Raw genomic sequence first — 56,210 nt, 5'->3', positions numbered from 1 at the left:
ATTCTATAGTAGCCATTTACGTCACCTCTTTTATTTGATACTACCATTATAATCCTATTCTTCTGAAATGTAACCCCTTACATGCTAAAATTTGCGAATATTTACTCTTTTTCTATAAAAAAAGTGTTGTTGTCCTCATGTTAGTTACAAAAACTCTAACAGAATAGTCTAGGGACAAAAAAAGAATCGGTGCTTTGCTGTTTCCAACGCACCGATTCTTTTGGCTTATTTATTTTTTATTTTTGAAGGCGTCCTTAACTTTATCAAAAAAATTGGCGTCATCTTCCACCAGCGTATCGCCGCCTGCTGCTGCGAATGCGCGGATTGCCTCTCTTTGCTTCTCGCTAAGGTTCTTCGGTGTGACGACAGTCACTTTGACGTGCTGATCACCATTTCCGGTTCCACGCAAGCGTGGCGCCCCTTTGCCTTTCAGGCGGAAATTCGTACCCGTTTGTGTCCCAGCAGGAATCTTCAGCTTGACCTTGCCATGCACGGTCGGCACTTCAATCTCATCACCCAAAGCTGCTTGGGCGAAGCTGATCGGAAGCGTGTAATGGATCTCTGTCCCTTCGCGATCGAAAATATCGCTTGGTTCCACTTGGAAAACGACATAAAGATCACCATACGGGCCGCCATTGCTGCCAACTTCGCCTTGTCCGTTCAAGCGCATCTGTTGTCCATCGTCGACGCCAGGGGGGATGGTAACTGCCACAGAGTGATCAGCTTCGACATGCCCGCGTCCGTGGCACGTTGTACATTTATCCGTGATTTCCTTACCCGTTCCGGAACAGACATCACAGACTGCTTGCGTCATCACACGGCCGAAAGGCGTATTTCTTTCGACACCGACCGCTCCTGAACCATGACATTTCGAACATGTTTTCGGCTGCGTGCCCGGTTTTGCGCCTGAACCACTGCAAGTTTTACATTCTTCATCACGTTTGTAACGGATGGTTTCTTTCTTCCCGAAAATCGCTTCTTCAAATGTAAGGTGGATACGGTATTGTAAATCAGACCCTTGACGGGGGGCATTCGGATTTCTGCCGCGCCCGCCGCCGCCTCCGAAAAAGGAATCAAAGATATCTTCAAAACCGCCCGAGAAACCGCCGAAGCCGCCGCCACCATAGCCACCGCCTGCGCCAAAGTTTGGATCGGTGCTGGCATGGCCGTATTGGTCATAGGCTGCGCGTTTATTGCCGTCGCTCAAGACTTCATAAGCTTCAGCAAGCTCCTTGAATTTGTCTTCTGCGCCCGCTTCTTTGTTGACATCCGGGTGGAACTTCTTGGAAAGTTTCCGGTAAGCTTTTTTTATCTCATCGTCTGTGGCATCCTTCGACACACCCAAGACATCGTAATAATCTCTCTTCGCCATTGTTTCGCCTCCATTGATTGGCTTCATCTGAACATTTTATCTCTATACAGTGAGAGAAGCCAATGCAGTTAAGCGTTGGCTTCCTCTCGTTAGAGTTGACTATTTGTCGTCTACTTCTTCAAAATCGGCATCAACGACACCGTCGTCAGTTGCTTTGTCATGCGCGCCTTCTTGTTGTTGCGCTTGAGCAGCTTGCTCATAAAGTTTGACAGTCAAGTTTTGGACAAGCTCATTCAAAGCATCACGCTTCGTTTTCATTTGTTCCAAATCATTTGCTTCGACTGCTGCTTTCAGTTCGTCTCTAGCTTCTTCCGCTTTCTTCACTTCATCAGCGTCGACTTTACCGTCAAGCTCTTTCAATGTTTTGTCGGTTTGGAAGATCAATTGATCCACTTCGTTGCGCAATTCAACTTCTTCTTTGCGCAGTTTGTCTGCTTCAGCGTTCGCTTCTGCATCTTTCACCATTTTTTCGATCTCTTCGTCGGTCAAACCGGAAGAAGATTTAATGGTGATAGTTTGTTCCTTTTGCGTACCCAAGTCTTTGGCGCGTACATTAACGATACCGTTTTTGTCGATATCGAATGATACTTCGATCTGAGGCACACCACGAGGAGCTGATGGAATATCCGTCAATTGGAAACGACCCAACGTTTTGTTGTCGTTCGCCATCGGACGCTCACCTTGCAGGACATGCACATCAACAGCTGGCTGGTTGTCGGCTGCAGTCGAGAAGACTTGTGACTTGCTTGTAGGGATTGTTGTATTGCGGTCAATCAATTTAGTGAACACGCCACCCATTGTTTCGATACCCAATGATAAAGGTGTTACGTCCAATAATACGATGTCTTTTACGTCACCGGAGATGACTCCGCCTTGGATGGCAGCGCCCATTGCGACAACTTCATCCGGGTTAACGGATTTGTTTGGCTCTTTGCCTGCTTCTTTGCGGACTGCTTCGATGACTGCAGGGATACGTGTTGAACCGCCGACAAGGATGATTTCATCGATTTCGGAAGTTGATAGACCTGCATCCTTCAATGCTTGGCGTACAGGACCTTTTGTACGTTCAACCAAGTCATAAGTGATTTCATCGAATTTAGCGCGGGTAAGCGTCAATTCCATGTGCAACGGACCTGCATCGCCGGCAGTGATGAACGGCAAGCTGATTTGCGTTGAAGTTACGCCAGAAAGATCTTTTTTGGCTTTTTCAGCAGCGTCTTTCAGACGTTGTTTCGCCATTTTATCGTTTGAAAGGTCGATTCCGTTTTCTTTCTTGAATTCCGCAACCAAGTAATCGATGATTTTGTTGTCGAAGTCATCTCCGCCTAATTTGTTGTCGCCGGCTGTACTCAATACGTCGAATACGCCATCGCCCAATTCAAGGATGGAAACGTCGAATGTACCGCCGCCCAAGTCGAATACAAGGATTTTTTCTTCTTTGTCCGTTTTGTCCAAACCATATGCCAATGCTGCAGCAGTCGGCTCATTGACGATACGCTCAACTTCCAGTCCGGCAATTTTACCAGCATCTTTAGTCGCTTGACGCTGTGCGTCGTTGAAGTAAGCTGGAACTGTGATAACGGCTTTATCGACTTTTTCGCCTAAGTAGTCTTCTGCGTAGCCTTTCAGGTATTGAAGGATCATCGCTGAAACTTCTTGTGGTGTGTAGCTCTTGCCTTCCACTTCCACTTTGTAGCCCGCAACGCCCATGTGACGTTTGATTGAACTGATTGTGTTAGGGTTTGTAACTGCTTGGCGTTTTGCAACTTCGCCCACTTGGATTTCGCCGTTCTTGAAGGAAACGACAGATGGTGTCGTACGATTTCCCTCTGGATTTGGGATGATTTTAGCTTCTCCGCCTTCTAATACAGCGACAGCTGAGTTTGTTGTACCTAAGTCAATACCGATAATTTTGCTCATGATGTTATTCCCCTCTATGTGAAATTTTTTGTGTTTATCAATAAAATTATTCTGCCACAATAACCATTGCGGGTCTCAAAACGCGTTCTTTCAAGGTGTAGCCTTTTTGGACTACCGCGACGACTGTATCAGGCGCTTGACCTTCAGCAGCCGGCTGCATTTGGATCGATTGGTGGAAATTCGGATCGAATGGCTGATCGATTGGATCGATTGAAGTAATCCCTTCCTTGGCGAAAGCCTCCGTGAACAGATTCATGACCATTTCCAACCCTTTTTTCAGGTTCAAAGATTTTTCATCTTCCACTTCAATCGCTAATGCACGCTCCAAACTGTCCATCACCGGCAGCAATTCCTGTGCCAAAGACTGGGAACGGAATTTCGCCGCATCCTGTCTTTCTTTCGCGTTGCGCTTCTGGATATTGGCAAGTTCAGCCTGCAGGCGCAACAAGCGGTCTTCCGTTTCGGACAAGGTTGCTTTCAAGGTTTCAACCTCATTTGCTTCCGTAACCGTCTCTTGACCTTCAACAACCGTTGTATCAACGGTCGCTTGTTCCTGTTCCACTAATTCTTCGTTATTGTCCACTTCAAAATCTCCTTTGTCGTGCTTATTTGTTCAGATCATTCAAGCTATCAGAAAGTTCATAACGCATAAATTTCATGATACTGATCATTTTTTGATAAGGCATATTGGTCGGCCCCAGTAATGCGATCAGGCCCTTACCGTTGCCGGCTGTGTCATAAGTAGCCGTGATCAGGCTAAAATTATGCAGCAGCTCATTGTCCAATTCCGTTCCGATTTTGACGCCGACGCCATCGTTGGGGTTTGAAAAAAGCGCATGGATGTCCGGAGACCCGTTCAGCATGCTTAAAATGGCTTTGACTTTATTCTTGTCCATCGTCGCATCCAAATGGTTCAGAAGGTTCATGCTGCCGCCTACATGGAAGCGGTCATGCTCCAACTTCGCCACGATGTCATTGAAGATCGCTGTGAAATCGATTTTTGCATCGACGTACTTCCGGATAATCACCGGAATGTCCGTTTGCAGTTTGATGAATACTTCCTGCAGCGTGCGTCCCACCAGTTCCTGATTGAAGATGTTGACGATTTTTTCTATCTCGGAGGCTGAGAAGCCCGGCGAAACAGAAAAAATCTGATTTTCCACATGTCCTTTATCAGTCACCAAGATGGCCATCACATGGCCTTCATTGAGTGCGACCAATCGGAAGCCGGTCAATCGGCTGTCCTTTGTTTCGGGGCCGATCGCCAAAGCGGTATAATTCGTCAAAAAAGAAAGCATTTCAGCTGATTTTTCGACGACCTGCTGCACTTCCCGGTAAGGATTCTGAAAACCATGCTTGATTGTCTGTTTGACGTCGTCAGCGACTTCTTCGCTTTCTTTGCCCAAAAGTTGATCGACATAGTAACGGTAGCCTTGGATGGAAGGTATCCTGCCGGATGAAGAATGCATTTTTTCAAGGAAGCCCAGTTCTTCGATCCGCATCATTTCGTTGCGGATTGTGGCGGAACTCAAGGACAAAGCTGATTCCTTAAGAAGCGTCTTCGAACCGATCGGCTCCTCGAACTCGATGTAATGCCTGACAATTAAATCCAAAATTAGCAACTGTCTTTCTGTTAACAAGATTTTCACCTCACTTTAGCACTTGACCATAATGAGTGCTAACCATAAATAAATTTATCACGGGTTACAGGCTTTGTCAACGGAATACAATCATTTTTCATAACATTATGGGCACCCCAATGGCATCGAACGCATTCACATCAAGAAAGAACGGAATACTTCGTTGCCGAGGAAGACACCCCTTTGGGTCAAACGGATCCTGTCGCCATCGACCAGAAGCAGGCCGTCCGCAACCAAATCAGAAACGACTGCCGCATACTGGTCCAACAGTGGGGTCTGGAATTTCTCGGCAAAATGTTTTTGGCTGACGCCCACCATCGTGCGCAGACCCAGAATCATTTCTTCTTCCATCTGTTCATTTTTTGATAACTGCTGCTGCCGGATGATCGGCAGACTGTTTTCGCGCAATGGCGCCAGATACTGCTGGATCGGTCCATGATTGTGGTAGCGGATCCCATCGATATAGCCGTGCGCACCTGCCCCGAAACCGAAATAGGCCTCATTTTTCCAATAGGTGAGATTGTGCTGGGATTCATAGCCCGGCAACGCAAAGTTGGAGATTTCGTATTGATTCCTGCCGTTTTTTGACATCGTCTCGATGGCCAGTGCGTACATATCGGCTTCCGTGTCCTCTGAAGGCAACGGCAATTTCCCCTGACGCATCAAGTTATAAAACACCGTCTTGTTCTCAAGGATCAAGGCATAGATCGAGTAATGCGGCAGATCCAATTCCAAGGCTTTTTTCAGACTGTCTTCAAAATCGGCCATCGTTTGGTTCGGCAGGCGGAAGATCAGATCGATGGTCATGTTTTCGAATCCGGCTCTGCGGGCATCGGCCACGGAAGTGTATACCTGCTCGGCTGTGTGGATGCGGCCGATTTTTTTCAGGATGTCGTTATTGAACGATTGGACCCCCATGCTCAAACGGTTGACCCCATAATCACGCATGATCTTCAGCTTCTCGAAAGAAATACTTTCCGGATTGGCTTCCATCGTGAACTCGGCGCCCTTCGGCAAGGAGTAGGTGCTGCGGATTCCGTTCAACAGCTTCTCCAGCTGGCGCTCATTCAATGTTGTCGGTGTGCCGCCGCCGATATAGAAAGTGCTGATTTCTTCTTCAGGGTGCTGCTGCTTCGATAACTGCATTTCCTTTATCAAAGCATCAACGTATTCATCGACCGGCTGGCCTTCCAAGAACACTTTATTGAAGTCGCAATAGAAACAGATGTGTTCGCAGAAAGGGATGTGCAAATAAGCCGCTGCCATTTAGAGGATCACCTCATCCAAGGGGTTATCCTTAAAATAGGCGATCGTATCGGCTTCATCACTTTTAAGCTGCGCGATCAGTTGCTCGACGCCCGAAAATTTGATTTCGCTGCGGATAAAATGGTGCCATCTGACGGTTACATCCTCGCCGTAGATCATTTTATCGAAGTCCAATATGTACACTTCCACGGTTTTGTCGCGACCAGCTTCAAAAGTGATGTTGTACCCGATTGAAGCCGTGCCGCGGTACCAGGTTCCGTTCACTCGGATGCTCACGATATAAACGCCGTTCCTTGGCAAGCGTGTGTGCTTTTCGGTCTGGATATTGGCAGTCGGGAAACCCAGCAGCCTGCCGCGCGCATCGCCATGGATGACCGTGCCGTCGATCTGATAGACATAGCCTAAATACGCATTTGCTTTCTCCATATCCCCTTCGGATAACGCCTCCCGGATATGGGTGGAACTGATTTTTTCGGCTTCGTTCTTCAATTCGGCAACTTCGATGACTTCGAAGCGGCCTTTTGCATAATTCACCAATTGCTTCATATCTGCGATTTCTCTGGGCCCATAGGTGTAATCGAAACCAGCAACGACTGCGGCAGCATGCAGGCCGCTGATGTATTGGTCGACAAATTCCTGCGGTCTCAAAGAGGCAAAGGCAGATGTGAATGAGATGACGAAGAAATAATCGACGCCCAAGCTTTCGAATATTTCGGCTTTGCGGTTGACGGTCGACAAATACTGCATCGTTTCCGGGTTCATCTTCTGGAAAACGATGCTCGGATGATGATTGAAGCTCATGACGGCAAGTTTGAGGTTCTTCTTTTCGGCAACTTCCTTTGCCCTTTTGATCACTTCTTGATGTCCTCGATGGACGCCGTCAAAGTATCCCAACGCCAACACGACTTGCTCGTCTGGTATCAGTTTTTGGTCATAGGGATGATGTATATGCATTATTTCCATTGCTAAGGCAACTCCTTGCTGATTATGATAGGAACATTTTTCTGGGTTTGATGAGACCAGATTTGGTCGGATGCGGTTCGTACATCGCCACGATTTTGCCCTGATAGGTGAATAAAACAGGTGCGTCCATTGTTGCGAAAGGTCCCTCTTTCGGCAGAACAGCGCCATTTTTCACCTTATCCCACAGTTCATCGTCAAGCGCAATCTGATGATACGTTTCGAATACCGAGTCGATCGGCTTCAGATGAGCGTCGATCTCGTCATTCGCCATTGCTTCAGCCACTTGCTGCAAGGTCAGGCAATCATCCTTCGTGAAGGATCCGCTCATCGTGCGCGTCAGGCTGGACATGTACGCCGGATAACCCAAGGATGCGCCCAAATCGACGGCCAAGGTCCGCACATAGGTCCCTTTTCCGCAAGTGACCCGGAAGCTCCAGGACATCGTTTGCTCTTCCGCATGATAGACGGGTTCTGAAATCCGCTCGAAACTCATGACGTGGATGCTTCTTTGCGGTCTTTCGACGGCCAAACCTTTGCGGGCGTATTCGTACAGCCTTTTTCCGTTCACCTTGACCGCGGAATACATCGGCGGAACTTGGATGCTTTCGCCAACCATGGCTTCCATCGCAGCATCGATCTCGGCCAAAGACAGGTCTTGCGCAACCGGCGTCTTCGCGATCGTTTCGCCTTGGCTGTCCTCAGTCGTTGTGGCGACTCCGATAGTGATTTCCCCTTCGTAAGCTTTGTCCGTGTCCGTCAAAAATTCGACGACTTTGGTGGCTTTTCCGATGCAGATCGGCAAAACGCCATCAACTTCCGGATCCAGTGTACCGGTATGCCCCACTTTTTTAGTTTTCAGTATTTTTCTAAGTTTGAATACGCAGTCGTGACTTGTCATGCCGCGTTCTTTCCATAAAGGTAATATTCCGTCCATATGTCTGTAACCTACTTTCTTCTACAACTAACCTATTATAGCATAATCTATTCTACACGAAAAAACATCAACAATAGAAGAATATGCTTACAATCATAGTGATAACTGCGTTACTTTTCCCGGAAAATCTGCTATGCTTAAGGAAATAAGACTGCAATGAAGGAGAATCATCATGCCAAACTTCAAAATTGTGACCGATTCCACAACGGAATTGTCCGCAGAAGAAATTGACAGATATGGAATCACCGTAATCCCGCTTTCATCCATGATCGATAACGTGCTGTATTACGACGGCGTCACCATAACCAAACCCGAGTTTCTTGAAAAAATGATGAACAGCAAGGAATTGCCAAAATCATCCCAACCAGCCATGGGCACATTTTTGGATAAATACAACGAATTGACAGCTGATGGCAGCGAAGTTTTGTCCATCCATGTAACCGAAACTCTGAGCGGAACCGTGAATTCTGCTCACCAGGCGGCTAAACTAGCCCATGGCAAAGTCACCGTCATCGATTCGAAATTTTGCGCAAGAGCTACCGCCTTCCAAGTGTTGGAAGCAGCCAAATGTGCCGCTGAAGGATTGACAGTGGCGGAAGCATTGCCTCGGGTCACCGCAGTTAAAGACCGCACCCTGCTTTACATCTCCATCGTCAACCTGGAAAACATGGTCAAGGGCGGACGCATTGGAAAAACGATGGGCCGCATCACAACGCTGCTGAACATCAAAGCGAACCTGAAAATGATCGACGGCGCATTGACTACCGATATCAAAGGCCGCGGCACGAAAGCGATCGTCAAGCGCTACGAAGAGATCATCGAAGAGCTGAAGCAGAAATACCTGGATGTTGAAGCGATAGGCATCACGCATGACGGTTTGTCGGAGTATTCGAACCAAATCATCGGCATGCTGAAGGCTGCCTTCCCCAACGCCCGGATGCACACATCCTACGCCAGCGCCAGCGTCATGACCCACGCCGGCCCCGAAGCCGTATCCTTCCAATTCCTAATGAAAAGTAATTAAAAGCGGAACGGGTTCGTTCAGCCCTGATTAAGGAAACACTGTGACCTAATCGGTCAAGTACTCTGATGTCACAGCGCGACATCAGAGGGCCTCACTGCGAGACCAGTTGGATGGTCTGATGACAGGATTAAGCGATTGAAATCGCAAGAGTCATGACAATTTAGGAAATCGTGTCAACTGAGCATCGTAGAGCGCAATAGGTGCGATTTATCTAATTTCCGAAGGGCTAAACCGTGAAGCTAGCCAACTATTTTGATCGCATGAACCATTTTGCAAACCTGTAATACACCAAAGGTGATGCACTCTTTAATTTACATTGTCATATACGCAAAAAATGCCGCTATCTCCTGAATGGGAAATAGCGGCATTTTTTGTTTTCATAGGTATAAGAAGTAGGATGTTATTCCTGTTAAAACAGTTCCCAAAGTGAAGACTACCTTGAAACTCAGGTGTTTCGTTTTATGGCGGAAGTGATGCATCCCAAGCAGTCCACCTAGGCCGCCACCGAAAAAGCCAAGCAGGAGCAGATTGCGTTCCGGTATGCGCCAAGCTTTTTGCCGCGCTTTCTTTTTATCGATGCCCATCAAGATGAAAAGCACGAGGTTCGCCAGGATGAAATATACGAGCACTGGATTTCTCATTGCTTTCCGTATCCTTGGCTTTGTCTGATGATTTCCACGATGACTGCAACGGCCTTTTCCATTGATTGGACGGACACAAATTCATAGCGCCCGTGGAAATTTTCTCCACCGGCAAAGATATTCGGAGTGGGCAGACCCATGAAGGACAACTTGGAACCGTCCGTCCCGCCGCGGATCGGTTCGATGATCGGGGTGATCCCCAAAGACTTCATCGCTGCTTCAGCCAGATCGACTGGACGCATATCCTCCTTCAGCACTTCCCCCATGTTGTAGTATTGATCGTGCATTTCGATAGCGATGCGTTCTTCAGACAAGTCCTTGTTCATGCGCTCCGCCAGCGAAAGCATGGTCATTTTCCTGTTCTCAAAAAGCTCCTTGTCATGGTCCCTGATGATGTAGGTCATCTTGCTTTCTTCTACATTTCCTTCAATGCCCAACAGATGATAAAAGCCTTCGCGTTTTTCGGTTTGTTCAGGGACTTCATTTTGCGGCAAAGCGCTGTCGTAAGCGATGGCCAATTTGATTGCATTCACCATCGTGTCTTTGGCAGTGCCTGGATGCACATTTTTGCCGTGGATCGTTACGATAGCTTGCGCGGCATTGAAGCTTTCAAATTCAAGTTCTCCCAAGGGGCCGCCATCCATCGTATAGGCAAAGTCGCAGCCGAAACCGGCCACATCAAAAAGATCCGCACCACGTCCGATTTCTTCATCCGGTCCGAAAGCGACTTTGATGTCCCCGTGTTCGATGTCATCAGCTGCTTTTATCGTTTCCAATGCTGTGATGATTTCGGCGATGCCGGCTTTGTCGTCCGCACCCAACAACGTTTTTCCGTCGGTAGTGATCAACGTCTGACCGATGTAGTTCTTCAGAGAAGGGAAATCCTTCGGTGATAGGATCAGCTGTGCTTCCGCATCCAAAATCAGATCGTTGCCCGCATAGTCGTCCCAAATAAGCGGATTGACATGTGCCGCTTCAAAATCTGCTGTATCCATGTGGGCGATGAACCCGATTGCAGGGAACTCCTTTTGGGAGTTGCGCGGCAAAAGTGCCGTCACGAAGCCATTAGCTGCATTGTATTGGATATCCGAAAGTCCGATGGCTTCCAGTTCCGGCATCAAAACAGTTTTGGCGAAATCCACCTGATTTTGGGTAGAAGGCACAGTCAGACTTTTTTCATCCGATCTTGTCTCGAATTTAATATATTTCAAAAAACGGTCCACTAATTTATCTTGCATGCATTGACATCCTCTCACAATTGACTGTCGAAAATGAAGGGGTCCGTGTTGATTTCGGAAGCGATGACTTCCAGATCCCAAGTATTTTCTTTTTTCCATTCATTGAATAATTCCAACAATTTCGGTTTGCAGATCTGTTCGATGTGATGGCCAGGATCGATGACGGTCAGTCCATCAGCCTGCATATCGTGTGCTGTGTGATAGTAAACATCGCCAGTGATGTAGACATCTGCACCTTTTTTGATTGCTTTCCGATAATACTTGCCGGCATCTCCGCCGCAGATGGCAACGCGAGTGATCGTCTGATCCAAATCGGCCGCGATAAAGCGCATGCCTTCGATCTGGAAAACATCCTTCACGTACTGGATAAAGGAACGCAACGACATCGGCAACGCTAAATTGCCGACCCTTCCCAGACCATATTCGCGCTGGAAATTATTGATCGTGTAGATTTCGTAGATGGGTTCTTCGTAAGGATGCGATTCATACAGCGCCTCCAATACTTCCGCCAAATATTTGTCTTCCACAATCATTTCAATTTTCTTCTCTTGCACCGCTTCGGGTTCATTGATGTGGCCGATAGCGGGTTTAGCTCCTTCGAGCGGCGTGAAACGGCCTACTCCTTGCGCTTCGTAGGAGCAGTGACTATATTCGTCGGAAATGTTCCCCGCGCCAGCATCGGTCATAGCCAAACGGACACGATTGCATTCCGCATTCGGCACGCAGACGGAAATTTTTTTCACAGGCACGCGCTTCGTTACGTCCATGATTTCGACATCCAACAGCCCCAATGCCTCAGAAAGCCAATCGTTCATCCCGTTGTTTGCATTGTCCAGATTCGTATGGGCTGCATAGACGCTGATGTCATGTTTAAGCAGATCGACGTACATCTTTGTTTGCTTGTCTGAAACGTCCAGATTTTTTAACGGTCTGTAGATCGGCGGATGATGGGAGAAGATAAAGTCGACTTGCTTCTCGATGGCCTCCTGAACGACTTCCGGACGGACATCAAGCGACACCAAAATACGGCGGACCGGACGGCTCAAGTCCCCCAAATGGAGCCCCACCGGATCCCCCTCCTCTGCCAGCCAAGTCGGAACATGCGATTCGAATAACTCGATGAATTCATAACCAGTAATGCTTTTCATGATTTCAGCACCTCTTTAATTTCATTGACTTTATTGATCACTTGCTGCTCTTTATCGTTCAGGTCATTGCTTGCTTTTTGCATGCTGCCCAATATGTATTGGCATTTGTCGATTTCGGACAACCATTTTTTGCGGAACGTTTCATTTTTATTCTGAAGCAAGAAACGGCCGAAGGTGTATTCCTGATCAGAATAGTTTTCTGCTGTCTCTGCATTTTCGGCAACGATGATTTCATAAATCTTTCCGTTTTCTTCCAATATCGTTTCATCGATAATTTTGTATTGGTGGGCAATCAACCATTCACGCAGTTTCTTTTCTCCATTATTAGGCTGAAGAATCAACCGTTCCACACCGTCCAACTTATCTTTCAGTCTGCCTTTTTCCAGAATTTTGGAAATCAAGTCCCCACCCATCCCGCAGATGGTGACGACGTTTATATGATCCGTCGGCTCTATCACATCCATGCCATCGCCAAGTCTGGCGCTGACGCGATCGCCTACTCCTGATGTTCTGATCTGTTCCGCTGCCGATTCGAAGGGGCCTTTCACAACTTCCCCTGCCAATGCGAAACTGATGACGTCACGCGCTGCCAAAACACAAGGCAGATAAGCGTGATCCGAGCCGATATCGGCCAGTCTGGCATTTTCCGGCACAAAACCTGCAACCGTCTCGAGTCTTACGGATAATTGTTGGTTATTCAACATCATCCCTCCATTTCCATTTTTGCTGATAGTACTATTTTAGCATAATTCCAATTCATATATCCCATTAATCCGTATATCATTCAGAAAATGGCATAAGAAAAACCCGAGTGCAATACCTCGGGTTAGTGCGCTTATTACTCAAGAAAATCTTTCAATTGTTTCGAGCGGCTCGGGTGACGCAGTTTGCGCAACGCTTTCGCTTCGATTTGACGGATCCGCTCGCGGGTGACGCCGAATACTTTCCCCACTTGCTCCAAAGTCCGCACATTGCCGTCATCAAGGCCGAAACGCAGACGCAGGACGTTTTCCTCACGGTCTGTCAAAGTGTCCAACACTTCCTCAAGTTGTTCCTTCAGAAGCGTTTGGGCAGTATGGTCAGCCGGACTCAGGACTTCCTGATCTTCGATGAAATCGCCTAAATGGGAATCATCTTCTTCTCCGATAGGGGTTTCCAAGGAAACGGGCTCTTGGGCGATTTTCAGGATTTCTCTGACTTTTTCAGTCGGAAGGTCCATTTCGGCACCGATTTCTTCCGGTGTCGGTTCGCGCCCTAGATCCTGCAGCAATTGCCGTTGGATACGGACCAATTTATTGATTGTTTCAACCATATGCACAGGGATACGGATTGTTCTGGCTTGGTCGGCGATGGCACGGGTGATGGCTTGACGGATCCACCAAGTTGCGTAGGTGGAAAATTTGAACCCTTTGGTGTGGTCGAATTTTTCGACAGCTTTCATCAGACCCATATTCCCTTCCTGGATCAGATCCAAGAATTGCATCCCACGTCCCACATAACGTTTTGCGATGGAAACGACCAGACGCAAGTTGGCTTCAGCTAATTGTTGTTTCGCTTCCTGATCGCCTTCTTTGATGCGGAGAGCCAAATTGACTTCTTCCTCTGCGTTCAACAAAGGCACACGGCCGATTTCCTTCAGGTACATGCGGACCGGGTCATTGATTTTCACTCCGGGAGGCACAGCCATTGGGTCTTCTTCTTCATCCTTTTTGGCTGCTGCTGGTTTTTCAGGCTTCACTGTTTCTTTGGCAAGTTGACGGGCAGTCGGACCGCCGTCTGCGTCTACGACACTGACACCGCCGTCTTCCATTTTTTGTATCAGCTTATCCATCGCATCCGCGTCCAATTGGAAAGGTGTAGCTATCTTATCGGCCAATTCGTCGTAGAAGACGGACCCCAATAATTTGTGTTCTGCGATCAGCTTTTTGGTTACCTGTTCTAACGTGAAACCTTGATCATTTTTTTCGATTGCCATAAAATGATTCCTCCATTCGATGCGGGCTATTTCTTTGTTGCTTTTAATTCTTTTGAGAGCGAAACGATTTCCAACATGATTGTCTTCAGACGCTCATTGTCATTTTTCTTGCGGGCTTCCTTCATTTCTGCCTGTTTCTTGGTCAGTTGGTCCTGAAGGGAGGACTTGTCCCGGATGATATGGACGAGATCCTGAATTTCCTGATAGGTGACTTCCGAATCCAATTGAAACCATTCAATCTCCGTAATCACATTTTGAAGAGCTTGATTGTTGATGCGGTCCAAAAATTGGTCGATATTCCCGACCAACCCAGTCTGCCTGAAAAACTCTTCATACAAAATGTAGATCGTCTGATAGTCATCGTGGATGAAATTGAAATCTGCGTCAATCTCATTCAGATACGACCAGACTTCCTCGAAATGAAACAGACGGTAAAGCAGTTGCTTTTCACTTTGCTCAGCTTGGGTCACTTTACGTTTGTTCATGCTTGGATACACTGCATGAGGGGCGGCCTCATGCGGCGCGGTTCTCCTGACCGGCTCACGTTCAGGTCTCTGCTGCAATACCTCTTGCTGATACCCCTTCAATTGCCTCTGCAGGATATCTACCGGAATACTGAATTCATCCGCGATGTCCTTCATGTAAAGCTCTCTTTCGATCAATGAATCCAAGGGAGCCAATGCCTTAAGCATAGTTTCGATATAAGTGATGCGATTTTTTTCGGAATCCAGGTTCAGATTCATCTTGAGATAGCGGGAATAGAACTGAATGACCGTTTCTCGGTTATTTTTCAGGGCCTTGACGAATGCCTCCGGACCCTTCTGCTGGATGTATTCATCCGGATCCATACCTGCTTCCAGCGGGAAAATTGAGATGTCGAAGTGCTTGTTGCGTTCCAATATTTCTATGGCGCGCTTAGTCGCTTCGACCCCGGGACGATCGCCGTCATAAGCTATGACTATTTTATCGGCCGTCTTCGTCAATATCCGGTTCTGTTCATCCGTCAGGCTGGTCCCCATCGAGGCGACGCCATTTTTCACCCCCGCTTGCCAAGCGGAAATGACATCCATGTACCCTTCGAAAAGGATCACTTCTGAATGTCTCCGGATTTCACTGCGGGCTTTATCAAAGTTGAAAAGGAAATCACGCTTGTTGAACAATAGCGTTTCGGGGCTGTTCAGGTATTTCGCTTCATGGTAACCCGTGTCATCTGCTGGGGTAGCCTGCAGAATTCGGCCGGAAAAAGCGACCGTCTTTCCTTTAGCGTTCCGCAATGGAAAAATGATCCGGGCGGAGAACCGATCGAAAAGTTCGTTTTGACCTTGCCTATCCGTGAAAATACCACTTTCCTGAAGGAGTCCTTCATCGAATGCCTTCGCTTTCAGCATTTGAAAGAGCGCCGTCCGATTGGATGGAGAAAAACCTATTTGATATTCTTTTAGTGTCTCCGGCGTGAAGCCGCGTTGGATCATGTAATCCAGCGCAGCTTGCCCCGTAACGGTATTCATGAGGACCTGATGGTAAAAAGCCGCTGCTTCCTCATGGATTTGGATCAGTTTTTCTTTCTTTGACTGCAGCGGATTTTCCTGCGCATGGTTTTCGTACGAGAAATCCAACTCAATGTTGCTCAATTCGGCTGTCTTAATGACTGCCTCAACGAACGAAATACCCTCGACATCCATCAAAAAAGTAAAAACATTCCCTCCTCTTCCGCAGCTGAAACAGTGGAAAATCTGTTTTTCTTCTGCTACAGAAAAAGAGGGGGTCTTCTCGTCATGAAACGGGCAAAATCCAAAATGATTCTTGCCTCTTTTTTTTAGTTGTACATATTGGCTGACGACATCAACAATATTAGTTTCGGTTCTGATCTGCGCTAATTTTTCTTCTGAAATACGTTCTGCCAAATGTCTCCCACCTTGAAGAAATATTTTCATTTTATAAAAACGCGCATAAAGATGCAAATTAGATTTTACCACATCTGCGCAACACATGCAAATATTTTTTCAGACGGTCATCAAAACAGTCAGTTCTGCTGTTCTCCTTTCAGATTCGGTACTTTCACAAAGAACAGCAGTATCCCGCCAATCACGAACAGGATGATCAGGGCAAAAACCCCATCCAACGAGTTTCCGGTCAGCTGCGAGATGAGTCCGACAAGCAGCGGACCGACCACAGCCGCAAATTTCCCGAAGATGTTGTAGAATCCGAAGAATTCGTTCGCTTGCTCTTTCGGAATCAGCTGGCCGAATAAAGATCGGCTCAACGCCTGCACGCCTCCTTGGGCTGTACCGACCAGCAATGCCAAAATGATGAATGTCAGCAATGAGTCCAACTGCAAAGCATAGATGCAGATAAAAATATAAGTTATAATACCAACAAAAATCATGTTCTTGTTGCCGAAGCGTTTGGACGCACGGCCATACAGGATGGAGAACGGGAATGCCACGAATTGGACAATCAGCATGACAACGATCAGTTCATTCGAGGAGAGACCGATATCCGACCCGACAGCAGTCGCCATTTTGAAGATGGTCCCAACTCCGTCGATATAGAAGAAATAAGCCAATAAAAACAAAAAGGCTTGTCTGTATTCCTTGATGTTCTTCAGCGTTTCCCATAATCTGATGAAGCTCTTGCGCATCACGCGCGGTTCTTTTTCGATGTAATAGTTCTGTTTGACATTCTTCCAATAAGGGATGGTGAATACGAACCACCAAATCGCAGTAAGGATGAAGCCGCCTTTCACAATGCCGCTAGTGCTCACTGGCAAAATGCCGGTCAGCTGGAAAAAAATAAAGATGACGAACGGGATGGAACTGCCGATATACCCCCAGCCGAATCCCGCCGATGAAATGCGGTCCATCCGTTCATCGGTCGTCACGTCCATCAAGGAGCCGTCATAGAAGATATTCGCTCCGGAAAAACCGACTACTGACAACATGTACAATCCCAATAAAAACAGCCAATTTGCAGCAGGCACAAAGACGAACCCGATCGTTGCGAAAATACCGGCCAATGTAAAGCCCGTAAACAGCGGGTTGCGGAAACCTTTGTAATCCGCGACAGCTCCCAGCACAGGCGCAAGCAGCGACACAACCAGCGTAGCTGCAGCATTCGCATAGCCCCAATACGCTGTCGAATCAGCGTCCGCCAATCCACCACTTTCCGCGATCGACTTGAAATACAAAGGGAATACCGCCGTTGTGATCATGATGGAGTATGCCGAATTCGCCCAATCCTGCATAATCCAACTTTTTTCTTCAGTCGTGTAGCGGTTTAGTTTTTTTTCAGTTCCCATATTACCCTCCCCTGTCCTATTCTGTTTGACGACAAGCACCTTGTCTAACCCATCATAACGAATGAACAAAGAATGGGCAACATCCAATAGTAGGATATTGCCCATTGTTTTTCTCTTGTTTATCTCTATTCCTGTGCCGCTTCATCATACTCAGCCAGTATTCCCTCAATAAAGGTCCAGGCTTTTTCAAATCCCTCACCAGTCTCCTTTGAGAACATGATTAAGGACTCATCACTTGGAAGATTCAAAGCTTTCTTGATGCGGTAGAAATGTTGATTCCATTTCCCCCGCGGTATTTTATCGCATTTGGTCGCGATGACCGAATAAGGAAGATTGTAATATTCAATGAAATCCTTCATTTGAATATCGTCTTCGGTAGGCTCGTGACGAAAATCGACAATCAAAAAGACATGTCGCAACGTATCCCTTTGTGTGAAGTACGTCTCCAACATTTGGCCCCATTTCGCCCGTTCCGTTTTCGAAACTTTCGCATAGCCGTAACCCGGAACATCCACAAAATAAAATGAATTATTGATCAAGTAGAAGTTCAAAGTCTGGGTCTTCCCCGGTTTGCTTGATGTCCGTGCCAACGCTTTGCGATTGATCAGTTTATTGATGAACGATGACTTGCCCACATTGGACCGTCCCGCCAAAGCGATTTCAGCAAAGCCGGTGGTTGGATATTGTTTAGGATCGACCGCGCTCATTACGATTTCCGCATCTTTTACGTGCATTTATTTCCACTCCTTTTCAAAGCCGTCCGTAATTGAACCGACGCTTAAAACTATTTCTGCACCCGACTGCCATGATTATGCGAAAAAATCCGGAAATCAGATTGGAAATTGTCTGATTCGCCGGACTTCAAACGCAAGCTCATGTTTAGTTGATCTGTTTGTTGTCTTCATCGAACAGCAACGGCGAAGCGATGCCATTGACTGTATTGTCCGTAATGACGCACTTCACGATTTCATCTCTGCTTGGGATATCAAACATGATGTCCAGCATGATGTTTTCGATGATGGAGCGCAATCCTCGGGCACCTGTGTTTCTTTCCAGTGCCTTTTTGGCGATGGAGCGCAATGCGTCATCTTCGAATACCAATTCTACGCCATCCAACTCAAGTAATTTTTTGTATTGTTTAACCAAGGCATTTTTTGGTTGTGTCAGAATATGAACCAAATCGTCTTCTGTCAGCTTTTCCAACGCAGCCATTATCGGCAAACGACCGATGAATTCCGGGATCAACCCGAATTTCAACAAATCTTCCGGTATAATCTGCTGCATGATGCTCTTGTCTTCCAAATGTTTGGCTTGAGGAGATCCGAAGCCGATGACTTTCTCGCCAAGACGCTCTTTAACGATTGTTTCGATGCCGTCAAAGGCACCCCCAACGATGAACAGAATGTTCGTCGTGTCGATTTGGATGAACTCTTGCTGCGGGTGTTTTCTGCCGCCTTGCGGTGGAACGTTCGCAACAGTGCCTTCCAAAATTTTAAGCAGCGCTTGTTGAACCCCTTCACCGCTCACATCTCTTGTGATCGATACATTTTCACCTTTACGGGCGATTTTATCAATCTCGTCGATGTAGATGATTCCCCGTTCAGCCCGCTCGACATCAAACTCGGCAGCCTGAAGCAATTTCAACAGGATATTTTCAACATCCTCACCAACATAGCCGGCCTCCGTCAAACTTGTCGCATCAGCAATCGCAAATGGGACATCCAGGATACGCGCCAATGTTTGGCCAAGGAACGTTTTACCCGAACCTGTCGGGCCTATCAAACAAATATTACTTTTTTGCAACTCTACATTATCGTCTTCTGACATCATGCTCATTTGACCGATACGCTTGTAGTGATTATAGACAGCTACAGACAGCGTCCGTTTGGCTTTTTCTTGACCAATCACATACTCGCTCAAAATCTTTTGGATTTCCTGCGGCTTTGGTACCTCGGTGAATACCGCTTCGCTTGGTGCATAGATTTCTTCTTCGATGATCTCTTTGCATAAATCTACACACTCATTACAAATATATACATCCGGCCCCGCAATGATCTTTTTCACTTGGTCCTGAGATTTTCCGCAGAATGAACAATGTATTGTCCCGATACTTTCATCATGGAACACAATCATTCTCCTCTCTATACTTACTTTCCGATCCAGCAGAACTTGCCAAGATCCGCCAACTGCTGTGGCGCAGTGACCCTGACCGCTTACGAACGGTTTACATCTTAACACAGAAAGGAAAAATTGAAAAAGAATATGATCCGTTTACCTAGTGGGGTTAAAGTCCGAATATATCCCTGAGTATAAACAGATGGGACACTGACTATGGAAGACAATGTCCCTATCTCTGTATTCTGTTTCAACTTTTCTTATGCTTCGATTGCTGAATCAGTGATGATGCTCATCGCTTTCTTCATTTGGATATCGTTGGTCAACATATCAGGGCTGACCAATCCACGGACACGGTCTGCATCCATGTTGTATTGTTTTGCTAGTTCTTCGATTTCTGCAGCAACTTCTTCTTCAGAAACGACGATGTTTTCATCTTTGATGATTTGTTCCAATACTAGTGATGTTTTTGTGCGTTCATCAGCATCAGATTCCATTTGGACATGCAAGTCTTTTTCAGTAGTACCTGTGATTTGGTAGTACAATTCAGGAGAGATTCCTTGACGTTGCATATCATTCAGGAAAAGATCCATTTGACGGTGCACTTCATCGTGAACCATTACGTGCGGCAATTCAACGATTTCAGCATTGGCAACGGCTTGTCTCAAAGCTAGATCCTGAACAGCTTCGTCAGCTGCAACAGTTTTGCTTTCTTCCAATTCCTTGCGGATTTTAGCTTTCAATTCGTCCAATGACGCTACTTCTTCGTCGACATCTTTTGCGAATTCGTCATCCAAAGCAGGTAATTGTTTTGTTTTGATTTCGTGTACGATTACTTTAAACGTAGCTTCTTTACCTTTAAGATCTTCAGCTTGATAATCTTCAGGGAAAGTCACGACAACGTCTTTTTCTTCTCCAGCTTTAACGCCGACCAATTGTTCTTCGAAACCTGGGATGAATTGATTAGATCCCAACTCTAAAGAATGGTTTTGGTCCTTGCCGCCTTCAAAAGCTACACCGTCAACGAATCCTTCGTAGTCGATTACAGCTGTATCGCCAAGTTCTGCGCCTTCTTCTTTAAGGACTAATTCAGCTTGACGCTCTTGTTTTTCCTTCAAGTTGTTTTCTACAACCTCATCTGTAACGACGCGGTCTTGTTTTTCAACTTTAAGATTTTTGTATTCTCCAAGCTTCACTTCAGGTTTCACTGTAACTTCAGCAGCGATGACCCAAGGTTGGCCTTTTTCCATGCTCTTGATGTCGATTTTCGGTTGAGAAACAGGATCCAATCCAGCTTCTTCGATTGCTTGTGAATAAGCATCAGGCAAAGCGCCATTCAATGCATCTTCGAATAAAGACTCTTCACCATAGATATTGTTGAATACGTGACGAGGAACTTTACCTTTACGGAATCCAGGAACGGAAACGTTCTTTTTCACTTTGTTGAAGACCTTATCCATTTCTTGTTTGATGATTTCTTCTGAAATTTCAAATGTTAAGACACCATCGTTAGTGCCTGTTTTTTCCCAGTTTGCAGTCATTTACTTTCCTCCAAAAATCTTGATTTTATTGCAATTAATTTGATATTGCACACTCTCCAATACTACACTAGAAAAGCGGTGTTGTAAACAAAAAGTGCTTAATTATTCCGTATTCGTGCAAAAAATGTGCCCGCTATCAACGCTTTAGCCTTCGATTTTAATGCTTTCTTAGATTTCTTTCACCATATGTTTTTGGTATAATCATTCAATGGGGGTGATCGTCAGTGGCCGTAAATTATCCGAACGGCAAGAAGTTCCATGCCGAGTCGCATATACCGAAAACTGCAAAGAGGAAAGACTTCGTATACAGCAACCGGGGAATGACGCTTGAAGAAGAGATCAACAGCAGCAATGAGCATTACCTTTCATCAGAGAAAGCCGTCATCCACAAAAAGCCGACGCCTATCCAAGTCGTCAAAGTGGATTACCCCAAAAGAAGCGCAGCCGTCATAAAAGAAGCCTATTATCGGCAGTCCTCCACTACCGACTACAACGGCGTCTATAAAGGGCTATACCTGGACTTTGAGGCCAAAGAAACAAAAAATAAGACAGCCATACCTTTGAGCAACTTCCACGAGCACCAGATCGTCCACATGAAAAGGTGTATCCAACAGCAGGGAATCACGTTCGTACTGATCCGGTTTTCTTTCTTTAACCGCGTTTTCTTACTGGACAGTTCCTATCTGATTGACTTTTGGGAGAATACATTGAATAATGGCCGTAAATCGATCCCATTGGCTTTTATCGAGGACAATGGGATTGAAGTGGCATACGGATTCAATCCCCGACTGGATTATCTGGATGCAGTGGATAAAATGCTTGAACGCACAATCAAATAATTAAGAGGTGAACCACATGCCGAATGAAGGCAATAATACACGATCACGCGCAAGCAACAGGAAGAAGAACGGAACAACGCAGGGCCCACGCAAAACGGCCGTGAAAGCGAAAACGAAAACGAAGGCGAAGAAAACCGGGATGCCGCTTTGGAAGAAAATTTTCTTCGGTGTTTTGGCCTTGGGGATTATCGGACTCGCTTCCGGAGCAGGTCTCTTCTTCTACTATGTTTCTTCCGCTCCCGAACTGACCGAAGAGAAGTTGATCGGAACGGTGGCATCGACCATTTTGGACGCAGACGGAAACGAGATCAAGGAAATCGGAGGCAACGATCAGAACCGGACATTGATCACCGCTGAAGAAATCCCGCAAGTCTTGAAGGACGCCATCGTATCGATAGAGGATCAGCGTTTCTACGATCATAACGGTGTCGATCCAATCCGGATCATCGGCGCCCTGTTCGCGAACCTCCAGCAAGGCGGGATTTCGCAGGGCGGTAGCACCATCACCCAGCAATTGATAAAATTATCCTATTTTTCAACCAGTTCTGAAGACCAGACCTTAGAGCGAAAGGCGCAGGAAGCCTGGATGTCCATGCAGCTGGAACGGGAATACACGAAAGACGAGATTTTGGCATTCTACATCAACAAAGTCTACATGTCCAATAACGTCTACGGCATGGGCACGGCCGCCGAATACTTTTTCGGAAAATCCATCACCGATGTGACGCTCGCTGAGGCAGCCACTTTGGCGGGCATGCCGCAAGCCCCTTCCCTGTATGACCCGATCAATAGCGCGCTGGACACGCAAGCCAGACGCGACCTTGTTCTGGACATGATGGTCGAGAACGAAAAAATCACAGCCGAAGAAAGCGCTGAAGCGAAAACGGTCCAAATAGAAGGCAGCATCATCGATCACTCCGGTGACGTCAACACATCGTTGGTGATCGATCCTTATATCCAACTCGTCATCGCTGAAGTCGCCGAGAAAACCGGCTTGGACGTCTACGAAGGTGGACTGACAGTCACTACCAACATCGATATGGATGCGCAGCAGCGTCTCTACGATATCGTGAATACATACGACTATATCGAATTCCCTGATGATTTGCTCCAGACCGGTGTTTCCATGGTCGATGTCAACACCGGCGCCATCCAGGCTGTCAGTGGCGGGCGCAACCAGAATGTCCAGCTTGGGCTCAATCGAGCCTCCACGCTCGAACGCAGCATCGGCTCGACGATGAAGCCGATGTCTGTATACGGACCGGCCATCGAATATTTGGATTACTCGACAGGCACATTGGTCGTGGATGAGGAGTACAGTTACTCCGATGGCAGTGAAATCAACAACTATGACAACGAGTACAATGGTGACCAGACCATCCGTGAAGCGTTGGTCGATTCGCGCAACATTCCGGCTTTGAAGACTTTCCAGGAAGTCGGCGCGGATAACGCCTTTTCATTCCTGCAAAAATTGGGCATCACAATCACAAACGATGATCAGGAATATCTGGTTGAGTCAAATGCCATCGGTGGGGTTGCGACTCCAATCCAACTCTCCGCGGCCTATGCAGCCTTCGCTAATGGAGGCACTTACTACGAACCTTATACGGTCCAATCTGTGATGACTGCGGAAGGCGAAGAATTCACCTTCGAACCGAACGGAACGGAAGCGATGAAGGAATCCACGGCCTACATGATCACCGATATGCTGAAGGACGTCATCACCGAAGGAACGGCAACGAACGCCCAGATATCCGGCTTGCCGCAAGCCGGCAAAACCGGGACAACCAACTACACGGATGATGAATTGGCCGCAGTCGGCGGTACAAACGTGCCTTATGCCGCTCCGGATGCCTGGTTTGCCGGTTATTCAACCAGTTACTCCATTTCGGTATGGGTCGGTTATGATAGACCCCAAGATTACGGAAACTTTTTGGATTACCAGACACAAAGCTTGACGCGCGATATTTATCGTGAGTTGATGTCCTACGTCTCCGAGGATACCGATTATGCCGATTGGAAGCTGCCTTCATCGGTAAGCAAAGTCTCGATTGAAAAGTACACAGACCCAATTTTGAAGCCCGGCCCGAATACGCCAAGCAGCCTGATCGCCACTGAACTTTTCGTAAAAGGAACGGAACCTACTTCCACCTCCAAGAAATACGGCGTGACGCTTTTGGCGCCTTCCGGTTTGAAGGCTAGCTACGATAAAGATAAGGACGAATTGACCGTTGAATGGGATAAATATTCAGCCAGCGGCACCGATTCAAATGCGCAAGCGCAATACACGGTGACAGCAGGCGGCGCATCCGAAACGACAACAGACACCAAAGTCGTCATTGACAAGCCTGATAAGGGCACAATCACGATTTCGTTGCTCGCCAAAGTCGGTTCAAGCACATCACCTGCTTCAACCATCCAGTTGACAATCTCCGATCCGGCTCAAGAGTCGTCCGAAGCGGATTCCAAAGATGACTCAGCAAGCGACTCCTCTTCATCATCCAGCTCTTCTGCTGAAAGCGATCAAGCAGCATCCGCTGCGGGGGATGACGAAGAAGCAACCCAGAATCCATAAAAAACAGCCAGTTCCCGATAAAGGAGCTGGCTGTTTTTTTGTTCCGGATACCACAAGCCGCGCTTGTCCGCATCATTTCAAACCCAAACGCTTCTGCCCTTCCTGGCACATCGAAAGCAACGGGCAAACGTCGCACTTGGGGTTTCTGGCTGTGCAATGATACCGGCCGAAGAAAATCATCTGGTGATGCGCATCGGACCATCGCTCACGCGGGATTTTTTTCATCAGCAGCTCTTCTACTTCCAGAACCGATGCTTTCTGGGGAGCGATCCGCAGCCGTTTGGATATTCGTTCCACGTGGGTATCCACCGCGATGGCCGGTATATGGAACCCGACACTCATGACGACATTTGCTGTTTTGCGCCCTACTCCGGGCAACTTGATCAATTCCTCCAATGTGCGCGGCACTTCGCCGCCGAAGTCCTCCAGCAGCATTTTGCAGCATTTTTGGATGTTGGCGGCTTTGTTCCGGTATAAGCCGATCGTCCTGATTTCCTGCATGACCGACTCGAGTGGAGCCGCAATGAAAGCCTGGGGCGTAGGGAATCGGGCGAACAGGCTTGGCGTAACTTTGTTGACGGAAACATCTGTTGCCTGGGCGCTGAGGAGCGTCGCGATCAAAAGCTGAAACACGTTCTGGTGCAGCAGTTCGCACTGCGCGTTCGGGAACAGCGCCGCCATCTCATCCAGCGCTGCTACAGTCTTTCTTTTTGATAACATATTTCACCTCACCTATGCGTCCGCGTCAGTGTCCAGCCAATTGTACAGTGGCACTTCCATTGGCGCATCCGTTCTTGCTTTTTCATCGAACTTGTCCTGATTGCTTTGGGGACGTGTCGATTGTTGCTGGATCAGATCTTTTACGCTTTTGATGTTTTTTTTCTCCCAGGCCAACAGGATGCGGTCGATGTATTTCAGGCTGTAGACGCGATTCAACACCGCTTCTTTCAAGGCTGATTCGATCAATTCGAGTGGATAGTGGTCCATATCGATCCAGCTCGCAATGGTCTGCATCTCGATGGGCGATAAATTCCGCCCGAATTCCTGCTCGAACATGGTCATGATATTCTTTCCCTGCTGTTCGATGGGCTGTTTTTTTTCGGAACGTTCCATCAATTGGAAAAGCCGTTGATAGATTGGATCCAAGGAATAGGAATCCTCCACTTTGCCGGCGAGATCATTCTTTGTCTCCATCAAGATCATTTGTTTCTGCATCAGATTATGCAGCAAGGAAAAGACATCCTTTTCGGCAATGCCCATATTTTCGGCGATCAGTGCCAGATTCGGAAACGGTATGTTCTTATCGATGTAAGCTTTCAGCTGCAGCACAAAGATGAATTCCGTATCCGCAAGCCCAATCCTTTTGTAATTCTGCAGCAAAAAATTCGGGATCAGCGTCTGCCCTGATTCGATCCATTTGGTTAATTCATTGTATGACATTATATTAGTTAACTCCTTTAGAAAAACAGAAAGTGGAACAAATAGCTGCTATTTGCCCCACTCCCATTCTGTTGTGATTAAATTCAGATTCGCGAAACGCCCGGGTTAAGGGTAGATTCTGTTCAGTAGACGCGGGAACGGAATCGACTCACGGATGTGTTCGGTTCCGGAAATCCAAGTCACCATTCTTTCAAGTCCCAGTCCAAAACCGGAATGAGGCACTGAACCGTATTTGCGCAGATCCAAATACCATGCATAGTCATCCTTGCTCAGCCCGAATTTCTCGATCTGTTCGCTTAAGCGTTGGTAGTCCACTTCTCGTTCGCTGCCGCCGATTATTTCTCCATATCCTTCCGGAGCGATCATATCCGCGCACAGAACGACTTCCGGACGATCCGGATGCTCTTTCATGTAGAAAGGCTTGATCGCTTTCGGATAATTGAGGATGAATACCGGTCTTTCCGATTGGTTTGCGATAAAGGTTTCATGCGGCGAGCCGAAATCATCGCCCCAGACGATATCGTCAAATCCGTTTGCGTTCAATAAGGCCACGGCATCATCGTAGCTGATGCGTTCATATGGCAATTGCGTGTATTTTTTCAGCAATTCTTTGTCGCGCTCCAGCGTATCCAAGTAGATATCACAGTTATCCAGCACCGATTGGACCAGATAAGCGACATATTTTTCTTGGACTTCCAGACTTTGGTCCTGATGCATGAAGGCCATTTCCGGCTCCATCATCCAAAATTCGATCAGATGGCGGCGTGTCTTCGATTTTTCGGCACGGAAAGTCGGGCCGAATGAAAATACTTTTCCGAAAGCCATCGCTGCCGCTTCCATGTACAACTGCCCACTCTGGGACAAGTAGGCTTCCTCATCGAAATACTTGGTGTGGAACAGCTCTGTCGTCCCTTCCGGCGCGCTGCCGGTCAGGATCGGCGGATCGACCTTGATGAAGCCTTCTTGATTGAAGAATTCATAAGTGGCGCGGATGATTTCGTTCCGGATCTTCATGATGGCGTGCTGTCTGGATGAACGCAGCCAGAGATGACGATGATCCATCAGGAAATCTGTTCCGTGTTCTTTAGGCGTGATCGGATAATCTTGGCTTTCACCCAGCACTTCGATGCCGGTGACGAGCAATTCGTAGCCAAGCTTCGACCGGGTATCTTCTTGGATGATCCCTTTGACGATCAAAGAAGTTTCTTGAGTCAGCGATTTTGCGATGTCGAACAACTCTTCGCCGACATCATTTTTCATAACGATGCCTTGGAAATAATGGGTGCCGTCACGCAATTGCAGAAAGGCGATTTTTCCGCTGCTTCTTTTGTTGGTTACCCAAGCGCCTATGGAAATCTCTTGCCCTAGGTATTCTTTCGCTTGATCCATTGTGATAAGTGTCAATCTAGTCTGCCCCTTTTTCCATAAAAAACAGCTTATTTTTTATGGGTTTCGATAAATTTTTTGATGCGATCTACTGCTTCTGCGAGTAGTTCTTCTCTGACAGTATAACTTATTCTGGCGTAATCAGGGTACCCAAAACCATCGCCTGAAACCAAAGCGACATTTGCCTCTTCGATCAGAGCCAACGTAAAGTCTTTCACTTCCTCAAAACCGCACATCTCGGCGGCTTCCTTCACGTTAGGGAACAGGTAAAAGGCACCTTGAGGTTTTGTGACCTTGAAACCAGGAATGCTCGCAACAAGCGGATAGAAGAAGTTCAGTCGCGCCTCGAATGCTGCACGCATTTCCTCAACAAAATCTTGTGGTCCCGTCAAAGCAGCCAGCGCGCCATATTGGCTCGGTCCGGCAGGGTTGCTTGTCGAATGGCTGGACAATTCGATCATTTTGCTGATGATTTCCGCATTTCCGATGGCATATCCGATTCTCCAGCCTGTCATTGCGTAGGTTTTGGAGATTCCGTTGATGATGATCGTTTGGTTCTTGATTTCTTCTGATAGGGAAGCGATTGAGATGGCTTCATTTCCGTTATAAGTCAGTCGGTAGTAAATTTCATCGGCGATGATCAAGACATCGTGCTCAACCGCCCACTCGCCGATCGCCTTCAGTTCTTCAGGCGTATAGATCATACCGGTAGGATTCGACGGCGAATTCAAAAGCAAAGCAACCGTTTTTTCGGTACGATGGTTTTCCAGATCTTCCACAGTCAGTTTAAAGCCTTTTTCAGGCGCTGTTTCGACAAGAACGTTGACACCGCCAGCCAGTTTGATCTGTTCCGTATAGCTTACCCAGTACGGCGCAGGGACGATGACTTCATCTCCGGGATTAAGAATGACTTGGAATAGCGCAAACAAAGCATTTTTGGCACCTTCAGTCACGATGACCTGATTGACGGCGAAAGTGACTCCGTCATACTTCTGATGATAATCCACAATCGCTTGACGCAATGGCAGGATACCGGCAGTCGGGGTGTAGTGGTTTGCTTTGTTTGATTGGATCGCATCTACTGCAGCATTCAGAATTGAAACGTGCGTATCGAAGTCCGGCTCCCCTACGGTCAAGTTCAGGATATCCTTCCCTTGCGCTTTCATGACATTGACTTTAGCTGACGTCGCCAATGTTGGGGATTCGCTTATTTTTTTCATTCTTTCAGAAATTTTTACCATCTCAATCACTCCAATTTATATGTTTTCTATATCTTTGAGCCATTTACCAGAAATAGCGGATATCAAATAGTAACCAATCGTATCATTTGCATTTTTGTAGGTAACTTCCCAAACCGGTTCTTCGTTCTCTATCCCCAGTCTTGCCTCCAGAATCCGCTCAGGGTTCTTGTCCGCCTGGGTGATTGATTTGGCTTCACTTTCGGTGATGACTTCCGCCGTGTTCAGGATAGTGGTTTCACCGCCGTCTTTCTTTATGATGACATATAATTCTTCATTATTGTCATCGATGCCAGCCAGTGTGAAATACGTCTCCGATCCATTGTACCAGTAAAAATCCTGGACTTTCTGGATATTGGCGTTCTCTTCGGCAATGGCGGTTGCTTCTTTCTCGGCTTGCAGTATCGGCTGCTGGCTTCGGTAAAATATCGTGTAGGAGCTGACGATCATCAGGAAAAGCAGCACAACCGTCCCAACAATGACATTCTTCTTCACATCTTCCACTTCCTTATCCTTGGTTGAAATTTAATCGCAATCTCACCTAATTATTAATGATACCTTAAACTTCATGCTGATGGAATATCCCGCCGCATTATTTTTTCAGAAATTCTTGAATTTCCGCATTTATTTCCGTTTGATCGGCTACTTTTATCCCCACGCCTTCCGGAAGCATCTGTTGCATCCGTTTGGAATAATTGCTTTTGATCAACCTGTCGTCCAGGCAAATGACGACACCTTTCGTATTTCTGGAGCGGACGAGCCTGCCTATCCCCTGTTTCAGACGGATCATCGCTCGCGGAAGAAACTCTTCATAGAATGCCTTCTTGCCTTTGTCCTGGTGATACGCTTGGAAGGCGGCATTTTCCGGACGATGCGGCGGATCGAAAGGCAGCCTGGTGATCACCAGGATCTCAACAGCTTGATCGGAAAAGTCGATGCCTTCCCAGTAAGAAGCAGAGCCCAGCAAAATAGCAGCCTCGGCCGACATGAAACGATTGTGCATCCTTCTCCGGCTGCCGGAGAAACCTTGAGCGAGTATTTCCGTTCCCGGGAATCCGGAAGAGACGGCATTTTTGAGTTGGTTATGGACTTCCTCCAGCAAACGGTTGGAAGTGAACAGAACCAAGGCTTTGCCTTGTTGCGGGAGCACGATTTCCTGCAACGTCGCAACGATCTGTCTGGCCGCTTGTTTGTCGTCTAACGAGGTGATGGCAGCGATGTCCGTCGGAAGGAAAATCCGCAAGCGTTCGCTCAACTTGTAGGGTGAAGCAAAATACGCTTCCTGCAATTCCACTTCGCCGATTTTGTTTTTGAAATAGTCAAGCGAGTCATCCACTTTGAGTGTCGAACTCAAATAAACGGTTCTGCTGAATCGCTCTTTTATTTTGGTGTGGATTTCTTCCGAAAGGTCGATCTGGTTGATTTCGATCGCCAACGAAAGCAGGTCATTATCCCAGGAGTAGTGCAGCACATGATACGTGCCTAAGCGCTCTTCAAAAAAATACTGCAGATTGATTTGGACCGCATCCAAGTCATCCAACAGTGCCTTAGCGCGCGGACCCATGACCGGATCATTCTTCAAGCCGGCTTTATCCAGGCAACGCATGGCGGCAAGCCTAGTCTCCTGTATGTACTTGTGCATTTTCTTGAAGATTTTCTTCATTCCGTTTTCAATCTGGAAATTTTCATCGAGATAAACTTCACCCTTTTCCCCCACCTCATGGATCAGGGAACGCATCAATACTTCTTCTGAATGGGCGCATTCCTGCTGCAGTTGATCAATCGCAAATTCGAGGTTGAACAGATCATAATCCAGGGAATCACCATTCGGAGCCTTCTCTATTGCCTCGCGATAATCCCGCAGGAAGTAGCCGAAGCGCTTCAACCGCCGTTTCAGGATGGACAGGGCCACACTTTTCTTGTGCGCATCCTGATAGACGCGCGGGAACTGATGCGCCTCATCAAGGATCAGATTTATTGATTCACAATGGTCAAAAATAGCCAGATCATCGATGTGATGACTCAAAAAGGAATGGTTCGTGACGATCAGGCTGGCTTGTTCCGCTTTCTTGTTGTTGAAGGCAAAAAAATCATCAGCTGCCCATTTCCCCTTCAAAGGGGCCTCGTGACTTTCGAAGGTCAACTTTTCCCAAAGAAAATCAAAGTTCTGGGCTTGGCTCAGTTCGCTGATATCCCCGGTTTCCGTCTCAGTCAACCAGACATAGATGCTCATCATGATCAAGGATTCTTTTTTGGTGAGGGCTTCCAATGTCAATGCGGCCAATTTCTCCAGATGGACGATGTTCGTCTTCCCTTTCAATGAGCTTACCTGCAGCTCGAACGGCAGCATTTTGCGCAACCGGAGCATTTCGTTATCCATGATCTGTTCCTGCAAAAGGAGCGTGGAGGTGCTGATAAGGACTTTATTTGCGGGCGTCGCCTGATAAGCTGCAGGCAACAGATAGGCCAAAGTCTTCCCGATGCCAGGCGCAGCCTCGATTGCCAGATTTTGGGGAGTTTCGGCTTGGTGGAAGTCAAAAAGCGATTGCATCATCCCGATCTGCTCTGAACGGATTTCCAAGCCGTGATTTCCCATCAGGCTTTTGGCCACTTCCGAGAAATCTGAAATGTCTTTTTCCCTGTAAGCGGTCTGTTCCAAGCGTATGTCCTTTTCCTTCAGCGCCAACCCATTTTTGACGTAGATTTTCTGAGGAAGGGGTGAGCGCATCTCTTTGGCAATTTCATAGCTTTCATAGAAAAAGGAATCGTTGTCCACCTGACAATGCGCCGATAAGAAATTCAACTTTTCAAGCGTGACCAACGGCAAGTTGTTGGCCTTTTCCTTCAATTGGAGGAAAAGTTCCGCAGTTGCATGCGCATCGCTTGCGGCATCATGGGCACTGTCATGCGTGAGCAAAAAATGATTCGATAAATCGCCCAACCGATAACTGGATAAGGTCGGATACAGGATTTTCGTCAACTCCACCGTGTCCATCGCGCGCAGCGAAAGCGGCGGCATGCCGATTTCATGGAAGGAGTTTTCCAAAAAATGGTAATCGAAATGCACGTTATGCGCTACAAAAATGCAGCCTTCCAACGTGTTATAGATGAAATCACAGACGTCCTCAAAATAGGGCGCCTCTTTGACGTCCTTATTCCTGATTCCCGTCAACTTCTCGATGACATCCGGGATTTTTCTGCCTGGATTGATGGTTATATTGATTTCCTGAACTATTTTGCCGGCCTGAAGCAAGGTACACCCGAATTGAATGATCCGATCACCGCGCTTGAAGCTGGATCCCGTTGTCTCAAGATCGACAATGGCATAGGTTTTCTTCATAAAAACAATCTCCTAAATAAACAGAAGCTTCTCCTGTTCCGGTATTTCTTTCTGCAAGACTTTCCCTGAAAATATATCATAAAAACAGGAGCCTCTCCGATCAAACTGTGCATTGTATGCAGCTGACCTCATTATATCCTATGTCGTGGCTATTGTTACCGTAAAATCGATAATTATCGGATTTTTTTGATGGCTTGCAGGGATAGGTTGCCCAACCGACATCACAAAAATGGGCCCTCGCTTTATCAGCAAGGGCCCATTTTTTAAGATCCATTAAACGATGTCAGGATAAATATCTTTCACATTTTTTTCCGGATCGATTACGATATATAATTTGTTTTCGGATGAAACGGATGAAGATTGGTGTTCATTGTCGAATCCATCGGTATCCGTAGCTTTATACGGGAAGTAGATGCGGTCAACTTCCACAATGACGTCGGATTTTGGGTGATCCTCATCTTGGTACAGGATATCCATTTTTTCGATGTCTTGATGGCTCGCAACGCGCTCGAACATGCCTTGTTCAAGTCCGCCCAAGTTGATATCGCTCGTATTGACGTGATCTGCTTCTTGGTTAATTTCGATACGCAAAGATTCGCAAGGGTGGATTTCTTGGAAATCACTGTTTCCGATTCGGCCGTAGCTCGTTGTTACTTGTTTGATCCATAGATCTCCGATATATTCACGCTTGATCGTCCATGTTTCGCCGTTTCTAAAAATAAATCTCAAACCTGTCATTACTTTTTTCATCGAAATCACTCCTGATATATTTACTTTTTGAATATGTAACTATTTTATCATATTTTTTTAAAAGTAGGTACCAATACACTTCCGATGGCGGAAGAAAAGTAAGCTGAGCTGCTACAGACTAGCCATGAATTCATTTGCGTTGACGACTGCCCTTGTGTGCTTCGCCGATGCGATTTCATGACCTTGTGAATGGACTGAGCACTCAAAGAAATATTTGTTTCCTCTGTGTTCCGTCACTCTGACCGTCACCGTTATTTCTGCGTGGATGGGAGAGGCTTTTTTATGATGCAGATCGCAGTGTATCCCGACTGTCGTGTCACCTTCGGAAAGATGTTCCTTAACGATTCCCATGCAGGCATTTTCGATCATGGCCAGCAATGCCGGCGTTGCCAGAACCGGCAACGTCCCTGAACCGATTTCGGAAGCCAAATCCTTTTGCCCGACGGTATAAACGGCTGCGAATGTCTCATCCAAATAAATCATCCTTCTTTTCATAATGAAATCCCTTATTGCAGGGTGACTATTCTCCAGTTTGTTTGCCAGGACCAGCGTTTTCAATTCTTCGAATATCTCACCCACGAAAGGACCGCCACGTTGGATTCCCAGCAGGGACAGCAGTTCTTTTCCGTCCAAGGCCAAATCTTTCAGCGTATGGATCGGCATGGATTCATTCAATTCGATCAAATTTTCGCTCTGGTTCGGCAAACCGAACCCTTCGATGATGGCTTCTATCTGCATGGCGATTTCGATCCCTGTTTCGAACAGGAGTGGATAGTCCCAGAATTGCTGCAGGCGTTTGTTGAGTGCCTGCACGCCTATGCGTATATCCATGATTTCCTTGCGGGAACACTTCCATTGGCGCAAAAATGGCTCGATCGCTTCGTCCTTCAGATCAAGGAAATGGATCAATACAGTCCAAGCAATCGTTGTCCCTTTGAATTGCAGCGGAAACAGGGCCAAGTCGATCAATGCCTTCTCCCGATTCTGGAAGCCGGGACACATCTGGAATAAACGTGTTTCGACAAAAAACTTGATTCCGCCCTTGCGGTTCCTTCCGATCAGAAGCTTATTCCACTCTTCGCGCACGCGCTCTACCGCGATTTTTGAAAGAAGCGGATGGTACTCTATGATGGCTTCCTTCGTCGCTTGCTCGATTTCAAAATCCAACTGGCTCACAAATCTGGCTGCGCGCATCATGCGCAAGGCATCTTCCCTGAAGCGCTCTTCCGGATTGCCGACTGCCCGAATCAATTTTTTCGCCAAGTCCTCCTGCCCGTTGAAGTAGTCTTTGATGTTCCCGTGGCGGTCGATCGCAATCGCATTGATCGTAAAGTCGCGCCTTTTCAGGTCGTCCTGCAGACTGCGCACATACTGGACTTTCTCTGGCCTGCGGAACTTCTCATACTTTGATTCTGTCCGGAAAGTTGTTATTTCGTACGTCTCACGCTCATGTAAAACCATCACCGTTCCATGTTGGATGCCTACATCAAAAGTGATCGGGAAAATCCGCTGAATTTCTTCAGGCATAGCGCTCGATGCGATGTCGACATCCGAAATATCCAGATGCAGCAGCGTATCGCGCACACTTCCCCCAACAAAGTAGGCTTCATATCCAGCCCGTTCGATGGCTTCGATGATCGGTATCGCTTTTTGAAATTCCGGTGCGTTTATGATCATAGGAAGTTTTCCAATCCATAGATCAGGCGATCGATTTCCATTACTTTTCTGCAGGAAAGGGCTACACCGTTCATGAAAGAGTCGCGGTCATATGAATCGTGGCGGATGATCAAACCTTCCCCGGCACTGCCGAATTGCACTTGCTGATGCGCGACCAGGCCCGGCAGGCGGACACTGTGGATTTTCATGCCGTGGTAATCAGCCCCTCTTGCGCCTTCGATCAATTCTTTCTCTTCCGGATGCCCTTGTGGATGGTCGCCTCTCACTTCGTAAATCAATTCGGCTGTTTTGATGGCTGTGCCGCTTGGCGCATCCAATTTGTTCTCATGATGCAATTCCATGATTTCCACATCCGGGAAATATTTCGCTGCTTTTGCTGCGAATTCCATCATCAACACGGCACCGATCGCAAAATTTGGCGCAATCAAGCCGCCCAGCCCCAACTCTTTTGAGTAGTTGGTCAATTCCTCAAGTTGTTCGCTGGAAAAGCCGGTAGTGCCGATTACGGGGCGCATGCCATTTTCAAGGGCGAAACGTGTGTTGTCATAGGCTGCATCCGGTCTTGAAAAATCGATCCAAACATCAGCATCGACTTCCTTGACGAGGGTCGCTTTGTCACTGAATACTTTCACAGGATGTCCGGCATATTGCGGCAATTCATCCAGTTGCTTTTCTGCTGCGAAAGGATCGTATACAGCCGCCAAAATAAAGTCTTCCTGACGCAAGACCATATTTGTGCACGCGGTCCCCATTTTGCCTTTAAAACCCGAAACTACAATTTTCATTCTACACGTTCCCTTCCGTTTAACGCTGCCGGCACGCTTTTTACGCGCCGTATCCGCGTTGTATCAGATCATATTTTTTTCTTCCAACTCTTTTAATTCTTTCGTGAACTTCCTGAAGCTGGTTTCATCGTATTGGATCAGCGCGATATCGATCTGTTTTTTCAGATAATGGATGCGATCCTTCACCGCCAACTTTTCCAATGATTTTTCTACAATTTCTTCCAGATCCTTATCGAAAATTTCGGAGTCTTGGATGTAAGGATTGTCCTCCAGAACACCAAAAAATGAAAGGACTTGGTAGGATTGATCAAAGAACAACTCCAGATAAAAATCCTCTTTCCAATTCAAGCGCAGATCGTGGAATGCCTGTTCGGGATCTTCGAATGTCTTTCCGTCTTTATAGTACATGAAGGCATCTTTCGGATTTCCGACTACGGCAAACCCCATTCCTCTGTTCGTTGTATGGACTTCCTCAATCAGATGGATATTCTTCAACAAAATCTCATGATTGAGCAAATAATTGAGTATCCAAAGAGACTCTCTGCGCTTCAATTGATAATTCTGAATAAACCAAGAAATAAAATTTTTTTTCTCCTCCAAAGTAGGATTCATCATTTTAAAACCTCCTATCCGATGGGATGATGACTTATTGATCTGAATCGTGCAGATCATCATGGAGTTGAAGCAACTCAATGTTGGCCGGATAAAGAGCCAAACCTTGGTGGATGACCTCACTCAATTTTTCCCAATTGCCTTCTTCTCTCAAGAATGCTGCATACTCCAGTAAAAAGGACTCATTATCGGCAAAATGCGGATAAGCCGCCATGTATTCTTTGTTTGCCGAATCGTATTCCTCCAAGGCATTATGACTGGCTGCCAGCAACCAATTGTATTGCGGATCATTGTCTTCCTGCTCTGCCCGGTCTGCAACATAAGCTACCAATTCCTCAAATCTTCCTTGTTTCAGCAATAGGTTCCCCAGGGCCAAATGGATACTGGAAAGGTCCGGTTCAAGCGCTGCCGCTTCGCGCAAATTACGTTCCGCATCCTGCTCCCGGTTCAGCTTCAATTGCAATCTGGCCGCTGTCGTGTAAAATTCATGCTGATAAGGATTCCGCAGGATGGCCTGTTCCATAACAGCAAGTGCTTCTTCCAACTCCAATTCAGCCTCAAGTGCATTCGCCAAGTACAGATAGGCGCTCAGGTAAGCATTGTCCGCTTCGAGCAATTTATTAAAAATGGTGATGGCGCGCGCATATTCCTTGAGTTGGAAATAGGTGAAGCCGAGTTGGAAATAGCTGTCCGGGAAATGTTCATCAGCAGGGATTTTTTCCAGATACTCCAAAGCTTTCTCGAATTCGCCGATGGCATTGTGGCAGTCGCCCAGGAAAAAATTCAGCTGCGTTTCGGATGCGATTTCCCCGTTTCCGTACGAAAGCTCTTCATAGATCGGGATCGCCTTCTTGTACTCCCCGATCGAATGGTAAAGTTGCGCCAAGGCATAATCCAATATGGGTTCATCCGGCAACAGCGCCATTGCTTCAAAAATTTTCTTTTCGCTGACTTCGTACAGTCCCTGCACTTGATAAGCATCAGCCATCGTCAACAAAGCTTGCGGGTATACGTCACTTTCTTTATCGATTGTTAGGAGGATATCCAAAGCTTGATCGTAATCGTCTTCGTCGATGGCGATTTCTGCCAAGGCGATATTCCACTCCTGTATCTGCGGGGCCAGGTAGTTCAATGCTCCATATGCCTCTTTTGCTTCACTCAAGAAGCCCAAGGCATGCATCGTTTCTGCCAATTCGGCTAAATCAGCGCTGTTGTTCTCCAGGACGGATTGCTCAACTGATTGTTTGAACAGTTGGACAGCCGCATCCAAATCATTCTTTTGAATGGCTTCTATCATTGCATGTGCTTCATTATTCATTCGTCTACTGCTCCTTCAAATACACTCTGCTTGCTGGTGCTCTTCCTTTATATTTTATCATAAAGTTCAGCATCTGTATCTATTTGTTCCTCAGGCTTTTCTCCCTCAAGGCCACAGCAAACGTACCTGAAAGACTCGCTCATCAATGTCCAAAAAAAATAAAGCTGAAGCCCCGTAAGGCCCCAACTTCATTTTCACTGATTATTTAACTGCATCTTTCAATGCTTTACCTGGTTTGAATGCAGGGATTTTGCTTGCTTCGATTTGGATTTCTTCCCCAGTTTGAGGATTGCGTCCTTTACGAGCTGCACGATCACGAACTTCAAAATTACCAAAACCGATGACTTGAACTTTTTCACCGTCTTTTAATGCTTCTTGAATCACTTCAAATAATGCATCAACGCTTGCTGTAACATCCTTTTTAGTCAAGTTTGTTTTTCCAGCAACTCTTTCGATTAATTCAGCTTTGTTTGCCATGTTGTCCTTTCACCTCCTTTAAAGAAGAAGAATACATGCTTTCTTTGATAACACAACAAAACATGGAATAACTATTTTTGAGTGGTCCAAAAACAGTTCTGAAATACCGCAGTCAAATTGAAAAGATATTTCTAATAAAGAATATCACACAAACCGTGCTACTGCAACGATTATAGTGGATTTAATGCCTTCGGGAAGGTAATTTATTTTTTTTGTCGGGCAATCAAATGGAATGGTGTCCCTTCGAAATCAAACGAATCCCGAATTCTGTTTTCAAGGAAACGCTCATAAGAGAAATGCAGCAATTCCGGGTCGTTGACAAAAACAACAAACGTCGGCGGTTTTACGGCCACTTGCGTCATATAGTAAATCTTCAGACGACGGCCTTTGTCGGATGGCGTCGGATTGTGCGCGACAGCATCCATCAGGACATCATTCAACAAGGATGAAGAAATACGGCGGTTTTGATTTTCGCTGATTTCCTTGATTTTAGCAGGAATATTGGACAATCGCTGTTTCGTTACAGCGGAAACATACATAATCGGTGCATATGAAAGATACTGGAATTCTTTGCGGATTTTTTCCTCGAATTCCTTCATTGTATGATTGTCTTTTTCCAATGTATCCCATTTGTTCACGAGAATGATGATTCCTTTGCCTGCTTCATGCGCATATCCGGCAACCTTTTTGTCCTGCTCCTGGATGCCCTCTTCCGCATTCAGCACGACCATAACGATATCCGAACGCTCGATGGCACGGATGGCACGCATGACGCTGTATTTTTCCGTGGATTCGTAGACTTTGCCTTTTTTGCGGATTCCGGCTGTATCGATCATCCGGAATTTTGCACCTTCATCATCAACGAACATCGTATCGATAGCGTCACGGGTTGTGCCTGCAATATTCGATACGATTACGCGCTCTTCTCCCAAAATGGCGTTCACCAAGGAAGATTTGCCTACATTCGGACGGCCGATAAAGCTGAAGTTGATGATGCCTTCTTCTTCCGCATTCTCTTCTTCTGATGGAAAATTCGCTACAACCGCATCAAGCAGATCTCCAAGACCTAAGCCGTGGCTTCCTGATACAGGATATGGTTCGCCTAATCCCAGACTGTAAAAATCGAATATTTCGGCGCGCATTTCCGGATTATCCACTTTGTTTACCGCCAATATGACAGGTTTGTCGGATTGGTACAGGATTCTTGCGACGTTTTCATCTGCATCCGTCACACCTTCCCTGACGCATGTCAAAAAGATGATGACATCGGCTTCTTCGATCGCCACTTGCGCCTGCAATTTGATTTGGCTCATAAAAGGCTCATCCGTGATATCGATCCCGCCTGTATCGATGATATTGAATGTTTTGCCCAACCATTCTCCTTTTGCATAAATTCTGTCGCGTGTGACACCTGATACATCATCGACTATGGAAATTCTCTCTCCTGCCAGTCTATTGAATATTGTTGATTTTCCTACGTTTGGTCTGCCTACTATGGCTACTACTGGATTTGGCATCTAACCTCCGCCTTTCTTTTCCTCTACAACACAAAACTTTTTGGGTATTTGCTCACTGTGTATGGTTTTCTCAATGTTTTCGTCCATGTCAGTTATAACACACATCCGTCAATAATAACAACAAAAAAAGGGCATGGATGGAATTCCATGCCCTCACATGTTCATTTTCCTTGCTGATTAGGCTTCAGAATCGTCTTTCAAACCTGAAAGCTTGTCGCCTAATAAATCTGCTAATGTGAAGTTTCCGTCTGAATCGTCAGCAACATATTCTTCGGTTTTTTTCTCTTTTTTCTCTCTTTTCTCTTCAGCTGCAGGTGCTTCATTCACAGCTTTTTCTTCCAAAGCCTTGATGCTTAAAGATAGGCGTTGCTCATCTTCTTTTGCATCCAACACTTTGACTTGAATTTCTTGGCCTTCTTGCAGTACTTCATGCGGAGTCGCAATGTGTTGATGGGAAATTTGGGAAATGTGCACCAAACCTTCAACGCCAGGGAAAACTTCCACAAATGCACCGAAGCTTGTCAAACGTTTGACAACACCAGTCAATACAGCTCCGATAGGTGCTTTTTCAGCGATCGCATTCCAAGGACCAGCCAATGTGTCTTTGATGCTTAACGATACACGGCCATTTTCTTTGTCGATGGATAAAATTTTGACTTTGACGGATTGGCCGATCGCCAAAACATCACCAGGATTTTTCACGTGCTCGTGAGCAATTTGAGAGATGTGGACCAAACCATCCACGCCGCCTAAATCGACGAACGCACCGAAGTTGGTCAGACGCGCGACAGTTCCTTCGACAATGTCTCCGGCTACCAATTCGTCCATCAATTTGCCTTTATTGGCTTCTTTTTCTGTTTCCACAACCGCTTTATGCGATAAAATCAGGCGGTTTTCGCTAGGTTCAAGTTCAACGATCTTGAAGGTCATTACTTTGCCTTTATAAGAACTGAAATCTTCAACAAAATGGTCTTCTACCATTGAAGCCGGAACAAAACCTCTCACGCCGACATCAACGACCAATCCGCCTTTAACGACGTCTTTGACTGGTGCTTCGATGATTTCGTTGTTTTCGAATTTATCTTGGATATCTTTCCAAACGATTTTAGCATCAACGCGACGCTTCGAAAGTAAAAAGCTTCCATTTTCTTTATCTTTGATTTGTTTTATGACAACCAGATCCACAACGTCACCTACGTTTAGGATTTCTGTAACTTCGTCGAATGGTTTTGCAGATAATTCGTTGTAAGGAATAACCCCTTCAACCCCGCCCCCAATGATTCCTACGATGGCTTGTCTATCTTGGATGCTTAAAACTTCCCCCTTGACAGTATCGCCCACCTCAATGGATAATGCTTCATCCAACACATCTTGCATAGTCTGCTCAACGTTATTGGACTCTTCTTCATTTAATTCTGGGTTTTCAATGTAATCTGACATGTAACTATTCCTCCTAAAAGTCTGCGGCAACCGATTGGCTAGTTCCCTTAACTCCCTCACCTTTCGGCTAAGAAATTAATCCTTGACTCTATATTTTTGAAAGCGTAATACTGCATACAATCATTCTAACATTTTTGCTTAAAATCGTCTAGTATTGTTAATCCAATGTTTGTAAGGGCTTTAGGTTCACTTCGATAATGCCGAGAATTCTCTTCACCACTTCGTCGATTTCCAGATGCGTTGAGTCCAAAACGATGGCATCATCCGCTTTTTTCAACGGTGAAATCATCCGGGTGCTGTCCAAATGGTCGCGGCGCTTCATGTCTTCCGTCAGTTCTTCCAAGGAAGTGGTCATGCCCTTCGCTATGTTTTCTTTATAGCGTCGCAGCGCTCGTTCTTCGGCTGTCGCTGTCATGAAAATCTTGACTTCTGCATCAGGCAACACGACGGTACCGATGTCTCTGCCGTCCATTACGACGCCGCCGGACCGTGCGATGCTTTTCTGGCGGGAAACCATCTCTTCACGCACTTTCGCAAACGATGAAACCAAGGAGACGTTTTGGGTCACTTCCTCCGATCTGATCGAATCGGTCACGTCCTCCTCATTCAGAAAAACACGTTGCATTTCGTTTTCGGCAGTCGAAAAGGTTATCCTGATCCCTTTCAGCAACTTATGCAATTCCTCTTCATCATCGAGATCGACTCCGTTGGATAAAGCCGCATAAGTCAACGTTCGGTACATCGCGCCTGTGTCAAGATAGATGTATCCCAGCTTTTCCGCAACTTTTTTCGCGATGGTGCTTTTTCCTGCCGATGCTGGACCATCGATGGCAATATTCATTTTTTTCACAATAAACCTCCAACTTTGTTCTGTTCGATTTCATCGAAAAAGCCGCCTTGTCAGACGGCTTTCGCTATTTAACTTTCAATGCCATACCAATTTGTGCTTCTGTGCTGCTCAAACCGTTGGCCTGCATCAATTCATCCAATGTCATCCCATGGTTCAAAGCGATCCGGTAAAGATTGTCGCCCGCTTGGATGGTGTATGAATTGTTGTATACCCCGGTAGTCGTTTCCGGTTTTTCAACTGTTTCAGCCGGTGTTTCGACCACTGCAGGCGCGGCGCTGGAACTTGGTGTTTCCGCAATCGAAGATTCGGGCTCCACTGTGCTCTCCACAACTTCACTTGAAACTTCTTCTGAAGAAGCCTCTTCACTGCTTTCAACGCTGGAGCTGGCCACTCGCTTGTTGATCATTACTTGTTCAGCACTTTTGGGTGCGGGAGTATTTTGATTCTGTTTGTTAAAATAGATGGTTGCAAAAGGAATAATCAGAATAGCCAAAAAGAGAAACAGCAATACTTTTAATAGAGGTGCTACTTCTTTATTTTTTGTATTTCTGGCCGAACGTGAATACTGCCGGCTCTTCAGATTTTCATCTTCGCCGAATTTACGTGACCATGGCTCTCCATTATTGCGATTGCGATTCTTTTTATCCATTCGGGTTCCTCCTATAAGTGATTCATGCTAATTGTAGCACATTTTCGCAATTTTTGGGTTAAATTTTATAAAAGAAAAAGGTGGGACAGGATTTTTTCCCAATGCGGCGCTTCTGTTGTTGGAACCGTATTCCTCGACCTGATTTCCCCTGCTAGCGGTGGATCATCGTCCCCGCAGCTATCACAGCAGTGTTCAGGTTTCCCGATACTGTTTTTCCCGAAATAAGCGGAGATATAGTCACGTTTGCATGTGTCGGTTTCGGCAAATCCCTTCATCCTCTTCAGCAAATTTTTCTTCAGATCGTGGCGGCCCGCGATAAAATGCTTCGCTTCCGCTTTTGTGAAATTTTGACGCAGGATATGCAACAACAAGGTGTGCTCGGTCGGACTCCCATGATCTGGGTTGATCGCCTTATTTTTGAGGACACTTTCAATCGCATAATCGTTCGGAAAATCGCTTTGCAGCATCTTCACTTTAAAATTGAAGTCCGTTTCCGAATACAACAGTACCGCCGTGCTCTGTTGCCCGTCCCGCCCTGCTCTCCCTATCTCCTGCACATATTCTTCAAGCGAATTCGGCATGTGGTAGTGGATCACATAGCGGATGTTCAGCTTATTGATCCCCATTCCGAATGCACTGGTGGCGCAAATGACGTCCAACTCATCCTGAAGGAATTGATGCTGGATGGTGATCCTGTCTTCATTTGTCCGGTCGGCATGATAGGCTTCCGCGCGCAAATTTGTTTTTTTCCGGATCATGAATGCGACAGCGTCAGCTTGTGCCTTGCTGGAGAAGTAAATGATGCCCGGAGATGGATATTTCCCCAAAAGTTCCAGGAGGTACTCGTTTTTCCCTTCTGGAGGCACTGCAGCGACTTTGTAGTATATATTGGCGCGGTCGACCGGACCCTCAAATACGTTCAAGTCATTCCCGTCGATATGCAGGGAACCGATGATATCGTCCATCACGGCCGGCGTCGCTGTCGCAGTGAGCGCCAACGTCAGAGGATTGCCCAACGCTTGCCTTGCCGCCCCCAAAAATAAATAATCGGAACGGAAATCCAAACCCCACTGGGAAATGCAATGCGCCTCATCGACCACAAACAAAGCGAGCGGGATCTGCTTGAGTTTGTTCAATACAACTTGATTCTGCAGCATCTCAGGGGAAAGGAACAAAAACTTGATCTGATCCAGGTTGCTCAATAATCTTTGCCTTTCCTCGAACTGAAGCATGCTGTTCAATGAGGCCGTCCTTTTTTCACCCATGAATTTCAGCTGGGCCACTTGATCTTCCATCAATGACAACAGAGGCGAAACGATAACGACAATCCCCTCCAAAAGGTAGCCGCTCAGCTGGTATATCAAGGATTTCCCTGTTCCCGTCGGCAGAGTCGCCAACGTGTGCTTGCCAGCCAAAACGGATTGGATGGGCTCCAATTGTCCGTCCTTGAATGCCGTGTAGCCGAAGTATTTCTGAAGTTCTGATTTCAATTGTGCTTCATCCATATTTAGCAGCAACCTCACTTCTTATTTGTATCAATCGGGACTCGAAAAAGTTGATTTCGGGAAATACTTTTTGGATTTCCCTGTAATCGACACGAACTTTGTGTTCCACGAGTTGTTGCAGATACTGCATTTTCCCCTCATCCAAAAATTTTTGTGTCGGGAATTCCGGATAGATCAGGGCGATTTCGGCAAAGTGATCTTGGATCGTGCTCTGTTTCAATCCCCGCATCGAAATGATTTCCTCCATGCCATGCCCGTTCATGAAATAACGCATGGTCGTTTCAGCGCTGGCCGAAGCCAAGCCGTATTCCTTTATCGTCATCAGACCGACCGAAGAAAGGACGGGGAATTTTTCCGGTTCTTTTTCCAATGCAGCATACAATCTCAGCCAATTTTGGTGCAGCAGTATTTTCACTTCGGCTTCCTCCAACGAGAACAGTCCAGCCATTTGACCGGTTGTTTTCCTTAAGTGGGCATTGCCTTCAAACTGCAGCGCAAAGAGCCCGGCATCCCTCTCAGGCAGCCGTGACAAGTAGATACGCCATTCCTCTCCATAAGCGCGCGCAAAAGTGGCTTTATTTCCGGAATGCTGCGTCAACAAGCGCTTCATCCAAAGTTGTTCCTTCGCTTCCCTCTCAATGGGATAGTAGTGTTTATTTTTATGCAGCATTTCGGAAAGGATTTGGATCAGAAACAGCATCCGGCGACGTAAAACGCCTTGAATGAGCGCAAATTCCATCTGGTTCCCCAGAGAAAAGTGCGCGTGACCGCTTAAAAAATAAGCTTTTTTCGCACTTCCTGCTTCGGTGAGAAGAAAGCCCTCGCCATCGTTGCCGCTGATCAAACCATCCGAAAGCAAACGCTCGAGGCCTTTTTTCAACACTGTCGGTTTCATGCCCGGCATGGCAGTGAAATAGGCTTCCAGATCATATTGGCGGCACTGGAGCATGGTGGACACTGTCCGTTTGCCGATCAGGTTATAGAAAAGAGTCGCTTCCTTGATGGGGCGCTCGGTTGAAATGCAATCCAAAAAAAGATACTCTATATATGTCAAGCCTTTCATATCATCACCACCAATTTTTTGTAAAGAAGGTTACTGTATGTATTATACCAAAGTAAATCAGGATAACTGCATCGCTTGTGGACTTTGCCAAATAATTTCACCGGATCTCTTCGACTACACTTCCGAAGGGATAGCTTTCACCAAAATGGATTCGAATGCGGGAAACGCACCGATACCCCCCGAACGATTTGAAGCGTTTTTGGATGCCTACCGCAAATGCCCAACCGGTGCCATCTTGCGCTCAGAATCACCGTTTCCTCCAACGGAACGGTGATCCTGAACTTCTGAACGCTCCTTGCTTCAGTTCAATCCAAAAGAGGCTGCACCCGGAATCATCACTGATTCGGGTGCAGCCTCTTGAATTTGAAATATTCAGATCATAAATCGCAAATTATTACTGAGCAAACGGAACTTTGTTATGTGCCAGCCATGGTTTCAACTTCGGCATCACCAAGAGGATGACTGCACTGACGACAAGTCCTTTGATGATATTGAAAGGCACTATGCCAGCCAATACCAGCTCTTTGACAGAACCCATTTCAAAATTCAACAGGTACATGTATAACGGGGTGATGATGAACCAATTGGCTACGGATAAGACAACCGTCAAAACCAAAGTACCCGTCAACAGCGCCAAGATGACGGCTGTTTTTGTTTTAGCTTTGTTCAATAGGTAGTAGACAGGCAAAGTGTAAGAGAGCGTCGCCAACAGACTTGCGAAGTCCCCGATTGGATAGCCCATATCCCCGCCTGTTTGAAGGTAGTGCAAAACGGATCGGATGACAGCGGAGATGATTCCGCCGGCTGGACCGTAAAGGAAAAATGAAAGCAGGATCGGTAAATCGCTGAAGTCGATCTTCAGATACGAAAATGCTGGAATAACCGGGAAAGCGATGAACATCAGCACAAATGCCAATGCCCCAAATAGTGAAATACCGACCAATCTTTTTGTTTTGTTTTGTTGCATGTTAATGAATCCTCCCTGTCGACTGTCTCAGAGATGGGTTTCTCCAAATCCAAAAAGACCCTATCCTTATCATCCGCTAATGGACACATAAAAATAGAGCCTTTGAAATTGCAATTCAAAGAAACCCCATCTTCTTCCATCCAGACTGTACTGTCGGTACTGGAATTACACCAGTTCAGCCCGCAATGAAACATTGCGAGGTCGTGGACTTTTACCACCGGTCGGGAATTTCACCCTGCCCTGAAGACGAATCTTATTTATATTTTGTTATATACAAACTATAAGCGATGCACACAAGATTGTCAAGAAGAATATCACGGTTTCGAGATGTTTATTTTAAGACTATCTTCGGATCGCTTTCCTCAACCCGCGTGGAATGGAAAACGGGCCAAGAAAGTCGTCCCTACACCCGGTTCGCTATGGACTTCTATTTCCCCGTCATGCGCTTCCACGATTGTCTTTACGATCGAAAGCCCGATGCCGGTCCCCTTTTGTTTCGAGTAGGTCCGCGACTTGTCGTTTTTGTAAAAACGCTCGAAAATGAAAGGCAAACTTTCCGCTTGGATACCGATGCCGTTATCGCTGATTTCAAAGACAACTTTATCCAACATGTCCTCCAAACGGACAGTGATATGGATGAATTTTTGCCTGCGCGTGCCGATTTCGGCTGAATAACGCACCGCATTGTCGATGAGATTGTAAAATACCTGATTCATTTTCTCTTCGTCAAAAGGATAGGTTTTGATGCCATCCGCAAGTTCATAAGAGAATTGGATATCCGCTTCTTTGAAACTGTTCTCGAACCTGCCCGCCAAATGGTTGAAGAAAGTTGCGAGATCGACAGTTTGCCGGTTCAGCTCAATATACCCCGCTTGCATGCGAGACAGATCCAGGAGGTTGTTGACCATTTTGTTCATCTCGGTCGTTTCGTCCAAAATGATTTGGGCCATTTCAATTTTCTCGTCATTGCTTTCGGCGATGTTGTCGATAATGGCTTCGCTGTACCCTTTGATCATCTGCAACGGCGTCCGCAAGTCATGGGATACATTCGTGATGAAATCACCGCGGATAATATCCAATTGCCTTTCGTTCGTCACATCCTGCAACACAATCAGGACGCCGGCAGTTTTTTGCAGATCGGTTTGGATGACCGGCGTCACTTTTACGTTATAATGCCGCTGAGACCAACTGAGATCCGCTTCCGATCCGGCTGTTGTGGTGAAGGCTTGCTGTACCATTTCCTTGAACTGATGCGGTATCGCTTTAGCTTCCGCATCCGGATCCACCCTTCGCCAAAAATCCAAAAACTCTTGTCCAGGTCCGTTCACTAATTTCAGATGAAAATTTTGGTCAAAATAAAGAATCCCTGCCGGCAAAGAATCAAACAGATGATTCAACAGTTCGCGTTCCTCCCTGTTCATCAGCGTCGTGGCCTGGAGGGTCTTCCCCAGCTTATTCATGGCGGTGCCCAACCCGGATATCTCATCATAGGATTCGAACGTGATCCGCTTGGAAAAATCATTCCGCGAGTATTTGAAGGCGATGTCCGTCATGACCTCCAACGGTTCGGCAACATTCCTGATCAGGTACTGATAGTAGATGATCGTCCCCATCAGATAGACGGTCAACAACAACAAAGTGATGCTTTTTGCGTTCAGTTCATAAGCCTGAAATTCATCCAGCTCGTAACTGATAACGAGCATTCCGGCTTGCCCCTGCAATTCAAAAGTATGCACAAAAACCATCAAGAGCAAGGGATTATTTTCCTCATCCTCTATGGTGATCCTGCTGAAATCATCCACGTTACTGTCGATCGCATCCAAAATTTCATCATTCGCCAGAATGTTCTCGAGAAGCAGCTCGGACTGCCCTTGCAGATCAGGGTTTTGTACGATAAAACGGCTCTGATCCGCTATTTTGATGAAATAGGACAATTCCGGATCCAGCGATTGCGCAACCTCAGCTTGGGTGAGATAAACTTCGGGATCGGTCATAATCGTATCTTTATACGCACTGATTTTCTCCTGCAGCAGTTTATTATAAGTATCTTCGATCGAGTTCACACTGATGATTGCGTGGCCGATATACATCAAAGTCATGATGGCTACAGTCAAAAAAGTCAATAGAACCCATGATTTGAGGAATATGCTCGTCCTTTTCATTGTTTGTCGTCTGCTGCTTGGTCATCATTCGGGGAAAATTTATAACCCATCCCCCAAACGGTCACTATCATTTTCGAAACAACTTTCGATTGCTTCAAAAGCTTTTCACGCAACCGCTTGACGTGCGTGTCGACTGTGCGCAGATCCCCGAAAAATTCATATTTCCAGACTTCTTTCAAAAGAACTTCCCTCGTAAAAATTTTCTCTGGGGACTTTGAAAGATAAAGAAGCAATTCAAATTCTTTGGGCGTCAAATTGATGGCCACCTCGTCAACCAGCACTTTTCTGGCATCCGGAAAAATCTTCAGCAGCGGATATTCGATTGTGCTCGATTCCGATTCTGAAGGCTTCGTCCGCTTCAGGATGGCTGCGACCCGCAACATGACTTCCCTTGGGCTGAACGGCTTCACGATGTAGTCGTCCGCTCCGGACAAGAATCCTTCCACGCGATTGTTCTCTTCGCCACGGGCAGTGATCATCATGATCGGTATTTCTTTTTCTTTGCGGACTACTTTGGCTACTTCAATGCCAGTCATCCCAGGAAGCATGATATCCAACAATACCAAATCGTAATGGTTGTTCAAGATCATTTCCACCGCTGTTGGTCCATCCTCTGCCTCGGCTGTTTCGTAGCCATCCTTTTCCAGATAGAGTTTCAATAATCTACGGATACGTTCCTCGTCATCCACAATCAATATTTTCCCGCTGGAATTTGTCATCATGATCATCCTCTCTGATTCGATAAGAAAAGCTGAACGGGTTTGTTCAGCCCTGAAAGAAATTTAGGAAATCGTGCCGACTGAGCATCGTAGAGCGCAATAGGTACGATTTATCTAATTTCCGAAGGGCTAACCCGTGAAGCTAGACATCATTTTTTTGGATGCATGGAATATTTTGAAGCCTGTAAAACACCTTAGGTGATGCACGTTTGGGTTCAAAATATTTTATACATTCCCATTGTATAAGAAAACTACCTTTTTGATGCCTTTTCGTTCGCAAGAGCCATGTTCTTCAGCTTCTCGATTTCAAACGCCTTCAGCTCTCGGTGTTGCCCCGGTTTCAGATCGCCGAGCGTAAGGAAACCGAATGATTCCCTTTTCAGTTTTTCGACGGGACAATCAATTTTTTCGAACATTTTTTTGACTTGATGGTTCCAGCCTTCATGGATGGTCAATTCAATGATTGCTGTATTTTTTTGGGAATTGGCAGAAATCAACTTAGCTCGCGCTTTCGCAGTTTTTTTGCCGTCGATCACGATCCCGTTCTCCAATTTGTTCAGATCGGAGCGCGTAGGGATGCAACCTACCTTAGCGACATATGTTTTGTCGATGTGGTATTTCGGATGGGTCAACAGATTCGCAAATTCACCATCATTGGTCAAAAGAAGTAGACCTGTCGTATCATAGTCCAATCTGCCGATCGGATAAATCCGCTCTTTTACATTGAAGAAATCAGTGACGACAGTCCGATCTTTATCATCTTTAACGGATGAGAGGGTATTCTTTGGTTTGTAGAACAAGTAGTAAACCGGCTGTTCACGATAAATCGGTAAACCATTCACTTCCACTCTGTCATTTTTTGAAACTTTTACGCCTAATTCCGTTACCTTGATTCCGTTTACACTGACTGCACCCGAAGTGATCAGTTCTTCGGCTTTCCGCCGTGAAGCTATTCCTGCATGTGCAATGACTTTCTGTAATCTTTCCATTTATTCACCTATTATTCTTATTTGTTTTTGTCGGTCATTCTTGTTCTGATATGATGGAATCTTTCTTAAAAAAAGCAAGTTGGTTATCTGTCTCTTCGTCCGCAGGAAAATCAAAAAGATCGAAGGATTCGTTATCCTGCATCTGGAATAATTCGTCCACATTCGGCAGATCATCAATTGTGGTCAATCCGAAATAATTCATGAAATAATCGGTTGTGCCGTAAATGATCGGTCTTCCTGGTGTTTCCGAACGGCCGATTTCCTTTATCAAGCCTCTCAGCAACAGCCTTTGGACCAGCCCTGCTGACTGCACGCCGCGGATCTGATCGATTTCCATCCGCGTCAAGGGTTGCTTGTATGCGATGATCGCCAGCGTCTCAAGGGCAGCTTGCGACAAGTGGGTCGCGAATGGCGAAACAGCGTACATTTTGATGAGTTCCGCATACTCCCGTTTTGTGGCGAGTTGGTATCTTTTGCGGGTTTCGATGAGCGTCAAACCGGAGTGGATGTTGTCGTTATGACTCGCCCGCATTTCGGTCAACAGATTTTGCGCTTCCAATGGGGTGGTCTCCAATAAAGAGGTGATTTCATCCATGCTCAAGCCATCATCCCCTGCCACAAACAGCAGACTCTCCAGTGCCCCTTTTTTATTCATTTGCTAAAACTCCCATATTGCGTAGTATATAAATGTCTCCGTATGTGCTCTCTTGCGAAAAATTGATTTTTCTTTCTTTGACCAATTCCAGCATCGCCAAAAATGTATTCACGATCTGCGATTTGGTCTGCACTTCAAAGAAAGCCGTAAAGGGAAGCCTCTGGTCAGAATCATGCGGCAAGTTCTCCAACTTCTCCATGATCCAAGTCATCGTCTGATCCACCGTATATTGATCCTGTTCCATTCTGGCCTGAAGCGGCTTTTTCTTCTGCAGTTTCTGATACATTTTCTGAAGAGCGGCAATCAGATCCGCCGCAGAAACTTCGCCTGGAGCAAGCGGGACCGCTTGCTGGAGGTCTTCAAGATCCGTTGCCGGCTTCGTGAAATACAAGCCGCGTTCCTGCTCCATGGTTTTCAGCGCTTTGGCGGCTTCCTGGAATTGCTTGTATTCAACCAATTGCTGAATCAAACTCTCCCTTGGATCCTCGCCCTCCTCATAAAACTCCTCTTCGAAGGTCACTTCTTTTTTCGGAAGCAGCATGCGGCTTTTTATCTCCAATAACGTCGCAGCCATCAGCAGATAATCGCCGGCAATGTCCAATTTCATCTCCTGCATCGTGTCCAAGTAACGCAGATATTGAAAAGTCACTTCCGCAATCGGAATATCGAAAATATCGACTTTCAGCTCTTTGATCAAATGCAGGAGAAGATCCAATGGTCCCTCAAAATCCGGCAATATGAGGGTGAGTTCATTTTGTTCGCTCACAATGATCCACTCGTTTCCCCGTCGCTTCGGTTCTGCTGCTTCTGGTTCCATTTGGCGATGAACGGCGCGGTTTCCAGTGTCCCGTTGATCGCGCTTGTTGGATAGTTTTGCTGCAAGCCATCCAGCAACCGATGCACGATGCCTTCCTTCCGAAAAGAAGGCGAGACAGCGATATGACGAACCAACACCATTGCTTCATGTATTTGCACACCTATCAAAGCAACGATATTATCTGTCTCTTCATCTTTCCACAAGAATAGTTTCCTGTCGACATTTTCAATGTAGCTTTCCATTTCCGGCTTCAGCCTCGCTACATTTTTTAGATCTGTCACATAAGAAAGCAGTCCCATAGCTATTTTTTCACATGATTGATTATAAGAAATGAACACTTCGATCTCCTTCTCACTTTGTATTTACCCCTACAGCCGTTCTGCGATGCATCATTCTGAACGGCTGCGACTCTTCTCAGCAACGTTGTACGAGAGAGTTGTTTTCATGACCCGTTCTAAAGTGCAGCCAACACATTCTTCAGCAAGGCTTTGAATGTTTCTTTGACTCGGGTTGTCGTTTCGACGACTTCTTCATGATTTAGGGTCGCTTGCATGCCTGAAGCTAAATTAGTTATACAGGAAACACCGAAAATGCGCAAACCTGCATGACGCGCTACTATGGCTTCCGGCACTGTGGACATGCCGACAGCGTCAGCACCCAGCACCCGGCACATACGGATTTCTGCTGGCGTTTCATAAGTCGGACCTGTCAGCCCAAGATAAACGCCTTCCTTCAGATCCAATCCCATCTCAGCAGCGACTTGTTTTATTTTCACTTGATATTCGGCATCGTAGGCTTGGCTCATATCCGTGAAACGCGGCCCCTGCTCGGGATCATTCGGACCGATCAAGGGGTTTTGTCCAGTCAGATTGATGTGGTCCGTGATCAGCATCAGATCTCCGGGTGTGAATGCATAACTGATGCCTCCAGCCGCATTTGTCAGCGCCAAGGAATGGATGCCCAGATGCTTCATTACCCTGATCGGAAAAGTGACCGCTTCAAGCCCGTAGCCTTCATAGAAATGAAAACGTCCTTGCATGGCGATGACTTTCTTCCCGCTTAGGTTCCCGTATACAAGTTGGCCTTTGTGGCCTTCAACCGTCGATACAGGGAAATAAGGGATTTCCTCATAAGGGATCGCAATAGCGTCCGTTATCTCATCAGCCAATTCGCCCAGGCCTGAACCCAAAATCAACCCGAATTCAGGTTCCAATAAACCTTTTTCTTCCAAAAATTCGGCGGCTATCCGCACATTGTTTTGATCATTTGTCATATTCCCACACCTCACTAGTCCAATTCATCCAAAAAGCTGCGGCCGTTTTGAGTGGCGGCCACCCGAAAATTATCGGATACGGTCGCGCCGATATCCGCAAACTTGCCTTGATCCATCTTGCCCCGGCCTGCCATTTTTTTCGAATAAGCCAATAGTGGGACATATTCGCGCGTATGGTCTGTTCCCGGGAACGTTGGATCATTCCCGTGATCTGCGGTGATCAACAGCAAATCATCATCCGCTAAAGCAGCCAAGATTTCCGGAATGCGCGCATCAAAATCTTCGATTGCCTCAGCATACCCTTTCACATCCCGGCGATGCCCGAACAGAGCATCGAAATCAACCAAGTTCAAGAAACTTAGGCCCCGGAAATCCTTTTCCATGACCGTCAGCAGCTGGTCGACGCCGTCCATGTTGCTTTTCGTGCGCACATATTCCGTGATGCCTTGGCCGTTGTAGATATCATTGATTTTGCCGATTGCGATGACATCGTAGCCGGCTTCCTTCAGATGATCCAACGTTGTTTGCCCGAATGGGTCCAAGGCGTAATCGTGCCGATTGCTTGTGCGGGTAAAATGGCCTGGAGTCCCGACATACGGTCTGGCGATGATCCGCCCGATCATGTAGGGATCCTCCAAAGTGATTGCTCTGACATATTCGCAGATCGCATACAATTCCTCAAGCGGAATGATATCTTCGTGTGCAGCAATCTGCAGCACCGGATCCGCCGAGGTGTAGACGATCAGATCACCGGTCTTCATTTGGTGCTCACCGAACTCATCCAGGATTTCGGTCCCGCTGGCCGGCTTATTTCCGATGATTTTCCGGCCTGTATGGTTTTCGATTCTCTCGATCAATTCTTGCGGGAACCCTTCAGGGAAAACGCGGAATGGCGACTGGATGTTCAGTCCCATGATTTCCCAATGGCCTGTCATCGTATCTTTACCGACGGATTGTTCCTCAAGTTTTGTGTAGTAGCCGATGGATGCGCTATCCGGCTTGACGCCGCTCAGATCGCGGATGTTGCCCAAACCCAACTTTTCCAGATTAGGAATTGCCAGCCCGGCAACTTCAGCGATATGCCCAAGCGTATCCGACCCGACATCGCCGAACTTGTCGGCATCAGGGGCTTCACCGATTCCGACTGAATCCAACACGATCAAATGGATGCGATTAAATTTCATGATCTTATTCCTCCCTTATCCTCAGCGGACTTGATCCGTTACGCTTCAAGCACGAGGATGATACTTTTGATAGATTTCTGCCATTCTTTCTGTCGTGATGTGCGTATAAATCTGGGTTGTGGAAATATCGGCATGCCCCAACAGTTCCTGCACAATCCGCAGATCCGCCCCATTTTCGAGAATATGCGTCGCAAAGGAATGGCGCAGCATGTGCGGCGATACATTTTTTTGGATGCCGGCAGCCCGCACGGTTTGCTTCAGATTTTTCCAGATCCCTTGGCGGGTGAACCCATTGCCATGGAAATTCAGGAACAGGAAGGCCGTTTCTTTCCTCCCGTGCGCCAAAGCTGGACGACTGTCCGACAAGTATTCCGCAATCCAGAAGGCGGCTTCCTCCCCCAACGGCACGATTCTTTCTTTGTCGCCCTTCCCGATCGTTTGGATGAATCCGATATCCAGATGGATTTCGCTCATCGTAATGTGGATGAGTTCACTGACGCGAAGACCGGTGGCATACAACAGTTCCAATATGGCGCGATCCCGCAATCCCAGAACGGTTTTGACATCCGGCGCGGCCATCAAGCGTTCGATTTCAACCATCGAGAGCACCTTCGGCAACTTTTGCTGCTTTTTCGGCAGCTGGATGGTGACCATCGGATCGTTGGCGATCAAGCCTTCTTGCTTCAGGTATTGATGGAATCTCCGCAGACTGGTGATCATCCTTCCAATCGAGGCTGTCGCCAATTTTTCTTCATTCAAATATTGAAGATACAAAAGCACATCCGGTTTGGTAACATGCCCGAATGCATGAATGGCATTCTTTTCCAAAAAATGGCTGTATTTTCTGAGGTCCCGCTGGTAACTGATGATTGTATTATCGGACAACCCTCGCTCGATCCTCAAATAACGCCCATATGCATTGATTTCTTCTTCCATATCCGTTAACCCATTTCATCCTTTTGAGGCTATTTATTCCTCAGTTTTTGTTGGCATTCGCGGCAGATGCCATGAAAAGTCAATCGATGGTCTTTTACCACGAATTGATAGCGGGATTCGACATCTTTTTCGACCTCACCCAGCAGATCCTCGTGTATTTCCTCGATGTTTCCGCATTCGATGCACAAAAGATGATGATGGAAATGCTCATTGCTGGTCCTTCTTAAATCGTAGCGGGATAAGCCATCTTCAAACACTACTTTGTAGGTGATGTTCAGTTCAGTCAAAATCTCCAAAGTACGGTAGACCGTCGCAAGTCCGATATCAGGGTGTTTAAGCCGCAACAGCAGGAAAATCTCCTCCGCACTGAGATGCTCCTTTTCCTTTTCCAGCAGCACGCTGACAGTCGCTTCCCGTTGTGGAGTGAGCTTGAATCCTGCCTCTTGCAATTGTTTTTTGATGGTATTTAATGACAATTCCGTCACTGCTGTCGGCTCCTTTGAGGACAGGCTGAAGAACCTAATCCTTTTTGATTAATTTTGTGTGTCCATCTTCTTGGATGATCAGCCTGGCCTTCAACAAATGGCCCAAAGCTCTTTTGAACTGCGCTTTGCTGATGCCGAAGTATTCTTTGATTGCTTCCGGATCACTTTTGTCCCAGTAAGGCAGACTGTTCGTAGGGCTCTGCTCCAACAACACCAAGATCATCGCTGCATCTTCACTGATCGCTTCATGCGCGCGCGGTTTCAAAGACAGATTCAGCATGCCGTGTTGACTGATGCCGACGACTCGCCCGCTGACCACTTCGCCCAAGCGCGGTTCAATCTCCCGCTCGGATGGGTGGATGAATCCGATGTAATCATCGTCCGTCAAGATGAATGTCCCTATTAATTTCAAACGGAAGACGGTTCCAGTGATGTCCTTGTTTTTCAATTCCTCACCCGGAGTACGGGAAATGGAACGGAATACCGGTTCGTCGGCGATGATGCCCCACAGACGATCTTTACTGTCCTGCTCCAGGGCGATCAGCAGGCGGTCTCCCTTTTTCGGCCAGAGTGATTTGATGTCGGGCAAGTTATCCAAGGAAACAACAATTTCTTTGTCGTCAAGGCCGATGTCCACAAACACGCCCAAGTCTTTCCTAACGGCGACAACTGTTCCCCAACCATATTGGCCCACTTGGCTTGCTGGCTCTTTTAGGGTCATGCGCAGTTGCTTGTTCATCCCTTCGTACACAAATCCTTTGACAGTGTCACCCAGTTGCAATGCCGTTTCTGATTCTTCTTTATCCAATCTGTAGGTGATGCCGTCTTTCTGAACGAAGACACTTTTCTCGTTCTCATCCACGATCACACCTGTGATGATTGTACCCAATACTTTACTCATAGTTTTCCTCCAGACGGTCTTTCCGTCGCTGTATTTCTTCCATTTTATCATATCACAAAATGATTTCCAAAGCGTCGTTGTTGTGAGCTTGTCATATTTGTGATATTTATGTTATTTATCCCATCGGCCTGTGGAATCAGAGGGCAGATCGTGCTTCCGGAAAGCAAATGGGCCCGAGACTCTCGTCCCAGACCCAAAGATGCTCTCTAATTTAGTTAAGCTTAGATGGTAGTAGTTGCACCACGGTAGATGATGCCGCGACGAGAATCGATTGTGATCAATTCGTTGTCTTGAACTAATGTAGTCGCATTTGCTGCTCCTACGATTACAGGAATGCCGCTTGCGATACCGACAACAGCAGCATGACTTGTCAAGCCGCCAGCTTCAACGATTACCGCTGCAGCTTTTTCAAATGCAGGCGTATAGTCTTTATCAGAGTTCTTCAACACCAAGATGCAGTCCTCAGTCACTTTAGCGATTGCTTCTTCGGCTGAAAGTGCCACGACAGCTTTACCGATGACAGATTTGTCGCCGATACCTTGGCCGGAAGTCAATTTCGTTCCGATCAATTGGATCTTCATCAAGT

General features: G+C 46.6%; 52 protein-coding genes and 1 riboswitch. Of the genes, 4 read left to right on the top strand and 48 right to left on the bottom strand.

Going from position 1 to position 56,210, the window contains the following annotated elements:
- Nucleotides 1–229 precede the first annotated feature (229 nt).
- From dnaJ to truB, 7 genes are all read right to left on the bottom strand, one after another.
- On the bottom strand, nt 230–1,372 hold the full coding sequence (gene dnaJ, locus WBV27_RS11015) for a molecular chaperone DnaJ (RefSeq protein WP_119092997.1): 1,143 nt from the start codon (nt 1,370–1,372) through the stop codon (nt 230–232).
- A 99-nt stretch (nt 1,373–1,471) separates the two neighbouring features.
- The gene (dnaK, locus tag WBV27_RS11010; RefSeq protein ID WP_424202027.1) at nt 1,472–3,292 is read right to left on the bottom strand and encodes a molecular chaperone DnaK; all 1,821 of its coding nucleotides are present in this window, start codon (nt 3,290–3,292) and stop codon (nt 1,472–1,474) included.
- A gap of 46 nt (nt 3,293–3,338) precedes the next feature.
- Entirely contained in the window at nt 3,339–3,875 is a 537-nt protein-coding gene (grpE, locus tag WBV27_RS11005) for a nucleotide exchange factor GrpE (protein ID WP_424202025.1), read from the bottom strand.
- A 22-nt stretch (nt 3,876–3,897) separates the two neighbouring features.
- Nucleotides 3,898–4,932: a heat-inducible transcriptional repressor HrcA gene (hrcA, locus tag WBV27_RS11000; protein WP_272160714.1), complete on the bottom strand. Its 1,035-nt coding sequence runs from the start codon at nt 4,930–4,932 to the stop codon at nt 3,898–3,900.
- A gap of 135 nt (nt 4,933–5,067) precedes the next feature.
- The gene (hemW, locus tag WBV27_RS10995) at nt 5,068–6,198 is read right to left on the bottom strand and encodes a radical SAM family heme chaperone HemW (RefSeq protein ID WP_424202022.1); all 1,131 of its coding nucleotides are present in this window, start codon (nt 6,196–6,198) and stop codon (nt 5,068–5,070) included.
- On the bottom strand, nt 6,199–7,161 hold the full coding sequence (gene ribF / locus WBV27_RS10990; protein WP_424202020.1) for a riboflavin biosynthesis protein RibF: 963 nt from the start codon (nt 7,159–7,161) through the stop codon (nt 6,199–6,201).
- A gap of 22 nt (nt 7,162–7,183) precedes the next feature.
- Nucleotides 7,184–8,095: a tRNA pseudouridine(55) synthase TruB gene (gene truB / locus WBV27_RS10985; RefSeq protein ID WP_424202018.1), complete on the bottom strand. Its 912-nt coding sequence runs from the start codon at nt 8,093–8,095 to the stop codon at nt 7,184–7,186.
- 172 nt (nt 8,096–8,267) lie between these two features.
- Between truB and WBV27_RS10980 the strand changes: the two genes are divergently transcribed.
- Entirely contained in the window at nt 8,268–9,119 is an 852-nt protein-coding gene (locus WBV27_RS10980; RefSeq protein WP_319995653.1) for a DegV family protein, read from the top strand.
- 377 nt (nt 9,120–9,496) lie between these two features.
- On the opposite strand, the gene WBV27_RS10975 is transcribed toward WBV27_RS10980, so the two are convergent.
- The 10 genes from WBV27_RS10975 to tig form a co-directional block, all read right to left on the bottom strand.
- Nucleotides 9,497–9,760: a DUF1294 domain-containing protein gene (locus WBV27_RS10975; RefSeq protein ID WP_086628029.1), complete on the bottom strand. Its 264-nt coding sequence runs from the start codon at nt 9,758–9,760 to the stop codon at nt 9,497–9,499.
- Entirely contained in the window at nt 9,757–10,998 is a 1,242-nt protein-coding gene (gene pepT / locus WBV27_RS10970; RefSeq protein ID WP_424202015.1) for a peptidase T, read from the bottom strand. Before pepT ends, WBV27_RS10975 begins: the two co-directional genes overlap by 4 nt.
- 14 nt (nt 10,999–11,012) lie before the next feature.
- Nucleotides 11,013–12,146, bottom strand: a complete 1,134-nt coding sequence (locus WBV27_RS10965; RefSeq protein ID WP_424202013.1) for a Nif3-like dinuclear metal center hexameric protein — start codon at nt 12,144–12,146, stop codon at nt 11,013–11,015.
- The gene (locus WBV27_RS10960) at nt 12,143–12,847 is read right to left on the bottom strand and encodes a tRNA (adenine(22)-N(1))-methyltransferase (protein ID WP_424202011.1); all 705 of its coding nucleotides are present in this window, start codon (nt 12,845–12,847) and stop codon (nt 12,143–12,145) included. The genes WBV27_RS10965 and WBV27_RS10960 overlap by 4 nt, the downstream gene beginning before the upstream one ends.
- 137 nt (nt 12,848–12,984) lie before the next feature.
- Nucleotides 12,985–14,121: an RNA polymerase sigma factor RpoD gene (gene rpoD, locus WBV27_RS10955; protein ID WP_086628032.1), complete on the bottom strand. Its 1,137-nt coding sequence runs from the start codon at nt 14,119–14,121 to the stop codon at nt 12,985–12,987.
- Between the two features lie 26 nt (nt 14,122–14,147).
- Complete coding sequence (dnaG, locus tag WBV27_RS10950) at nt 14,148–16,025, bottom strand: DNA primase (protein ID WP_424202009.1); 1,878 nt, start codon at nt 16,023–16,025, stop codon at nt 14,148–14,150.
- Nucleotides 16,026–16,144: 119 nt separating this feature from the next.
- Entirely contained in the window at nt 16,145–17,419 is a 1,275-nt protein-coding gene (locus WBV27_RS10945; protein WP_424202007.1) for an MFS transporter, read from the bottom strand.
- Between the two features lie 125 nt (nt 17,420–17,544).
- Nucleotides 17,545–18,153, bottom strand: a complete 609-nt coding sequence (gene yihA, locus WBV27_RS10940) for a ribosome biogenesis GTP-binding protein YihA/YsxC (protein ID WP_086628034.1) — start codon at nt 18,151–18,153, stop codon at nt 17,545–17,547.
- 145 nt (nt 18,154–18,298) lie between these two features.
- The gene (clpX, locus tag WBV27_RS10935; RefSeq protein WP_424202005.1) at nt 18,299–19,552 is read right to left on the bottom strand and encodes an ATP-dependent Clp protease ATP-binding subunit ClpX; all 1,254 of its coding nucleotides are present in this window, start codon (nt 19,550–19,552) and stop codon (nt 18,299–18,301) included.
- A 242-nt stretch (nt 19,553–19,794) separates the two neighbouring features.
- Nucleotides 19,795–21,075 (bottom strand): trigger factor, encoded by a 1,281-nt coding sequence (gene tig / locus WBV27_RS10930; RefSeq protein WP_424202003.1) that lies wholly within the window; start codon nt 21,073–21,075, stop codon nt 19,795–19,797.
- A 224-nt stretch (nt 21,076–21,299) separates the two neighbouring features.
- Here tig and recU point away from each other — a divergent pair, with 224 nt between their 5' ends.
- Entirely contained in the window at nt 21,300–21,914 is a 615-nt protein-coding gene (gene recU / locus WBV27_RS10925; RefSeq protein WP_424202001.1) for a Holliday junction resolvase RecU, read from the top strand.
- 16 nt (nt 21,915–21,930) lie between these two features.
- Entirely contained in the window at nt 21,931–24,489 is a 2,559-nt protein-coding gene (locus WBV27_RS10920) for a PBP1A family penicillin-binding protein (RefSeq protein WP_424201999.1), read from the top strand.
- Between the two features lie 72 nt (nt 24,490–24,561).
- Here WBV27_RS10920 and nth read toward each other — a convergent pair whose 3' ends face one another.
- From nth to WBV27_RS10830, 18 genes are all read right to left on the bottom strand, one after another.
- Nucleotides 24,562–25,209, bottom strand: coding sequence for an endonuclease III (nth, locus tag WBV27_RS10915; RefSeq protein WP_424201997.1), 648 nt, complete (start codon nt 25,207–25,209; stop codon nt 24,562–24,564).
- Between the two features lie 12 nt (nt 25,210–25,221).
- Nucleotides 25,222–25,929, bottom strand: a complete 708-nt coding sequence (locus WBV27_RS10910; RefSeq protein WP_424201995.1) for a DnaD domain-containing protein — start codon at nt 25,927–25,929, stop codon at nt 25,222–25,224.
- 105 nt (nt 25,930–26,034) lie between these two features.
- Nucleotides 26,035–27,318: an asparagine--tRNA ligase gene (gene asnS / locus WBV27_RS10905; protein WP_424202032.1), complete on the bottom strand. Its 1,284-nt coding sequence runs from the start codon at nt 27,316–27,318 to the stop codon at nt 26,035–26,037.
- Between the two features lie 47 nt (nt 27,319–27,365).
- Nucleotides 27,366–28,556: a pyridoxal phosphate-dependent aminotransferase gene (locus tag WBV27_RS10900; protein ID WP_424201993.1), complete on the bottom strand. Its 1,191-nt coding sequence runs from the start codon at nt 28,554–28,556 to the stop codon at nt 27,366–27,368.
- Nucleotides 28,557–28,571: 15 nt separating this feature from the next.
- The gene (locus tag WBV27_RS10895; protein ID WP_424201991.1) at nt 28,572–29,048 is read right to left on the bottom strand and encodes a DUF5590 domain-containing protein; all 477 of its coding nucleotides are present in this window, start codon (nt 29,046–29,048) and stop codon (nt 28,572–28,574) included.
- A 97-nt stretch (nt 29,049–29,145) separates the two neighbouring features.
- Entirely contained in the window at nt 29,146–31,893 is a 2,748-nt protein-coding gene (locus tag WBV27_RS10890; protein WP_424201989.1) for a helicase C-terminal domain-containing protein, read from the bottom strand.
- Nucleotides 31,894–32,166: 273 nt separating this feature from the next.
- A complete protein-coding gene (locus WBV27_RS10885) occupies nt 32,167–32,643 on the bottom strand; it encodes a hypothetical protein (RefSeq protein WP_086628044.1) in 477 nt (158 codons plus the stop codon).
- A gap of 111 nt (nt 32,644–32,754) precedes the next feature.
- Entirely contained in the window at nt 32,755–34,320 is a 1,566-nt protein-coding gene (locus tag WBV27_RS10880; RefSeq protein WP_424201986.1) for a CCA tRNA nucleotidyltransferase, read from the bottom strand.
- On the bottom strand, nt 34,317–35,105 hold the full coding sequence (dapB, locus tag WBV27_RS10875; RefSeq protein ID WP_086628046.1) for a 4-hydroxy-tetrahydrodipicolinate reductase: 789 nt from the start codon (nt 35,103–35,105) through the stop codon (nt 34,317–34,319). The genes WBV27_RS10880 and dapB overlap by 4 nt, the downstream gene beginning before the upstream one ends.
- Before the next feature lie 63 nt (nt 35,106–35,168).
- Nucleotides 35,169–35,720: a YpiB family protein gene (locus WBV27_RS10870; RefSeq protein ID WP_086628047.1), complete on the bottom strand. Its 552-nt coding sequence runs from the start codon at nt 35,718–35,720 to the stop codon at nt 35,169–35,171.
- A gap of 31 nt (nt 35,721–35,751) precedes the next feature.
- Nucleotides 35,752–37,035 carry a tetratricopeptide repeat protein gene (locus WBV27_RS10865; RefSeq protein ID WP_424201984.1) on the bottom strand — a complete coding sequence of 428 codons (1,284 nt, stop codon included), beginning with the start codon at nt 37,033–37,035 and terminating at the stop codon, nt 35,752–35,754.
- Nucleotides 37,036–37,236: 201 nt separating this feature from the next.
- A complete protein-coding gene (locus WBV27_RS10860; protein WP_068560639.1) occupies nt 37,237–37,512 on the bottom strand; it encodes an HU family DNA-binding protein in 276 nt (91 codons plus the stop codon).
- 203 nt (nt 37,513–37,715) lie between these two features.
- A complete protein-coding gene (der, locus tag WBV27_RS10855) occupies nt 37,716–39,029 on the bottom strand; it encodes a ribosome biogenesis GTPase Der (RefSeq protein ID WP_086628049.1) in 1,314 nt (437 codons plus the stop codon).
- Nucleotides 39,030–39,206: 177 nt separating this feature from the next.
- Entirely contained in the window at nt 39,207–40,469 is a 1,263-nt protein-coding gene (gene rpsA, locus WBV27_RS10850; RefSeq protein ID WP_424201981.1) for a 30S ribosomal protein S1, read from the bottom strand.
- Nucleotides 40,470–40,626: 157 nt separating this feature from the next.
- Nucleotides 40,627–41,322, bottom strand: a complete 696-nt coding sequence (cmk, locus tag WBV27_RS10845) for a (d)CMP kinase (protein ID WP_424202030.1) — start codon at nt 41,320–41,322, stop codon at nt 40,627–40,629.
- A gap of 61 nt (nt 41,323–41,383) precedes the next feature.
- A complete protein-coding gene (locus tag WBV27_RS10840; RefSeq protein ID WP_424201979.1) occupies nt 41,384–41,968 on the bottom strand; it encodes a LysM peptidoglycan-binding domain-containing protein in 585 nt (194 codons plus the stop codon).
- A gap of 65 nt (nt 41,969–42,033) precedes the next feature.
- Nucleotides 42,034–43,473, bottom strand: a complete 1,440-nt coding sequence (locus tag WBV27_RS10835; protein ID WP_424201977.1) for a RecQ family ATP-dependent DNA helicase — start codon at nt 43,471–43,473, stop codon at nt 42,034–42,036.
- Nucleotides 43,466–44,536, bottom strand: coding sequence for a helix-turn-helix domain-containing protein (locus tag WBV27_RS10830; protein WP_424201975.1), 1,071 nt, complete (start codon nt 44,534–44,536; stop codon nt 43,466–43,468). The genes WBV27_RS10835 and WBV27_RS10830 overlap by 8 nt, the downstream gene beginning before the upstream one ends.
- A 37-nt stretch (nt 44,537–44,573) precedes the next feature.
- On the opposite strand from WBV27_RS10830, the gene WBV27_RS10825 reads away from it, so the two are divergent.
- Nucleotides 44,574–44,810, top strand: a complete 237-nt coding sequence (locus WBV27_RS10825; protein WP_424201973.1) for a ferredoxin — start codon at nt 44,574–44,576, stop codon at nt 44,808–44,810.
- Nucleotides 44,811–44,930: 120 nt separating this feature from the next.
- Here the strand turns inward: WBV27_RS10825 and WBV27_RS10820 are convergent, their stop codons facing one another.
- The 13 genes from WBV27_RS10820 to WBV27_RS10760 all read right to left on the bottom strand — a co-directional run.
- The gene (locus WBV27_RS10820) at nt 44,931–45,503 is read right to left on the bottom strand and encodes an ECF transporter S component (protein WP_086628056.1); all 573 of its coding nucleotides are present in this window, start codon (nt 45,501–45,503) and stop codon (nt 44,931–44,933) included.
- A gap of 124 nt (nt 45,504–45,627) precedes the next feature.
- A riboswitch (FMN riboswitch) is annotated at nt 45,628–45,755 on the bottom strand.
- A 110-nt stretch (nt 45,756–45,865) separates the two neighbouring features.
- Nucleotides 45,866–47,665 (bottom strand): HAMP domain-containing sensor histidine kinase, encoded by a 1,800-nt coding sequence (locus WBV27_RS10815; protein ID WP_424201970.1) that lies wholly within the window; start codon nt 47,663–47,665, stop codon nt 45,866–45,868.
- Nucleotides 47,662–48,384, bottom strand: a complete 723-nt coding sequence (locus WBV27_RS10810; RefSeq protein WP_424201968.1) for a response regulator transcription factor — start codon at nt 48,382–48,384, stop codon at nt 47,662–47,664. The genes WBV27_RS10815 and WBV27_RS10810 overlap by 4 nt, the downstream gene beginning before the upstream one ends.
- 251 nt (nt 48,385–48,635) lie before the next feature.
- Nucleotides 48,636–49,373 (bottom strand): pseudouridine synthase, encoded by a 738-nt coding sequence (locus tag WBV27_RS10805; RefSeq protein ID WP_106448625.1) that lies wholly within the window; start codon nt 49,371–49,373, stop codon nt 48,636–48,638.
- 34 nt (nt 49,374–49,407) lie between these two features.
- On the bottom strand, nt 49,408–50,028 hold the full coding sequence (gene scpB, locus WBV27_RS10800) for an SMC-Scp complex subunit ScpB (RefSeq protein ID WP_272160743.1): 621 nt from the start codon (nt 50,026–50,028) through the stop codon (nt 49,408–49,410).
- The gene (locus WBV27_RS10795; protein ID WP_424201966.1) at nt 50,021–50,794 is read right to left on the bottom strand and encodes a segregation/condensation protein A; all 774 of its coding nucleotides are present in this window, start codon (nt 50,792–50,794) and stop codon (nt 50,021–50,023) included. Before WBV27_RS10795 ends, scpB begins: the two co-directional genes overlap by 8 nt.
- Complete coding sequence (locus WBV27_RS10790; protein ID WP_424201964.1) at nt 50,791–51,126, bottom strand: GNAT family N-acetyltransferase; 336 nt, start codon at nt 51,124–51,126, stop codon at nt 50,791–50,793. The genes WBV27_RS10795 and WBV27_RS10790 overlap by 4 nt, the downstream gene beginning before the upstream one ends.
- Before the next feature lie 173 nt (nt 51,127–51,299).
- Entirely contained in the window at nt 51,300–52,118 is an 819-nt protein-coding gene (locus tag WBV27_RS10785) for a purine-nucleoside phosphorylase (protein ID WP_086628062.1), read from the bottom strand.
- A 14-nt stretch (nt 52,119–52,132) separates the two neighbouring features.
- Nucleotides 52,133–53,302, bottom strand: coding sequence for a phosphopentomutase (gene deoB, locus WBV27_RS10780; protein WP_424201962.1), 1,170 nt, complete (start codon nt 53,300–53,302; stop codon nt 52,133–52,135).
- A 45-nt stretch (nt 53,303–53,347) separates the two neighbouring features.
- Nucleotides 53,348–54,238, bottom strand: a complete 891-nt coding sequence (xerD, locus tag WBV27_RS10775; protein ID WP_424201960.1) for a site-specific tyrosine recombinase XerD — start codon at nt 54,236–54,238, stop codon at nt 53,348–53,350.
- A 29-nt stretch (nt 54,239–54,267) separates the two neighbouring features.
- Nucleotides 54,268–54,723, bottom strand: coding sequence for a Fur family transcriptional regulator (locus WBV27_RS10770; protein ID WP_424201958.1), 456 nt, complete (start codon nt 54,721–54,723; stop codon nt 54,268–54,270).
- Nucleotides 54,724–54,757: 34 nt separating this feature from the next.
- The gene (locus WBV27_RS10765) at nt 54,758–55,624 is read right to left on the bottom strand and encodes a CvfB family protein (RefSeq protein ID WP_086628066.1); all 867 of its coding nucleotides are present in this window, start codon (nt 55,622–55,624) and stop codon (nt 54,758–54,760) included.
- Nucleotides 55,625–55,845: 221 nt separating this feature from the next.
- The coding region (locus tag WBV27_RS10760; protein WP_424201955.1) for a PEP-utilizing enzyme at nt 55,846–56,210 on the bottom strand (365 nt) is incomplete at its 5' end.

Source organism: Trichococcus sp. (assembly GCF_049589555.1).
Classification (GTDB): domain Bacteria; phylum Bacillota; class Bacilli; order Lactobacillales; family Aerococcaceae; genus Trichococcus.
The sequence above is the reverse complement of the archived record's forward strand: the minus strand, read 5'-3'. Positions and strand labels throughout refer to the sequence as shown.

What these genes read in the sequence shown, in the direction of transcription:
- dnaJ (WP_119092997.1), bottom strand. Translation starts at nt 1,372, where the DNA reads ATGGCGAAGAGAGATTATTACGATGTCTTGGGTGTGTCGAAGGATGCC.
- dnaK (WP_424202027.1), bottom strand. Translation starts at nt 3,292, where the DNA reads ATGAGCAAAATTATCGGTATTGACTTAGGTACAACAAACTCAGCTGTC.
- hemW (WP_424202022.1), bottom strand. Translation starts at nt 6,198, where the DNA reads ATGGCAGCGGCTTATTTGCACATCCCTTTCTGCGAACACATCTGTTTC.
- ribF (WP_424202020.1), bottom strand. Translation starts at nt 7,161, where the DNA reads ATGGAAATAATGCATATACATCATCCCTATGACCAAAAACTGATACCA.
- truB (WP_424202018.1), bottom strand. Translation starts at nt 8,095, where the DNA reads ATGGACGGAATATTACCTTTATGGAAAGAACGCGGCATGACAAGTCAC.
- WBV27_RS10980 (WP_319995653.1), top strand. Translation starts at nt 8,268, where the DNA reads ATGCCAAACTTCAAAATTGTGACCGATTCCACAACGGAATTGTCCGCA.
- WBV27_RS10975 (WP_086628029.1), bottom strand. Translation starts at nt 9,760, where the DNA reads ATGAGAAATCCAGTGCTCGTATATTTCATCCTGGCGAACCTCGTGCTT.
- pepT (WP_424202015.1), bottom strand. Translation starts at nt 10,998, where the DNA reads ATGCAAGATAAATTAGTGGACCGTTTTTTGAAATATATTAAATTCGAG.
- WBV27_RS10965 (WP_424202013.1), bottom strand. Translation starts at nt 12,146, where the DNA reads ATGAAAAGCATTACTGGTTATGAATTCATCGAGTTATTCGAATCGCAT.
- rpoD (WP_086628032.1), bottom strand. Translation starts at nt 14,121, where the DNA reads ATGGCAATCGAAAAAAATGATCAAGGTTTCACGTTAGAACAGGTAACC.
- WBV27_RS10945 (WP_424202007.1), bottom strand. Translation starts at nt 17,419, where the DNA reads ATGGGAACTGAAAAAAAACTAAACCGCTACACGACTGAAGAAAAAAGT.
- yihA (WP_086628034.1), bottom strand. Translation starts at nt 18,153, where the DNA reads ATGCACGTAAAAGATGCGGAAATCGTAATGAGCGCGGTCGATCCTAAA.
- clpX (WP_424202005.1), bottom strand. Translation starts at nt 19,552, where the DNA reads ATGATTGTGTTCCATGATGAAAGTATCGGGACAATACATTGTTCATTC.
- tig (WP_424202003.1), bottom strand. Translation starts at nt 21,075, where the DNA reads ATGACTGCAAACTGGGAAAAAACAGGCACTAACGATGGTGTCTTAACA.
- WBV27_RS10920 (WP_424201999.1), top strand. Translation starts at nt 21,931, where the DNA reads ATGCCGAATGAAGGCAATAATACACGATCACGCGCAAGCAACAGGAAG.
- nth (WP_424201997.1), bottom strand. Translation starts at nt 25,209, where the DNA reads ATGTTATCAAAAAGAAAGACTGTAGCAGCGCTGGATGAGATGGCGGCG.
- WBV27_RS10910 (WP_424201995.1), bottom strand. Translation starts at nt 25,929, where the DNA reads ATGTCATACAATGAATTAACCAAATGGATCGAATCAGGGCAGACGCTG.
- asnS (WP_424202032.1), bottom strand. Translation starts at nt 27,318, where the DNA reads ATGGATCAAGCGAAAGAATACCTAGGGCAAGAGATTTCCATAGGCGCT.
- WBV27_RS10900 (WP_424201993.1), bottom strand. Translation starts at nt 28,556, where the DNA reads ATGGTAAAAATTTCTGAAAGAATGAAAAAAATAAGCGAATCCCCAACA.
- WBV27_RS10890 (WP_424201989.1), bottom strand. Translation starts at nt 31,893, where the DNA reads ATGAAGAAAACCTATGCCATTGTCGATCTTGAGACAACGGGATCCAGC.
- WBV27_RS10885 (WP_086628044.1), bottom strand. Translation starts at nt 32,643, where the DNA reads ATGAAAAAAGTAATGACAGGTTTGAGATTTATTTTTAGAAACGGCGAA.
- WBV27_RS10880 (WP_424201986.1), bottom strand. Translation starts at nt 34,320, where the DNA reads ATGATCATAAACGCACCGGAATTTCAAAAAGCGATACCGATCATCGAA.
- dapB (WP_086628046.1), bottom strand. Translation starts at nt 35,105, where the DNA reads ATGAAAATTGTAGTTTCGGGTTTTAAAGGCAAAATGGGGACCGCGTGC.
- WBV27_RS10870 (WP_086628047.1), bottom strand. Translation starts at nt 35,720, where the DNA reads ATGATGAATCCTACTTTGGAGGAGAAAAAAAATTTTATTTCTTGGTTT.
- WBV27_RS10865 (WP_424201984.1), bottom strand. Translation starts at nt 37,035, where the DNA reads ATGAATAATGAAGCACATGCAATGATAGAAGCCATTCAAAAGAATGAT.
- WBV27_RS10860 (WP_068560639.1), bottom strand. Translation starts at nt 37,512, where the DNA reads ATGGCAAACAAAGCTGAATTAATCGAAAGAGTTGCTGGAAAAACAAAC.
- der (WP_086628049.1), bottom strand. Translation starts at nt 39,029, where the DNA reads ATGCCAAATCCAGTAGTAGCCATAGTAGGCAGACCAAACGTAGGAAAA.
- rpsA (WP_424201981.1), bottom strand. Translation starts at nt 40,469, where the DNA reads ATGTCAGATTACATTGAAAACCCAGAATTAAATGAAGAAGAGTCCAAT.
- WBV27_RS10840 (WP_424201979.1), bottom strand. Translation starts at nt 41,968, where the DNA reads ATGGATAAAAAGAATCGCAATCGCAATAATGGAGAGCCATGGTCACGT.
- WBV27_RS10835 (WP_424201977.1), bottom strand. Translation starts at nt 43,473, where the DNA reads ATGGATGAAGCACAATTGAAATCAGAACTTCAGAAATACTTCGGCTAC.
- WBV27_RS10830 (WP_424201975.1), bottom strand. Translation starts at nt 44,536, where the DNA reads ATGAAAGGCTTGACATATATAGAGTATCTTTTTTTGGATTGCATTTCA.
- WBV27_RS10825 (WP_424201973.1), top strand. Translation starts at nt 44,574, where the DNA reads ATGTATTATACCAAAGTAAATCAGGATAACTGCATCGCTTGTGGACTT.
- WBV27_RS10820 (WP_086628056.1), bottom strand. Translation starts at nt 45,503, where the DNA reads ATGCAACAAAACAAAACAAAAAGATTGGTCGGTATTTCACTATTTGGG.
- WBV27_RS10815 (WP_424201970.1), bottom strand. Translation starts at nt 47,665, where the DNA reads ATGAAAAGGACGAGCATATTCCTCAAATCATGGGTTCTATTGACTTTT.
- WBV27_RS10810 (WP_424201968.1), bottom strand. Translation starts at nt 48,384, where the DNA reads ATGACAAATTCCAGCGGGAAAATATTGATTGTGGATGACGAGGAACGT.
- WBV27_RS10805 (WP_106448625.1), bottom strand. Translation starts at nt 49,373, where the DNA reads ATGGAAAGATTACAGAAAGTCATTGCACATGCAGGAATAGCTTCACGG.
- scpB (WP_272160743.1), bottom strand. Translation starts at nt 50,028, where the DNA reads ATGAATAAAAAAGGGGCACTGGAGAGTCTGCTGTTTGTGGCAGGGGAT.
- WBV27_RS10785 (WP_086628062.1), bottom strand. Translation starts at nt 52,118, where the DNA reads ATGACAAATGATCAAAACAATGTGCGGATAGCCGCCGAATTTTTGGAA.
- deoB (WP_424201962.1), bottom strand. Translation starts at nt 53,302, where the DNA reads ATGAAATTTAATCGCATCCATTTGATCGTGTTGGATTCAGTCGGAATC.
- xerD (WP_424201960.1), bottom strand. Translation starts at nt 54,238, where the DNA reads ATGGAAGAAGAAATCAATGCATATGGGCGTTATTTGAGGATCGAGCGA.
- WBV27_RS10765 (WP_086628066.1), bottom strand. Translation starts at nt 55,624, where the DNA reads ATGAGTAAAGTATTGGGTACAATCATCACAGGTGTGATCGTGGATGAG.